Origin of the sequence: Idiomarina sp. A28L, from assembly GCF_000218785.1 — a bacterium.
Lineage (GTDB): Bacteria > Pseudomonadota > Gammaproteobacteria > Enterobacterales > Alteromonadaceae > Aliidiomarina.
This window is the reverse complement of the sequence record NZ_AFPO01000020.1, coordinates 173,014-230,133: the sequence shown is the minus strand read 5'-3', so window position 1 is coordinate 230,133 and position 57,120 is coordinate 173,014. Positions and strand designations below refer to the sequence as shown.

43 protein-coding genes (1 of these 43 only partly in view) are annotated in these 57,120 nt (G+C 46.0%); 27 read left to right on the top strand and 16 right to left on the bottom strand.

Annotated elements, in window-relative coordinates; genetic code table 11:
- The 4 genes from A28LD_RS12285 to A28LD_RS07845 form a co-directional block, all read left to right on the top strand.
- A partial coding sequence (locus A28LD_RS12285; RefSeq protein WP_007420548.1) for a hypothetical protein occupies positions 1-221 on the top strand: 221 nt, incomplete at its 5' end.
- Positions 222-549: 328 nt separating this feature from the next.
- On the top strand, positions 550-1,182 hold the full coding sequence (locus tag A28LD_RS07855) for an alternative oxidase (protein ID WP_007420547.1): 633 nt from the start codon (positions 550-552) through the stop codon (positions 1,180-1,182).
- A 10-nt stretch (positions 1,183-1,192) separates the two neighbouring features.
- Positions 1,193-1,480, top strand: a complete 288-nt coding sequence (locus tag A28LD_RS07850; RefSeq protein WP_007420546.1) for a hypothetical protein — start codon at positions 1,193-1,195, stop codon at positions 1,478-1,480.
- Positions 1,481-1,542: 62 nt separating this feature from the next.
- Positions 1,543-1,917 (top strand): hypothetical protein, encoded by a 375-nt coding sequence (locus A28LD_RS07845; RefSeq protein WP_007420545.1) that lies wholly within the window; start codon positions 1,543-1,545, stop codon positions 1,915-1,917.
- Positions 1,918-1,979: 62 nt separating this feature from the next.
- Here the strand turns inward: A28LD_RS07845 and A28LD_RS07840 are convergent, their stop codons facing one another.
- A complete protein-coding gene (locus A28LD_RS07840; RefSeq protein ID WP_007420544.1) occupies positions 1,980-10,544 on the bottom strand; it encodes a GH36-type glycosyl hydrolase domain-containing protein in 8,565 nt (2,854 codons plus the stop codon).
- A gap of 318 nt (positions 10,545-10,862) precedes the next feature.
- On the opposite strand from A28LD_RS07840, the gene A28LD_RS07835 reads away from it, so the two are divergent.
- On the top strand, positions 10,863-11,552 hold the full coding sequence (locus tag A28LD_RS07835) for a VIT1/CCC1 transporter family protein (protein WP_007420543.1): 690 nt from the start codon (positions 10,863-10,865) through the stop codon (positions 11,550-11,552).
- Positions 11,553-11,571: 19 nt separating this feature from the next.
- Here the strand turns inward: A28LD_RS07835 and pnuC are convergent, their stop codons facing one another.
- Positions 11,572-12,303: a nicotinamide riboside transporter PnuC gene (gene pnuC, locus A28LD_RS07830; protein ID WP_007420542.1), complete on the bottom strand. Its 732-nt coding sequence runs from the start codon at positions 12,301-12,303 to the stop codon at positions 11,572-11,574.
- 105 nt (positions 12,304-12,408) lie between these two features.
- On the opposite strand from pnuC, the gene A28LD_RS07825 reads away from it, so the two are divergent.
- The gene (locus A28LD_RS07825) at positions 12,409-12,849 is read left to right on the top strand and encodes an energy transducer TonB (RefSeq protein ID WP_007420541.1); all 441 of its coding nucleotides are present in this window, start codon (positions 12,409-12,411) and stop codon (positions 12,847-12,849) included.
- Between the two features lie 7 nt (positions 12,850-12,856).
- Here A28LD_RS07825 and A28LD_RS07820 read toward each other — a convergent pair whose 3' ends face one another.
- Together A28LD_RS07820 and A28LD_RS07815 are read right to left on the bottom strand one after the other, a co-directional pair.
- Positions 12,857-13,087 carry a helix-turn-helix transcriptional regulator gene (locus A28LD_RS07820; protein ID WP_007420540.1) on the bottom strand — a complete coding sequence of 77 codons (231 nt, stop codon included), beginning with the start codon at positions 13,085-13,087 and terminating at the stop codon, positions 12,857-12,859.
- Positions 13,087-13,572 carry a hypothetical protein gene (locus tag A28LD_RS07815; protein ID WP_007420539.1) on the bottom strand — a complete coding sequence of 162 codons (486 nt, stop codon included), beginning with the start codon at positions 13,570-13,572 and terminating at the stop codon, positions 13,087-13,089. The genes A28LD_RS07820 and A28LD_RS07815 overlap by 1 nt, the downstream gene beginning before the upstream one ends.
- Positions 13,573-13,884: 312 nt before the next feature.
- Between A28LD_RS07815 and A28LD_RS07810 the strand changes: the two genes are divergently transcribed.
- Positions 13,885-16,071 carry an OsmC domain/YcaO domain-containing protein gene (locus tag A28LD_RS07810; protein ID WP_007420538.1) on the top strand — a complete coding sequence of 729 codons (2,187 nt, stop codon included), beginning with the start codon at positions 13,885-13,887 and terminating at the stop codon, positions 16,069-16,071.
- A 37-nt stretch (positions 16,072-16,108) separates the two neighbouring features.
- On the top strand, positions 16,109-17,944 hold the full coding sequence (locus A28LD_RS07805; protein WP_007420537.1) for a hypothetical protein: 1,836 nt from the start codon (positions 16,109-16,111) through the stop codon (positions 17,942-17,944).
- A gap of 1 nt (position 17,945) precedes the next feature.
- On the opposite strand, the gene A28LD_RS07800 is transcribed toward A28LD_RS07805, so the two are convergent.
- Positions 17,946-18,926, bottom strand: coding sequence for a metallophosphoesterase (locus A28LD_RS07800; RefSeq protein WP_007420536.1), 981 nt, complete (start codon positions 18,924-18,926; stop codon positions 17,946-17,948).
- A 207-nt stretch (positions 18,927-19,133) separates the two neighbouring features.
- Here A28LD_RS07800 and A28LD_RS07795 point away from each other — a divergent pair, with 207 nt between their 5' ends.
- Complete coding sequence (locus A28LD_RS07795; protein WP_007420535.1) at positions 19,134-20,318, top strand: exonuclease SbcCD subunit D; 1,185 nt, start codon at positions 19,134-19,136, stop codon at positions 20,316-20,318.
- Positions 20,315-23,476, top strand: a complete 3,162-nt coding sequence (locus A28LD_RS07790; RefSeq protein WP_007420534.1) for an AAA family ATPase — start codon at positions 20,315-20,317, stop codon at positions 23,474-23,476. The genes A28LD_RS07795 and A28LD_RS07790 overlap by 4 nt, the downstream gene beginning before the upstream one ends.
- Positions 23,477-23,483: 7 nt before the next feature.
- Here A28LD_RS07790 and A28LD_RS07785 read toward each other — a convergent pair whose 3' ends face one another.
- The 7 genes from A28LD_RS07785 to A28LD_RS07755 all read right to left on the bottom strand — a co-directional run bounded on the left by A28LD_RS07785 (position 23,484) and on the right by A28LD_RS07755 (position 34,780).
- Positions 23,484-24,182 (bottom strand): hypothetical protein, encoded by a 699-nt coding sequence (locus A28LD_RS07785; RefSeq protein ID WP_139043552.1) that lies wholly within the window; start codon positions 24,180-24,182, stop codon positions 23,484-23,486.
- Between the two features lie 73 nt (positions 24,183-24,255).
- Positions 24,256-24,672, bottom strand: coding sequence for a nucleoside diphosphate kinase regulator (gene rnk, locus A28LD_RS07780; protein WP_007420532.1), 417 nt, complete (start codon positions 24,670-24,672; stop codon positions 24,256-24,258).
- Between the two features lie 269 nt (positions 24,673-24,941).
- Positions 24,942-26,210: a DEAD/DEAH box helicase gene (locus A28LD_RS07775; protein WP_007420531.1), complete on the bottom strand. Its 1,269-nt coding sequence runs from the start codon at positions 26,208-26,210 to the stop codon at positions 24,942-24,944.
- 140 nt (positions 26,211-26,350) lie between these two features.
- Positions 26,351-27,208: an EamA family transporter gene (locus A28LD_RS07770; RefSeq protein WP_007420530.1), complete on the bottom strand. Its 858-nt coding sequence runs from the start codon at positions 27,206-27,208 to the stop codon at positions 26,351-26,353.
- Between the two features lie 84 nt (positions 27,209-27,292).
- Positions 27,293-30,367, bottom strand: coding sequence for an efflux RND transporter permease subunit (locus tag A28LD_RS07765; RefSeq protein ID WP_007420529.1), 3,075 nt, complete (start codon positions 30,365-30,367; stop codon positions 27,293-27,295).
- Positions 30,360-33,671, bottom strand: coding sequence for an efflux RND transporter permease subunit (locus A28LD_RS07760; protein WP_007420528.1), 3,312 nt, complete (start codon positions 33,669-33,671; stop codon positions 30,360-30,362). The genes A28LD_RS07765 and A28LD_RS07760 overlap by 8 nt, the downstream gene beginning before the upstream one ends.
- A 41-nt stretch (positions 33,672-33,712) precedes the next feature.
- A complete protein-coding gene (locus A28LD_RS07755) occupies positions 33,713-34,780 on the bottom strand; it encodes an efflux RND transporter periplasmic adaptor subunit (protein WP_007420527.1) in 1,068 nt (355 codons plus the stop codon).
- Between the two features lie 360 nt (positions 34,781-35,140).
- On the opposite strand from A28LD_RS07755, the gene A28LD_RS07750 reads away from it, so the two are divergent.
- Positions 35,141-36,409 (top strand): O-acetylhomoserine aminocarboxypropyltransferase/cysteine synthase family protein, encoded by a 1,269-nt coding sequence (locus tag A28LD_RS07750; protein WP_007420526.1) that lies wholly within the window; start codon positions 35,141-35,143, stop codon positions 36,407-36,409.
- A gap of 121 nt (positions 36,410-36,530) precedes the next feature.
- Here the strand turns inward: A28LD_RS07750 and A28LD_RS07745 are convergent, their stop codons facing one another.
- Complete coding sequence (locus A28LD_RS07745; protein WP_007420525.1) at positions 36,531-37,394, bottom strand: homoserine O-acetyltransferase/O-succinyltransferase family protein; 864 nt, start codon at positions 37,392-37,394, stop codon at positions 36,531-36,533.
- A gap of 168 nt (positions 37,395-37,562) precedes the next feature.
- Positions 37,563-38,843: a citrate synthase gene (gene gltA / locus A28LD_RS07740; protein ID WP_007420524.1), complete on the bottom strand. Its 1,281-nt coding sequence runs from the start codon at positions 38,841-38,843 to the stop codon at positions 37,563-37,565.
- A gap of 309 nt (positions 38,844-39,152) precedes the next feature.
- On the opposite strand from gltA, the gene sdhC reads away from it, so the two are divergent.
- The 8 genes from sdhC to sucD all read left to right on the top strand — a co-directional run bounded on the left by sdhC (position 39,153) and on the right by sucD (position 49,094).
- Positions 39,153-39,527, top strand: a complete 375-nt coding sequence (gene sdhC, locus A28LD_RS07735; RefSeq protein WP_007420523.1) for a succinate dehydrogenase, cytochrome b556 subunit — start codon at positions 39,153-39,155, stop codon at positions 39,525-39,527.
- Positions 39,521-39,868: a succinate dehydrogenase, hydrophobic membrane anchor protein gene (gene sdhD / locus A28LD_RS07730; protein ID WP_007420522.1), complete on the top strand. Its 348-nt coding sequence runs from the start codon at positions 39,521-39,523 to the stop codon at positions 39,866-39,868. The genes sdhC and sdhD overlap by 7 nt, the downstream gene beginning before the upstream one ends.
- 9 nt (positions 39,869-39,877) lie before the next feature.
- On the top strand, positions 39,878-41,638 hold the full coding sequence (gene sdhA / locus A28LD_RS07725) for a succinate dehydrogenase flavoprotein subunit (RefSeq protein WP_007420521.1): 1,761 nt from the start codon (positions 39,878-39,880) through the stop codon (positions 41,636-41,638).
- Between the two features lie 12 nt (positions 41,639-41,650).
- Entirely contained in the window at positions 41,651-42,367 is a 717-nt protein-coding gene (locus A28LD_RS07720; protein ID WP_007420520.1) for a succinate dehydrogenase iron-sulfur subunit, read from the top strand.
- 146 nt (positions 42,368-42,513) lie between these two features.
- The gene (locus tag A28LD_RS07715) at positions 42,514-45,318 is read left to right on the top strand and encodes a 2-oxoglutarate dehydrogenase E1 component (protein ID WP_007420519.1); all 2,805 of its coding nucleotides are present in this window, start codon (positions 42,514-42,516) and stop codon (positions 45,316-45,318) included.
- A 16-nt stretch (positions 45,319-45,334) separates the two neighbouring features.
- On the top strand, positions 45,335-46,921 hold the full coding sequence (odhB, locus tag A28LD_RS07710) for a 2-oxoglutarate dehydrogenase complex dihydrolipoyllysine-residue succinyltransferase (RefSeq protein ID WP_007420518.1): 1,587 nt from the start codon (positions 45,335-45,337) through the stop codon (positions 46,919-46,921).
- 131 nt (positions 46,922-47,052) lie between these two features.
- The gene (gene sucC / locus A28LD_RS07705; protein ID WP_007420517.1) at positions 47,053-48,222 is read left to right on the top strand and encodes an ADP-forming succinate--CoA ligase subunit beta; all 1,170 of its coding nucleotides are present in this window, start codon (positions 47,053-47,055) and stop codon (positions 48,220-48,222) included.
- The gene (sucD, locus tag A28LD_RS07700) at positions 48,222-49,094 is read left to right on the top strand and encodes a succinate--CoA ligase subunit alpha (RefSeq protein WP_007420516.1); all 873 of its coding nucleotides are present in this window, start codon (positions 48,222-48,224) and stop codon (positions 49,092-49,094) included. The genes sucC and sucD overlap by 1 nt, the downstream gene beginning before the upstream one ends.
- Before the next feature lie 101 nt (positions 49,095-49,195).
- Here the strand turns inward: sucD and A28LD_RS07695 are convergent, their stop codons facing one another.
- The gene (locus tag A28LD_RS07695) at positions 49,196-49,495 is read right to left on the bottom strand and encodes a hypothetical protein (RefSeq protein ID WP_040487145.1); all 300 of its coding nucleotides are present in this window, start codon (positions 49,493-49,495) and stop codon (positions 49,196-49,198) included.
- An 80-nt stretch (positions 49,496-49,575) separates the two neighbouring features.
- Positions 49,576-50,496, bottom strand: a complete 921-nt coding sequence (locus A28LD_RS07690; protein WP_007420515.1) for a LysR family transcriptional regulator — start codon at positions 50,494-50,496, stop codon at positions 49,576-49,578.
- An 80-nt stretch (positions 50,497-50,576) separates the two neighbouring features.
- Between A28LD_RS07690 and A28LD_RS07685 the strand changes: the two genes are divergently transcribed.
- The 8 genes from A28LD_RS07685 to A28LD_RS07650 all read left to right on the top strand — a co-directional run.
- Positions 50,577-51,806 carry an acyl-CoA dehydrogenase family protein gene (locus tag A28LD_RS07685; protein WP_007420514.1) on the top strand — a complete coding sequence of 410 codons (1,230 nt, stop codon included), beginning with the start codon at positions 50,577-50,579 and terminating at the stop codon, positions 51,804-51,806.
- On the top strand, positions 51,803-52,876 hold the full coding sequence (locus tag A28LD_RS07680; RefSeq protein ID WP_007420513.1) for a phosphotransferase family protein: 1,074 nt from the start codon (positions 51,803-51,805) through the stop codon (positions 52,874-52,876). Before A28LD_RS07685 ends, A28LD_RS07680 begins: the two co-directional genes overlap by 4 nt.
- Position 52,877: 1 nt before the next feature.
- Positions 52,878-53,570, top strand: coding sequence for a histidine phosphatase family protein (locus A28LD_RS07675; RefSeq protein WP_007420512.1), 693 nt, complete (start codon positions 52,878-52,880; stop codon positions 53,568-53,570).
- A 44-nt stretch (positions 53,571-53,614) separates the two neighbouring features.
- Positions 53,615-54,367 (top strand): SDR family oxidoreductase, encoded by a 753-nt coding sequence (locus A28LD_RS07670; protein WP_007420511.1) that lies wholly within the window; start codon positions 53,615-53,617, stop codon positions 54,365-54,367.
- Positions 54,368-54,391: 24 nt separating this feature from the next.
- Entirely contained in the window at positions 54,392-55,192 is an 801-nt protein-coding gene (locus A28LD_RS07665) for a PhzF family phenazine biosynthesis protein (RefSeq protein ID WP_007420510.1), read from the top strand.
- A 72-nt stretch (positions 55,193-55,264) separates the two neighbouring features.
- A complete protein-coding gene (locus A28LD_RS07660; protein WP_007420509.1) occupies positions 55,265-56,203 on the top strand; it encodes an alpha/beta fold hydrolase in 939 nt (312 codons plus the stop codon).
- Positions 56,204-56,415: 212 nt separating this feature from the next.
- Positions 56,416-56,817 (top strand): hypothetical protein, encoded by a 402-nt coding sequence (locus A28LD_RS07655; RefSeq protein WP_007420508.1) that lies wholly within the window; start codon positions 56,416-56,418, stop codon positions 56,815-56,817.
- Positions 56,807-57,120, top strand: partial view of a 5-oxoprolinase subunit PxpA gene (locus A28LD_RS07650; RefSeq protein ID WP_007420507.1) — the beginning only. It continues 436 nt past the right edge of the window; the window shows 314 of its 750 coding nt (coding positions 1-314); it begins with the start codon at positions 56,807-56,809; the stop codon falls past the right edge of the window. The genes A28LD_RS07655 and A28LD_RS07650 overlap by 11 nt, the downstream gene beginning before the upstream one ends.

Genomic DNA, 57,120 nt, shown 5'->3' with positions numbered 1-57,120 from the left:
CACAAAAACCCCAAGGTTCGCAAGTGCCTAGTAAACAAGATCAGCAACAGAAAGATCATCAAAAGCAGGGACAGCAAAAGCAAGGTCAACAAGGCCAGCAGCAAAAGCAAGAACAGCAAGGACAGCAAAAGCAAGGACAGCAACAAGATCAGCAAAAACATGCTAATCCAGGTCAACAAGACCACAAGAAATCTCAGCAAGCACCAAGCAAAAAAGGCTAGTAAATTGCGTAGTTAAGAGCCCAGCATGGATTGCTGGGCTCTTTGTTTTAAGCTAACTGTAGTAACCTTCGGCACAATAAATAAGTTACATTACTTCTATTTTCTCAGCCTCAATAATGCTCGGTTTACCTCTAATTAAATGAATAGCTTCTGTGCCTGTTGTGCTGCCGATGGTAGTATTCACATTAAAGATGTAATAGTGAAACCAATGTGCAAGAAAATGAAACCACTCAATTGATAATCTAGAAGCTAATTGAGTGCGTAAATGCCAATAGGGTATCAAAAAACCGAGTGTATCGGTGGCGGGTGCTCAATAGTGGGAGTTAAGATGAGCGAAGAATATGAAGCACGGCCTAAACACCACAAGCCACAAGGTATTTCTGATCGTATCGCCTATGGAACAGTGAGGTTTTTACGTTTTTTTGCTGATTTATTTTTCTCTGGGCGTTATGGCAATCGCGCGGTAGTTTTGGAAACCGTGGCTGCTGTGCCAGGCATGGTGGGTGGCGCTATTCAACATTTACATTCACTGCGCCGCATGAAGAATGACGATGGTTGGATTCACACGTTGCTCGAAGAAGCAGAAAACGAACGCATGCACTTGCTAACCTTCATTGAAGTGGCAAAACCGAATTGGTTAGAACGTACGTTGGTGATTATTGCTCAAGGTATTTTTTACAACGCCTTTTTTGTGCTTTACCTTTTCTCAAGCAAAACGGCTCATCGCGTTGTTGGCTATTTGGAAGAAGAAGCGGTTTACAGTTATACCGAATATCTCGCAGGCGTAGATAGCGGCAAATACGAAAATGTTCCTGCACCGCAGATTGCTATTGATTATTGGCAGCTGCCTGAAGATGCCCGATTACGCGAAGTGATTATTGCGGTAAGAGCTGATGAAGCAAAGCATCGTGATGTAAACCACGGTTTCGCCGATGAGTTGAAATCAGGGGCGCGAAAGTGAGGTATTTACAATGAATGTAGATAAAGCAAAAAAGCGCATCGCAAAAAGAGTTCAGCGCGGTTTCAAAGGTTTTCCACAAATTTCGTTAGAGTACTTCGGAACCACCCCCGATCTTGCGAATAAAGTGGTGGTAACGTTTTTATCTGAAGAGAATGCAGAGCCTCAAAAACAACAATTTGTGAGTAAACATGATGTGCGAGAAGATGAAGCCATTCAATCGGTGATTTGGAAAATAATTGAACGTGCCGACGCCAATACGGTACTAGAAAACCAAGAAGTATCAACTGATAATTCATGATACAAAAGCGTCGATCCATCGATTATCTGTGTTTTAACTGACAATCTAATTTGAGAATTAATATGGCTGAGTGTGACAAAACTCCAAGCAATACCTTATATATTGAAGTAACTGGTTCCGGTTTACCTGAGGTTGATGGCCTGTATGTACCTTCAACGGCACCACCCACTAAATCTGATGCAAATGTGATGTCGAGTATCGGCTATTGGAATGGCAAAATGGCTTGGGATCGTGCTGACGGTAAAGCAGAACGAAGCCCAGCGATTTCCTATTCTATTGGTTTTACCGCGTGGCGAATTTGCCGGTTAGATGGTCATCTTGCATACACCATTGTATGTGACGATGAGTTGCCACCTTCCGATCGTGAGTGGGATGTTTATAAAATGGGAGTAGCCCCAGCGCCTAAAATTACTATACATAAGCGTGATCCTAGGTAGAAGAAATGTGATTAGCAACAACTGAAAACCTAATGCAGAAACCTGAAGGCTGTATCAATAATCTACATTCGAATCAGCAGCAGGTGTGCTTTGCCATCAAGCGGCACTTCTACACTATCATCGTTGTGTTGCAACGGCTCGCCATCGAGTTCTGCATGAGTAATGCCTTGGCTCCGTTTCTGTGGGTTTTCAACAGTAATCTGGTATTGGCCGCTATCAAGGTTTAGGGCAATTTCATATTTTGGCCAGCACCGAGCAATGCAGGGTTTGATTACAAGCTTATCGCCGCGCTTTTTCAGGCCAAGTATGCCTTCTAATCCAGCTCTATACATGCAGCCGGCAGCACCGGTGTACCATGTCCAGCCACCACGGCCGATGTGAGGTGCTACCGAATAGATATCTGCGGCAACTACGTAAGGCTCAACTTTGTATTTGGTAGCCTCTTCAGCGGTTAATGCGTGGTTAATAGGGTTCAATATATTAAATACCTTCACTGCCTGATTGCCATCGCCCAGCTCAGCGTAGGCTTCAGCTACCCACATGGCAGCGTGGCTATAATTGCCACCATTTTCGCGTAAGCCCGGCGGATAGCCTTGTATATAACCGGGGTGCTGGCCGCCATAATTGAAAGGTGGTGTAAATAGAATTACCAATTGGTTCTTCTCGGAAATGAGTTGCTTGTTGAGCGACGACATAGCGTGTGCCGCCCGCGCATTATCGGCACCGCCCGATAATACAGCCCACGATTGAGCAATAGAATCAATGCGGCATTCCTGATTCCCCCACGAGCCTAACCAACTGCCATCATCATAGGTTGCTCGGCGATACCACTCTCCATCCCAACTCACTTGTTCGATAACTTTTTGTAAGGTTTTAGCGTAATTCGCCCATACTTGTGCGCGTTCGCGGTTATGCAATTTTGCCAGCGGCGCGAACATTTTCAGTGCTTTTAAAAGTAACCAACCCAACCAAACACTTTCGCCTTTACCTCCGGGTCCTACTCGATTCATGCCATCGTTCCAATCGCCAGTGCCAATTAATGGCAACCCCAGTACGCCGCGAAGTTCAATGCTTTGCTCTAATGCACGAGCACAATGCTCAAATAGCGATTCGGTATACTTTGTGGTTTTAGCTGGAAATACACTATCGTGTTCATCATCGTTGAGCTGTGGCCCTTCGATATATGGCACTTGCTCATTAAGAATGGCTATATCACCCGAATTTTCGATGTATCGAGCGGTGGCGTAAACTAACCAAACCCTATCATCGGAAATGCGTGTTCGAACGCCATTGTTGGTAGAGGGCATCCACCAATGCTGTACATCGCCTTCAACAAACTGGTGTGCAGCAGCACGTAAAATATGTTCTCGAGTTTCATCGGGTTTGGCGAAAGTGAGGGCCATGCCATCTTGTAATTGATCGCGAAAACCGTAAGCACCGCTGGCTTGATAGAACCCTGAGCGCGCCCAAATTCGGCAAGCTAGAGTTTGGTAGGTAAGCCAACCATTGAGCATTATATCCATGGCTCTATCGGGTGTTTTTACCTGAACCACACCAAGAATGCTTTGCCAATGCTGTTTTACTTCCGCGAGCAACTCATCAATTTCACATTGCCGATAGGCTGCAAGTAACTCTTTTGCTTCGCTTGCAGATTCACCTTGGCCAAGAAGAAATACCACATCAGTTGATTCGCCCGGCTCTAACCATATGAGCTGCTGCATTGCTGCACATGGGTCAAGCGCCACACCGGTAGTTCCCGATAGTGGCCTTTTGCTAGCGAGAGCTAAAGGAGGCAGGCTACTAATGCCATTTGTACGTGCATGCGCACGGCCCAAAAATTCAGAGCGATCGGCGGTAAAGCTACTTTGTTTGCCGGCCATATCGGCAAATGCAACTCGGCTTGAGAAGTTCAGGCTCCAAGGATTGCGGGCTAAAATGGCGCCCTTGCTATCATGCTCGGTGTAAATAAAAGGCGCGCTGCCGCTGCGAGAGGCCCCGAGCACCCAGCTCACAAAAGCAGTTACGGATAATCGCCGGGTTGTTTTTGAATGATTATGCAGCCGTAAACGAGAAATTTTAATCGCGTGCTGAAGTGGCACAAATTGCAACAGATCGAGTTCGATACCGTGTGCTTGGTGCTGGAACCGGCTGTAACCAAAGCCGTGCGTGGCAATGTATGGCGCATCGGAATGACCATACTCGCTATTAGCAGGAAAGTTTTTAATATTTATGGTGGCACCGAAAACGGCCATGTTATCTTCGTCACGAACATACAGAGCTTCGCCACTAGGATCACTAACCGGATCGTTAGACCAAGGGGTTAATTGGTTATCCCGGCTATTCTTTGCCCAAGTGTAACTGCTGCCTTCGGCCGAAACCTGAAAACCAAAGTGGTGATTAGCAATAACGTTAATCCAAGGTGCAGGGGTGGCTTCACCTTCAGATAAGCTAATCACATATTCGCGGCCATTCTCGGCAAAACCACCAATGCCATTAAAAAACTCTAGCTCTGGTATTTTCAGGAGGCTAGTTGCGCTATCTATAATCTCAGCATTAGTTTCATTTTGTTTACGCTGGCGCGGTGTTATCGGTTCTTGTAGGAAAATAGCTGGAGTTTCCATAGGTGGTATGCGGTTGAGTTGATTTCTCAAACTACCCGCTGCGGCATAGAGTTTCACCCAGCAGGCAGAGGCAAGTAGGGCGCGGGCAGTGAGGCTTATTTGATCAGACCGCAAGGCATATATAGTTCCGCGGGTAGGCGCACTAATATTTGCACGTAGATAATTGGTGCGTATTGCTGCTTCAATAGCATCTTGTAATTCCTGAATATACGAAGATGGTTGTTCGTTAAAAATCACTAAATCGACACAGAGTTGTTTTAGTTGCCAGTATTCATGGGCTCTTATAAGTTGCAAAACCTGATTAATGTGTTTGATGTTATCGATGTGGATAAGAATTATCGGCAAATCGCCAGAGATTCCAGTTTCCCAAAGCGCTGATTGTGGGGCTGCGCCTTGCCGAATAAGCCTTGCTGATGAGCGAAAACGCGCATCTTGATAAAGTAAAGGTGTAGCTAAACGCTGAAAATCAACGGCTTCATAATTGCCTATGTTTAAATGGCGTAATTGTAATTGGGCTTGGGTCCAGGCTAACGTTTTTGCGCGCGCGAATGCATTTCGATCGTGATGCTTATCAAGTAACGCAATGAGCGCTTCTTTAGATTCTGCCACTAATGTCCAAAACGTTATGCGTGCTTCACTTCTAGCTTCGATTATAATGCGCCGGCGCAGCGAGAAAATTGGGTCTAGAACGGTACCAGCTGTATTTGATAGTGATGCTTCTGGCTGCATTGCTACGGCGTTTGCCAAGGTTCTACCTCTGCCCAAAAATCGAGCGCGATCTGATTCAAACTCAGGCGTAGCAGTTAGCTCAGCTTCAACCACTACTAAGTGTGCAGCCCATATGTGTTTATCTTCAGAAGATTGGGTGCGGCGAGTAGCGATTAGAGCATCGAATTTATCCAGGTATTCGGTTTCCACGAACATCTTACTGAAAGCGGGGTGTGCTTGGTCTGCCGCTAAGGTGTTCAAAACTACTTCAGCATATGAGGTGATTTCGATTTCTTTAGCTCTATTATCGAAGTTACTTAACGAAAGGCGCCGCACTTCGCCATCATCTTCCATTGAAACAACTACCTCCATGCTGCTTTTTAGTTCAGCATCGTGATGCACGAATTCGGCATGTTCTTCGTTGAATTCAACTGTGCTATCACCATTTACATCACTATCGGCGTAGTGTGGGTCACCTATCGACCAGCATTGGTTTGTTTTAATATCGCGCAGGAATATAAAGGTGCCATAACTTTCCAAGCAACCATCTGGTTGCCAGCGGGTAATAGCGATATCACGCCAACGGCTGTAACCACTTCCGGTAGCAGTGAGCATTACTGAATATTGCCCATTCCCGAGCATGTGGGTAATAAGTGGTGTTGTTCTGCTAACTTTAATTTGGCGCCGAGTTGATGAACCTGCAATGTTGTAATTAATCGGTAATTCAACGGCTGCCGCAAGTTGATGGGGTGTTGCAATGTCGCGAGGCATGCGTTCTTGGAGCAGTAGCTCACAGGCCTGAATGATCGGCTCGCGATGAAAGCGTTTGCACATAATGTTGTTCTTCAGCGCATTGCTGATGGCAGCAATAGTCATGCCTTGATGATGCGCCATGAAACTTCTGATAATGACATACTCTTTATTTTCAGGAAGCCGGCTAGGCGTAAAATCGAGTGCTTCGTAAAAGCCGAAACGGCCCAAGGCACCGAGCTTCGTAAGTGTATTGTAGTTTGCAAGGGCTCTCGTAGGTTCAATCATGGTGGCCAGCCCGGTGGCATAAGGCGCAATAACTCTATCGGAACGCAAGCCGCGCTTGAAGCCAAGTTCGGGAACACCGAAATTTGAGTATTGATAAGTAAATTCATGATCGCGCGCATTGAATGCCGATTCAGACATTCCCCAGGGAATGTTCAATGAACTTGCGTAGCTTTGTTGTAGTTTTACCGCAAACTCCATTGTGCCAGAGAGTATGCTTCCGGCTGGGGTTTGCATAACGAGTGAGGGCATTAGATATTCAAACATAGAGCCAGACCAAGAAATAAGCGCTGAACCATTCATTATTGGCGTTGCAGAGCGGCCAAGGCGGAACCAATGCTTGCTATTTACATCGCCTTTAGCGATGGCAAATAGGCTCGCTAATCGGGCTTCAGAAGCCAGTAAATCGTAGCAACTTTCATCTCGGCTATTGGTATCAAGAGAGTAGCCAATCGCCAGTAGCTGTCGTTGCGGGTCGATTAAAAAGCCGAAATCCATGTTTAAGGCAAATTCACGCGCAGTAGATGCTAGCGTTTCAAGGCGCTGGCATAAGGGTTCGCTATATTTTCTTTGCAGAGTATCTCGTTCGTATTCGTGTATATTTTTTTCAATCGCTTGCACCCAGTATCGAAGCTCAAAAACTCTAGAGTGCTCATCGCTATCATCGGGCAAGTTACTAACTAAAGATATCAACTCGTTGATCAGGGCGGTGCTTGGGATAGCTGCTGGCGGTTCGGAGGCTACTTGTTCTATTTCTTCGAGTAAAAATCTGATTTCAACGGGTGCATTCCACACGTTTTTAAAGGCTTGTTGAGCTAACTGGCAATTATCTATATGGCCGCCGAGCATGTGTGTGGGTGATGCATCAAGCGGGCAAGTTAGTTCGTTGTTGCTTATCCACTCTTCACAGGCGTTAGCTACTACCAGTAAATGGCCAGCAAGGTTGCCGCTATCTACCGAGGAAATATAATTTGGGGTAAGTGGTTTTAGCGTGTTGGTGGAATACCAATTAAAGAAATGACCACGAAAAAGCTTTAAATTCTGCATTGTTGCAAAGGTGGCTTCGAGCCGTTCAATCGTTTGCACCATTCCCGCCCAACCAAAATCACGGGCTGCAATAGCAGATAACAAATACACCCCAATATTCGTTGGCGATGTGCGATGAGCAACAACTTCGTTGGGGGTTTCTTGGAAGTTATCTGGGGGTAACATGTTATCTTCTTTACCAACGAACACTTCAAAATAGCGCCAGGTGCGCCGGGCAATAAGCCGCAGTTCAGTAGCCTGTTGTGGCGAAGCAAGTTTGTGTTCAATAGGGGCGGTACGGCTGGTTGCAAAGGCTAACCATGGTGCACTAAACCAAAGAACAGCAAAGCACAAAATTAGCGGCCAAGAATATGGGGTAATCATTATGGCAGCGGCGATAACTACCACAGAAAAGAACGTGCTAGCGGCCATTTCTCGGTAAAACTCAAAAACGGTTTGGCAGGGTTTAGCGGCTATTTGTGCTGATGTTGTCCATTCTAGTAGGTGATGGTGAGTAATAAAAATTCTAACTAGAGTTCTGCCAATGGCATCGGCCATACGCCAAGCTTGATCTGGCAAAAAGGCGATTGTTAATATAGTTTGCCCAATTGCTAATTTGGTATCTGCAAGCATTGCATTTAGGTAACTTCGTGAGCTAGTGTGCCGCCGCGGCCAAAGATTGTAAAGAATAGGCATGAATGCCGGCAATACTATGCTGATTAACACAAACCCGATGGCAATGGCATTCAACGGCCACGGAAATAGAAAACAGCAAAGAATAGCGGTGAAGGTAAAGGGTGGAATCAATGAGCGCCGCAGGTTATCAATCATTTTAAAGCGGCCGAGCAAGGGCACTGCTTGCGAGCCGGTTCGTGGGCTCGAGGAGCCTAAATTAAGAATCCAGGTAATGAGCTGCCAATCGCCGCGGGTCCACCGATGCTGGCGTTTAACGGCCACATCATAACTCTCTGGGAAATCTTCAATTACTTCAACATCTGAGGCCAGCCCGGCTCGCGCATAAATACCTTCAAACAAATCATGGCTGAGAAGCGTGTTTTCAGGAATACGGTTTTCTAGTGCAGCTTCAAAAGCATCAATATCGTAAATACCTTTGCCAGTGTAGGAACCCTCTTGAAATAAATCTTGATAGAGATCAGAGGTAGCTGCGGCATAGGGGTCGATACCACCGGGGCCGGAATAGATCATTTGAAAAATAGAACCGCGATGCTCATTTGGGAACGAGGGGGTAACTCGAGGCTGCAAAATTCCATAACCCAATGTGATGCGGCCCTTAGATTTATCTAAATAGGGCTGGTTTAGTGGGTGTGCCATTTTGCCAATTAAACTTGTTACGGTATCGCTGATAATGCGAGTATCTGAATCAAGGGTGATTACGTAGCGGAAATTATCTGGGAGTTGCGCAATGCTTGCTTGGTTTTCGATAAAGGTAGTATCGGTTGCGCCGCGCAGTAGGCGATTGAGTTCGTGCAGCTTGCCGCGCTTTCGTTCCCACCCCATCCAAACATTTTCAGATTCATTGAAAACTCTGCGGCGATGAAGAAGAAGAAATTTGTTATTGGCGTAGCGCTTATTGAGGTTTTCGATAGCGTGGGTTGCTAAATCAAGCAACTCAGTATCCCTCTCGTTCAGTTCATTATCAGAATCCACCCAATCGGTGATAAGGGCAAAATATAAATTATTTGAATTATTGCTTGCACAGGTTAGGTAATGAACCTCCAAGCGTTCGGCAAGTTTAATGATATCGTTGGAACAGCTGAGCAAGGTAGGTACGGCTATAAGCGTGCGGTAGTTATCAGGAATACCGTTTTTAAATTCCATGCTGGGTAAAATAGTTGGGTTGAAGCCCCAGATGATTACCCGGCTAATAAGCACCATGGCAATATTCGTGGCCGGCAAAAAAGCAAACAATGAAAATAACACCAAGCCTATGAATGGCATGGAACCATATTGCTGCAATAAATATAGCGCAAATATCAGCAGTGCTATGCTGATGCCAATAATAGTGCCTACAAAACCACCAATCCCGAAATCACCAATTGCGCGGCCGAGTTTAATTCGAAAAGGTATTTTGAAACCAATGGCTTTCTCAAACTGAGGGCGATATTGGCCTATTAGATAAAATCCAGGATCGGTATTGGTGGGTATAATCTCGTTCAGTTTATCTACTACCGCTAATTCACTGTAACCAGAATGGTGAGCCAGTTCTTCAATTGCGTTGCGATAAAGGTTTCGGGTAGCAAAATTCATAGTAGCGAAATTGCTGCTGGCACGTAAGCGTGCATCCACTAAGCTCACACTTTCAAATAAATCAGCCCAATCGATATCAGAAATTAGGCGCATGCTAGAAATCACGTTCCGAATCGATACATTGGCACCACTTTGGCGGCGCTCAATGTGCTCTACTATTACATCTACCGAAAGGTTTAGTTGTTGCAGTTCTTTATCTAACCAGCGTAAGGCGGGTGTAGTTACCGGATCTTGAGCTCGTAATCGCGTTACTAGCTGCGCGGCAAAAGTTTCTGATAAACGTTGATGATCATGGCCACGTAAAAAAGCTTCTAAAGCGGCATCGGCCCCATCGCTGCGTAGCAGGCAATCGGCAAGATTGTTCGCTTTATCGCGCCGAGCTTGCTCGCGTGTAATTTGTTCGCCAAGCCGGCACAGATTTTCTACTAATACGATACGCAAAGTTATCGGTACTGCCCAAAGCTCACCAATACTAAGTGGCTGCACACGTTGATAAGCGGAGATAAATAAAGCTAGAACGTCGGGATCAAGGTGGCTATCGGTGTGGGCGATAAAGGCCCAAGCTAAGCCAAATACACGAGGGTATCCGGCAAACGGGCCACTGGCGAGCTTGGGTAGTTGCTTGTAGAAACCGGCGGGTAAATCTTGACGAATTTCGCGTACTTGCGCTTCTACAAGGTGGTAATTATCCAAGAGCCATTCTGCAGCGGGCACCATTTCTTTGCCAGCTTCCATATCTTTAACGCAATCACCATAAATTGAAATCAGTGCAGAGGCATTTTGTTCTAATCGATCTCTAAGGGAGAGAACCGCTAGTGGGTTTTCGCTAACACCTTGAGCCTGAGCTAAACTTTCGGCATGGTGCTCAAGCCGTTCAATGCCAAACATTTCTTCGCGAATGGGCTCACGATTTTTCCATAACGCTTGGTTTCTATATTTAAAGGAAACGCAATATTGGCGTAAATTCATGGTAATAACCCACCTGATGGATGCTTTCGAAGCGAAGTGTGGGCTGCTAATAGCTTACTGCTAGTAAGAAGAAACCACGCCCTTAATTTTTAAGCTTAGTTGAAGATATTGAGGGTGGTTAAAAATTACACAGTTATTTTGATTGAGATCAAGATAGAAGAGAATTTACGGTTTTTAGATTTAGTAAGTGGAATTAATTTTGGAGAATAACCGGAGCTTAAACCAGTTTCATAACTTAATTAATTTTCACTTTAATAATGTGGGCAGAATAATCTGCACATAACTTAGTATTCTGTAAACCATGAGAGAGAACCCAAAATGATTCATGTTGAAAAACACAGAACACAGCGAATTGGTTGGCTTCGAGCGGCAGTTCTTGGCGCTAACGATGGCATTGTATCAACCGCTAGTTTAATACTGGGTGTGGCTGCGGCAGGGGCTGATGCCAGGGGGGTGCTAACCGCTGGAATTGCTGGGTTGGTGGCTGGCGCGATGTCGATGGCTGCAGGGGAATACGTATCGGTAAGTTCGCAGGCGGATACTGAAAACGCCGATTTGGCAAGAGAGCGTAAAGAGTTAGCTACTGCTCCTGAACATGAGCATGAAGAACTCCGTGATATTTATATTGAGCGCGGTTTAGATTCTAAACTGGCAGCTAGGGTGGCAACTCAATTGATGAACCACGATGCGCTTGGCGCCCATGCGCGTGATGAACTAGGTATTTCGGATACGCTCGCGCCGCGCCCGATTCAGGCTGCATTTGCTTCGGCAACTACCTTTTCGGTAGGCGCGCTGCTTCCGCTTCTTGTGGTTTTTCTTTCCCCTGCTTCTACTTTGCTGTGGGCTGTTTCAGGTAGTGCACTTTTATTTCTGGCCTTGCTAGGTTCATTATCGGCAATAGCAGGCGGTGCACCAGTACTTATTGCGGTTTCCCGCGTTACATTTTGGGGTGCTTTGGCAATGGCGCTAACCGCTGGCGTAGGAACACTGTTTGGTGTAGTGGCCTGAGGATTAAGGGTTTGCTGGCTTAGCGCCGAATGGAACGTCGCCAACCGTACCATCCTACAAAGGCGTTCACTTGATACACCATGGTTTGAATAGCGAATATGTAGTTGTTGTTGGCTAAATTCACGCTTAACCATACAAAGTTTACGATGATCCAAATACTCCAGCTGAATGAGTAGCGCAATATCATGGTGGTTTGCGCGGTTACACCAAGCACAAACGCCGTTACATTGATGGCATACCAGCTAATATTAACACCGAATGCGCTCATTGCTGTATCGCTACTCGATTCGATAAAGCTGTACTGTTGTAACTGTTCATTGAGCCATGGGAATACCGCAAGGCCAATGGCAATAAATACCGCCGTAATAACCCAAACACTAACAGTGGCTTGGCGCGGCAGCATATTGCCATCGCCATCTTGGTTTTTACGCCAATAAAAGAGCCCATAAACATGCGTAGCTAAATAGAAAATAGGCGCGAGCATAAGGCCGGTTGCACCGCTTCGCCCTTGCGCTAGCACTTCACCAATATTGGCGGTGATGCCTAAGCCATTGCCGGTTAAATTACGCCGAAAAGCGAGCGAAACTACACAAATAAGGCCGATCAGCGCTACAGCTAGCATGAATATCTCTAAGCCACCGCGCTCGGTTGTGAACCAAAAGCCGGCAAACAAAGCGAGCGCACCGCAAACAAACCAAACCACAGCCCATTGCCGTTGCCATTCGTTGGTGATTTTATCGAATATATTCATGAATTTCCCTAGTGTTCTTTGACATAGCTTGTAGCTGCATTTACTTTAACCACTGCATAAGTTTAGTTTTAAATAAAAATAATAATTAAACAAGGAAAGTAGAGCATGAAAAAATTAGGATTAGTTGCAATATTCGCACTCGCGTCATTTACGGCTAACGCCAATGCTTCTGGCTATGGACATGTGCATTTATCCCATTTAGATCCTGTTAAAGAAGATTCTGTATGGTTACGCGCTGTGCAAGCTGTGCCTAGGTACCCGCGGGAGTTAGCACAAGAAGGTATTGTTGGTTGTGGGGTGTTTAACGTAGTTGTGAATGAAAACGGCGAAACTGAAAGTGTTGATTTAGTGAGCTCTGTGCCGGAGCGGGGCATTGAAAGGCCAGTAGCTAATATCATTCGCAAATGGGAATGGCAGAATGTATCGGGCGAAGCCAACGTGGCGGAAGAGAAAATAATACGCCTCGATTTTTGTATGGGCGGAGGAACCCCGGAAGAAGCTGAGCAACGTTGTATCGCGCAATCGCAATATGCGTGCACCTCGTAACGTTTAACTAGCTTTGCGTAAAACCTTTAGCGGCTTCCTGTGCGAGTGAGAAAATTGATTCCACAGGAACCGCGAAATAGCCTGCTATTTTTAACGCAACCACTACCGAGGGCGTAAATCGCCTCGTTTCAATAGTGCTTATGGTTTTACGAGACACACCAATAGCATCCGCAAGCTGCTGTTGCGATAACCCTCGCAGCCTGCGTTCAATAGCAACACGGTTATAAACTTCTTCCATTATTCATCCTGCTCTTCGTCGCTTACCAAGCGCACAACGGTAATAGCCCAAATGAGCATGCCGGATAATGCAAATAACCCACTAATTTGGCTTACAGAAACACTTACCGTGCTTAAAGTACTTAGTAATAAATCGGCCAATAGAAACACAAATAACGAGAGTAATATTAAGCCCCAAGCAACTGCACGGTATGCTTGATAAATAACGTGCCGGCAAAATTCATCGGTGAACGTAGGTAAGCGATTTGGGTTTTCACTGGAAAGAATGCCGCTGCTAAAAAATATAATAGGCGCTACGGTTATTGAAACAAAAACCCCGATGAAGCTTACTAGAATGAAAACCGAGGGCAGTTCGAACCAGTTGGACACAAAGGTTATGAATACCCCAAAAGCAGCTACAAAAATACTCAAGCCTAGGCGTTTTAGGGCTTTTACTTGTAAATCGGGTGTCCATGCGTGGTAAGGGTTTTTAGCTAGTTCCTTCATAGCGGGCTCTCTTGTGCGTGGTTAAATGTGAGTAAGTTAGTTTGAACTAAGTTAATTTTAATCAAATGATGATACCTAAGGGTATCAATATATAACCCTTAGGTATCAATTTCAATAGGAAAGAAGAAGAATTTGCACGAAGATTAACCAGCAAAACAAGACAAAAGCCGGTAAAAAAGCGATAATGCACGCCTCATTTCTTGGTAGTAAGTTCCTGCTTGTGCTTTTGTTTCGGTTTAGCGTTTATAAATAGTGCTTGCGAAAAACATAGTGACAGCTCACTTCTATTATTCAACACTCGGTATCCCGCTCATGCAAATTAATGTTAACTTTCTGGATAATCTTCGATTAGAAGCGAAATTCGATGATTTTACAGTAATCGCCGATCAGCCTATTCGCTATAAAGGCGATGGTTCTGCACCCAGCCCATTCGATTACTTCTTGGCTTCCTCGGCACTGTGCGCAGCATATTTTGTGCGGGTATATTGTTTATCGCGGAATATTTCTACTGATAATATTCGCATTTCCCAGAACAATATTGTTGACCCAGAAAACCGTTATAACCAGATTTTTAAGATTCAGGTTGAGCTTCCGGAAGATATTTCAGAGAAAGATCGCGAAGGTATTTTGCGCTCTATCGATCGCTGCACAGTAAAAAAAGTAGTACAAACTGGCCCTGAGTTTCAAATTGAATCCGTTGAAAACCTTGATGAAGATGCACAAGCGCTGTTGATGGTTAAGCCTGAAGCAGAATCGGCTACCTTTATTGCCGGAAAAGATCTGCCATTAGAACAAACCATTGCCAATATGTCGGCGATTTTGGCTGATTTAGGCATGAAAATTGAAATTGCCTCGTGGCGAAACATTGTTCCCCATGTTTGGAGCCTACATGTTCGCGATGCAGCTTCACCTATGTGTTTCACCAACGGCAAAGGCGCTACCAAAGAAAGCGCGCTGTGTTCGGCGTTAGGTGAATTTATTGAGCGTTTAAGCTGTAATTTCTTTTACAACGATCAGTTTTTTGGTGAAGAAATTGCCAACAGCGAGTTTGTGCATTACCCGAACGAGAAATGGTTTCTGCCAGGCCCGAATAATGAGCTGCCAGCTGAAATTTTAGATGACCACTGTTTAGCTATTTATAATCCAGATGGTGAGCTGCAAGGGAATCACCTGATTGATACCAATTCTGGCCGCGTTGATCGCGGTGTGTGTTCATTGCCGTTTGTGCGCCAATCCGATGGTAAAGAGGTGTATTTCCCTTCTAACCTGATTGAGAACTTGTTCTTGAGCAATGGTATGAGTGCAGGTAACACACTGGTTGAAGCGCAAGTGCAGTGTTTATCCGAGATATTCGAGCGAGCGGTTAAAAAGCAGATTATTGAAGAAGAAATTACCTTACCTGATGTACCTGCTGAAGTATTAGCGAATTACCCGAATGTGCTGGAAGGTATAAAAGCTCTAGAAGAACAGGGCTTCCCGGTATTAGTAAAAGATGCTTCGTTAGGTGGCCAGTTCCCAGTGGCTTGCGTTACCTTAATGAACCCGCGCACCGGTGGTGTGTTTGCTTCTTTTGGCGCCCACCCAAGCTTTGAAATCGCGCTAGAGCGGAGCCTTACGGAATTATTGCAAGGCCGAAGCTTTGAAGGCTTGAATGATTTACCACTACCTACGTTCAACTCTATGGCGGTTTCAGAGCCGAACAACTTTGTTGAGCATTTTATTGATTCTAGCGGTGTGGTTTCTTGGCGCTTTTTTAGTGCCAGTGCAGATTACGAATTTGTGCCATGGGATTTCTCTGGAACAAATACCGAAGAAGCAAAAACCCTGTTTGCGATTTTGCATGAAATGGGGCTAGAGGCGTATATGGCGGTACATGAAGATTTAGGTGCGCCGGTATGCCGAATTTTGGTGCCGGGCTATTCAGAAGTGTATCCAGTAGAAGACCTCATTTGGGATAACACCAATGTGGCGCTGGAATACCGTGAGGATATTCTTAATCTTCATCGTTTAAGTGATGAGCAACTGGCTGATTTAGTTGCGCGATTAGAAGAAAGCCAACTCGATAACTACACTGATATCATCACCTTTATTGGTGTGGAGTTCGATGAGAATACGGTATGGGGCCAGCTTACTATTCTTGAACTTAAGTTATTGGTTTACTTAGCCTTGGGTGAGCACGAGGAAGCACTTGATTTGGTTGAGCAATTCTTGCAATACAACGATAACACGGTTGCTCGGGTGTTGTTTTATCGTGCCATGCAGGCGGTATTGGAAATAACCTTGGCGGATGATCTTGAACTTAATGACTATACACACAATCTGAGCCGTATGTATGGTGATGAAACCATGCAGGCGGTTGTAGGTTCGGTGCAGGGCAGTGTGCGTTTCCATGGCTTAACGCCAACGAATATGCAGCTTGAAGGCCTTGAGAAGCACCAACGTTTAATCGAAAGTTATAAGAAACTGCACGCAGCGCGCGCTTTGGCTTCCCAGAGCTAGTTTTAAACACGCAAACACAATCAAGAGGTTAGTGTTATTGGGCAATGAAACAAGCAACACGAGAACTCGCTTAATAAGCAATGCAATAGCAATATTGCTCGTTGTTATTGTGCTTTTCGGCGGTAAATTTTTACCGTTAGAACGTGTAAACGAGCAAGTGTTTCTTGCCTTACTGATAGCATTAAGCCTACTTGCCTATCAATATCTTGATGCGGTGCGAATGCTGCGCCGCCAAGCCTTTCTTAGCCATGTTTACAAACCCGAAGGCAGAGTGCGGCGGTTGTTTTGGGATAGCCTATGGCTGCGTATCTTATATACCGTGATTTCGGTGATTTCCGCACTCATCGCGCTGATGCTCATTGCGCAATTGCAAACGCTTGAATGGTGGGTGTTGCTCGCTGGCATTGTTAGCTTTGTGCTTATAGCCCTACTGGTATACCGCCTGCTCAGTAACGAAACCCAACCGCAGTATCATGTTGCCATTGTATTACGGGTAAGTGCTTGGATTAATTTAATCTTGCTCGCGGTGGCCCTCGCGCTAGTGCAGATATTTTGGTTAGAAGTGCCCGATACGCGCTATTTAACGGTATTTGAGGTTGCCGAGCAGAGCTGGCAAGTAGAAGCAGCTATTCCTTTTGTGGGTTGGTTACTGGGCACCGCAGCAGTGCTGCAGGATGTGAGCTGGCATTTGTTGCAGCAAGCAAGCCGAGTGGAAGCAAGCATGGGCCTGAAAGCGAGTGCTTGGTTTTTGATCTTAAGCATAAATGCGTTAAAGCTCGCTAGTTTGCAGGTGGTGCTACTCGGTATACCGAGTATTGCGCAGCAAATGCAGTTACACGGCTGGCAAACTGCGGGCAAAAAGATATTTAGAAAAAGCTATATATTTACACTGTTTGTATTGTTAATTCTCTATGTAAGTTTGAATCATGTACCTTGGCAACAGTTGCGCCAATCAGTGAGTGTGCCGCCGGAAGTGGTGATAATCGACCCATGTGCAGAAGTATTTGTGGCCCGCGAGCAACAGCAGCTTGAACAACAGGTAAAGCGGCAATTGAGCGTGCAGCAGGTGAATTCTAGCGAACGCATGCAGGCACAGGTTACTGTGGCGGTAACGGAGGCATTTAGCCACGCGGAACGGGGTGTTGATGCATTCTTAGATTGGAACTTTAGTATTCAAGGGCAGTATCAACAGCTAGGTTATCTTCTTGGCGCCACGGTGAGCTCTGCCAAATTCAATGATTACTTAAGCGATAGAATGAATGAATTTATTGGTGCTGAGCTTTCACCCGCACTGTTGCAGGCGAATACTGCATTGAATGAAACCTTTGCAGCAGAAATGCGCCGAGCTGGGGCCGCGCAGAGCGCTTTTTTAGATGAGCTATTGGCCAATAGCCAGTGCTTTGAGCAGCCAGAGCTTACGTTTAGCGTAGGTGAGTATATGGATAAATCGTTGGTGGGTTTAGGAATTGCGGGTGGCGCGGTGGCTTTGCGGTTTGCTACAGCCGCTGGCACACGAGCAGCAGGCAGAGCCGGTATACGCCGAGTCATTGCTGCGTTATTCACGCGTTCTGCTAGCCGAGCAGGAGCTGTAGGCTCGGGCAGTGCAGGAGCGCTTTGTGGGCCCGCCTTTTGGCTTTGTACTCCAGCTATAATTGCCGGCACTTGGTTCGCAGTGGATTATGGCTTAAATAAAACCGATGAAGCCATTAACCGCGAACGAATGCGCGCAGAAATGCTGCTCTCGTTGCAAAATGATCAAGCGCAAGCCATTGCCGAGCTACAGGCCTTTTATGAGCTGGCGTTAAACGATTTCTATACAGAGCTTGAAGAAGCCCAGCAACGGCAGTTTAATATTCGCCGCGATGGGCTTTAAATTAGCCCGCACCTGCCGTCACAAAGTTAGTGCTCGTTAGGGTGCTTTCGCCACTCCATCGATACGCAACTAAAGGCCCGTTGCGGCCCGCTGAGTAATCAACACAGGCAGTTTTGGGTGTTAGAATTGCTGGGGTACCTGCTAACCAATAATGGCCAAAAAATACTGGGCAATCACCTTGATAGGCTAAACGTTTCAGTAAATTATTATCAGCAGTTACCTTGCCTAGCGCATCGATAGCTGGCTGGTTTTGCCCTGGCACCGGAATATGGGCAATATCTGCAAGCGTTTCAGCTTCGCGAAGCCACCATGAGATACGCACTTCCCAGCGTTCTTTACCTTTATGATCAACGAAGCTCACGCCTTCAGGCATCGATTCCTCAACACCTTTTAATAAGTTTTCAACCGCATTAAAAGGGGCTGTTCCCTCTTCAAATATGGTTTCCCAAGCGTTGGCCCGTAACGAATTATCCGGGTTTAAATAGGGTTTGATAACAGCGAACGATGGTTCGTGCCAGCAGGCATGAATTACCCGAAAATCACCGAGATCAAGATATAAAGGTAGTGTTTTAAACCATTCCAGCCATGGTCGGCGATCTTCTAGCGTGGGTAAATCATCGAGAAAAGCTTGGTGATGTGCTTGGTTGGTAGCGGAATGTTCGCGCAAGTATTTGCCGGTAACTGAATGCATGGTGGCCCAGCCTACGGCGTTTAGCTCATGGTTGCCCATAGTAATTAGCGCATTGCCACTATCAACCATTGCTTTTACAGTTTCCAGAACCGCCAACGTTTGATGGCCATTATCAATTAAATCACCCACAAAAATGGCTTTACGGGTGGGGTGTTGGTAAACACCGCCTTGCTTTGTATACCCGAGCCCTTTTAGCAGAGCAAAAAGCTTATCGGCTTTGCCATGCACATCGCCGATGATATCGAAGCCTTCGGCCAATGCGTTTTTAGAAACATTACTTTTAGAATCCATGCCGATGATATTCTCCAATGTGCTAAAAAAACGGTATGCGTATTGGGGTGAAAACGCTATTGTTTTCATCATACGCAGAGCGAAAAAATTGTTAAACTGTTTCTGTTATTTCTAGCGGCAAAATCTGCGCGTAAATACGTTGTTCAACGAATAGGCTCATGCGAGCTAAACAAAAAAACAATCAGAAAATCAGCAAGGAGCATTAGGTTGAAGATTTTACATACCTCAGATTGGCATTTAGGGCGCTATTTTCACCAGCAATCACTGTTGGATGATCAGCGCTTTGTATTGGCGCAAATCGAGAAATATGTAGATGAGCAAAAACCTGATGCCATGATTGTTGCTGGCGATATCTACGATCGCTCTTTGCCACCTGCAGAAGCTGTAAAGCTACTTGATGATACCTTGCATAGGCTGGTGCATGAACTGAAAGTGCCGGTAATTATGATTTCGGGTAACCACGATGGGGCTGATCGCCTCGGCTTTGGCGCTCGGCAACTTCGGCAAGCGGGGTTGAGTATTATTACTTCGTTTACGGAAATGTTGAACCCGGTAATGCTCAAAGATGAGCACGGTGAAGTAGCAGTGTGGTGCATGCCCTATAATGATCCGAACCTAGTGGCCGATTATTTGCAAACCGAAGTGAAAGGTTATCAGCACGCCCATGAACTGTTGGTGGCGAAAATCGAACAGGCAAAGGAAACATTAGGCTTAACGAAAGCCCGGCATGTATTGGTGAGCCATTGCTTTTTAGATGGGGGGAGTGAATCAGATTCCGAGCGGCCACTCTCGATTGGTGGGGCTGATAAAGTTTCACCAAAAACTTTTGCTGATTTTGATTATGTGGCTCTTGGCCATTTACACCAGCCGCAGTATAAAAGTGCAGAACACATTCGCTACAGTGGTTCACTGTTGAAATATAGCTTTTCTGAACATCAGCAGAATAAAAGTGTAACGCTAGTTACACTCGATGATAGTGGTTTTGCTGGCTTTGATTTACTGCCATTAAAGGCCAAACGAAACGTGCGGCGCCTATCGGGTAAATTCGAGCAGTTATTGGCCGATGGCAAGCAAGATAAAGAGCGCGATGATTATATTGAAATAACCCTCACCGATACCGATGCAATTCTTGAACCATTGGCGCGCTTACGTGCGGTTTATCCGAACATTCTTGATTTGCAAAAAGAGCGTTTTAGCCATCGTTTAGGCGAGGGGGCTTCGCTTGCTCGTGAACATTTGAAACGCACAGAACTTGATATGTTGGCCGATTTCTATCAGCAAGTAACCGATGCACCGCTTTCTGCGGAACAGTTATCGTTGGCTAAAGATTTAATTCGTGAAAGCCTTAATGAGAGCTCGAGTAATGCTGATTCAGGGAGTGATAAAGCATGAAGCCGTTGTATTTGAAAATGCAGGCGTTTGGGCCTTTTGCCGGCACCGAAGAAGTGCAGTTTACTGATTTGGGCGAGAATCCGCTGTTTTTAATTAACGGGCCTACCGGTGCGGGTAAAACCAGCCTGCTTGATGGCATTAGTTATGCACTTTATGGCGAAACCACTGGCGATAGGAGTGGTGAGCAAATGCGCTGTGATCATGCCGATGCTGGCACGGAAACCTTACTGTGCTTTATATTTCGCTTGGCCGATAAAGTATATCGCATTGAGCGTTTGCCCACGCAAACGTTGGCAAAGTTACGGGGTGAAGGGGTAACGCAACGCAACGCCAGCGGAAGTATTTGGCTGCTGGAAGAAGAAGCGGGTGTTCCACCGCAAGAATGGCCTAAAAAGCTGCTGGTAGATAAGAAAATTCGTGAGTTCGATGAGTATGTAAACCAACTCATTGGCTTAAACGCTAAGCAGTTCCGGCAAGTTGTTGTATTGCCGCAAGGAAAGTTTCGTGAACTGCTTACGGCCAATTCAACCCAGCGCGAAGAAGTATTTGCCAGCTTATTTCAAACACAGCGGTATCAGTTGATTGAAGAAGGTTTTCGGGTAAAAGCGAAAGAACTACAAAGCCAATATAGCCGGGTGAAAGATGACATTTCGGGCATTTATGCTGAAGCTGGGATCACTGCAGATAGCACCGACGAAAACGATGAGTTTGTTAGCCGTGAACAGCAGTTAGCCGCCTTATTCGCCGCAGCAAAAGCACCAAGAGAAGCCGCTGAAAGCGAGTATAAACGTTTAAATCAGGGATATGTTGAGGCAGCGCGGAATGTTGATCGTGCAACGTTGTTAGAAAAACAGTTTATTGAACAAGAACAGCTATTGAATGAGAAAAACGTTTTAGATGAACAGAAAGTGCCAATCGCTGAGCTTGAAGAGTTACTAACCCATGCTAAGCAAGCCGCAAAAATTCAGCCGTTATGGCAACGTTTAGTAGATCAGCGTTATGCGTTAAAACGAGCTGAACTTGCAAAGCTTGAAGCTAAAGAGGCGGCAGAAAAGGCCGAGCAGCAACGTAAAAAAATGCTCGTGGCTTATGAAAATGCCCAGGAAGCTGCAAAAAAATTACCGGAACTACGTGAGCAGCTAGCGCCGTTGAAGCAAGCATTAGTGAATGCGCAAAAGTTACAACACGCCGAGAGCGAACAAGATGCCCTGAATGCTAACAAAGATAACAAGCAACAAGAGGCGGAAACGAGTGCGTTGAAACTTTCGCAAGCAACCGAAGGTTATAAGGCGCTTGAGAAAGCGATTGATGCTCAAGAAACGTTGGTAGCGGGGCATGAGAATATAGCGCTGATTTTAGCGCAATTAGAACCGAAGATTTCCCAGCACCAGGAGCTTAGCCAGCATCAAGCGCAAGAACAGCTGTTGGTAAAAAAACAAATTCAAGCAAAAACCGATGTTGAAACCGCCAATGGCAATCTTGCAGAGGCCGAGCGTACGGAGAAACAGGCGGTAAGAGGTTGGCACTTAAGCCAAGCGTTATTGCTTTCGCGAGATTTAGCCGATGGCGAACCCTGTATGGTGTGTGGCAGTGTGCAGCACCCAGCATTAGCTCATGAGCAAGGCAGTGATGTTCAGGTGGTAGAGCAAGAAGCGGTAGATGCCGCGCAAGCGGTAACGGCCCAATATCGGCAGGCTCTGAATGTAGCTGAGCAGGCCTTATTGCAAGTGAATACAGAATTAGATAATGAGAAAAAGCGCATTGAAAGCTTGCGATCAGCACTTGGCGAAGCGGCTGAACAGGATATTAGTGCGTTGCAGCAAGAACGCGATGCCCTGAAAGAGCATGCTGAGAATAATGAGCAGCAAAAGCGAGAGCTGCAACAAATGAAGCAACAGATTCGCGAGTTGGCCAACCAACTTGAAGCGTTACGTAAACAGCAACAAATGGCACAAAACGCCCTACAAACGGCAGAGCATGCGGCGCATGCGAATTTAGCCCGAGTGCAGGAGCTTACGCAGCAACTAACGCAGCAATTAGCACAGCAACTACCAGAAGATGGCCGTAATTCGCAACAAATAGAAGGTAAGATAGCGCATATCAGCGCAGTTATTGGTAAGCTTGAAAGTGAGCTAGAGCAGGCACGCCAGCAGTATGAAAAAGCAGGGCAAGCGGCGAGCCGCTCAGCTGCGGCACTGCAACATACGCAAACCCAAAGTGAAGAGTTGCAAGCGAATTTAGCTCAAGCCGATAAAGCTTGGGCCCAGGCTTTGCAAGAAAGTGAATTTGCTGATGCCGAAGCGTTTACACAGGCACAGCTAAACAGCGAGCAAGAACAGCAATACAGTGTGAAGGTTCAGCAATGGCAAGAAAGCACACAACGCAATGCCACATTGCGGGAGAAAATAGAACAAGCCACGAAGGGTAAAGAACGGCCGGAACTTGAAAAGCTCAACGAACAATTGAAAGTGCTTGAAGAAGAAGTGAATGCTGCGTTGAAAACTATGCAGCAACTGAACAGCGAATACCAGCGCCTGCAGAATATCGACCAGCGGTTAAAAGCCAAAGAAGCCAGCAGTGCCGAATTATCTGAGCGATATCAGGTATTAGGCACATTGGCTGATGCGGTTGCGGGGAATAATTCGCAGCGTTTAACCTTGCACCGGTTCGTGCTAAGTATTTTGCTTGATGATGTGTTGCATGAAGCTTCAGTGCGGTTAGATAAAATGTCCGGTGGGCGTTATTTATTGCGCCGTGATTTAGAAGTAGCGGATAAACGTTCAGCAGCAGGCCTTAATTTGGTAGTGGATGATGCCTATACCGGGCGCACACGGCCGGTAAATACCTTATCGGGCGGTGAGAGCTTTATGGCAGCGCTAGCCTTGGCGCTTGGCCTTTCTGATGTAGTGCAAAGCTACGCGGGTGGTATTCGCTTAGAAACGCTATTCATTGATGAAGGCTTCGGAAGCTTAGATGAGCAGGCTCTTGATGCGGCGATAGCGGTATTAGCCGAGCTCCGCGCCCATGGCCGAACTATTGGGATTATTTCTCATGTGCGCGAGCTGAAAGAGCGTTTGCCAGATCGCATTGATGTTTTGCGCCATCAATCAGGTAGCAGCACACAATTGGTTAATCAGGCAACGGGCATCAGGCAATAGCGCGTTGTTAGCGCATGTGAATAACTTGGTAATTGCAGTTCACAATAGCTTCCGAGTGTTCGTTTACCGGTGTGTAGATATCGCTTGGGCGCATACCTTGGTAGGTGGCTACTTCGCTACGGCGGTGCTCTAAGTGTTGTTCTGTGCCATCGGAAAATAGCAGGCTTAAAGTTGATTCATGCCAACGCCAAAGGCCATTTAAATAGTTTAGATTTTGCTCATCATCGGCGTAATACACGTATTCGAGCTGGAAGCTGCCATCGGTTTCAATTTTCAGCAAGCCATCTTGTTGTGGGCATTGGGCACTGCGTAGAAATGGATTTGCAAAACGTTGTTGCTTGGATTCAGGATTGCGAATGTAGATGCCAATGTTTTTGCCAAAATAGGCGTGATTTCCCTCACCAAAGCGCATGTTATGCACAGATACTCCGGTAGTAGCTTGCAGTAGCGCCTCTAAACGTTCTAAAAAGGGTATATCGCGAAACGCTGGGTTCACTGAAATAGTAGTATCTGGAAAGGCTTCGGGTATCTGAATGCGGGTTGTTTCAACAGTGTAATTTAACTGCTCTAGTTGCGCGCGTAATTCTGCCTGCTGCGCCTCGCTGTAACCTTCAGTAGTAAGATATAGAGTAGGGCTGCTGCAAGCACTCACGAACAATGTAGCCGCCATTAGCATGAATAACTGCAAATGAGTTTTTCTGCTCATTTTCGGCGGTGGATCAGAATAATTGTGCTTACACAGAATAAAAAGCCTCTGAAAAAGAGGCTTGAATAATAAATTAGCTGGTGAAATCACCATCACGCTCCGGCTGAAATACGATATCCATTACTTCAACGTGGCTAATACCATGTTGAGTAGGCCATTCAATAGTTTCGCCTACGCGGACACCAAGTATGGCGCTACCGATTGGCGCGAAAATTGAAATACTTTCAGCAACGTTAGCAAGATCTTTCGGGTACACCAAGGTTTTTTCAAATTCTTTGTGAGTTTCTAAAATACGAAAGCGTACTCGGGAATTCATGGTTACTACATCGGCCGGAATTTCTTGCGGCTTTACTACTTTTGCGCGGCCGAGTTCGGCTTCTAACGCGGCTACTTGTTTATTCAAGCCCGGCGTTTTTTCGATAAGCGATTCAATTCGAATAACATCGAGTTCAGATAAAATAAGAGTAGGTTTAGCATTCGGTTCTGGCATTCTAATTCTCCAAAGGCAGCACTATTGGGTGTTGCCAAATAACATTCCGTTACAGGCTATAAACTAAACAGATAATAAGCCATAGACATAATAAAAAACCGCCCGATTAAATCAGGCGGCTTGGATAAAACTCATACTCTATTTATGGCGTTTATTTTACGAAAATGCAAGCGCAAAAGTGCGAGTTACAGTAAAACGCCAGATAGTTTGCTTGTGTTGCCGTTAGTGCTGCATAAGTGTTGCCGCTCTAAAGCGTTAACAAGCCTACCTTAACTTCTGCCACCTTGGCTGCGGTTACCCGAGCGAGAACCACCAGAACCACCAGGTTTACCAGAGCCTTGTGCTCTGCCACCCCGTTGTTGGCCGCCACGTGCAGGTTTTGGTGCAGGCTTGGCTTTCGATAAATCTACTTTAGTAAAGCCTTCCATATACTGTTGCGGAATATCTTGCTTAATTAAACGTTCAACAGCTTTAAGCAGCTTCACTTCATCGCCTTCCACAAGTGATATGGCATTGCCACTTGCGCCCGCGCGGCCTGTTCGGCCAATACGGTGAACGTAATCTTCAGCTACTTGTGGTAAATCATAATTCACCACAAATGGAAGTTGATCAATATCAAGGCCACGAGCCGCGATATCGGTAGCTACTAGAATTTGTACTTTACCGGTTTTAAATTCATGCAATGCCTTGGTGCGCGCACCTTGGCTTTTATTGCCGTGAATAGCGGTAGCCAAAAAGCCGCCTTTATCGAGCTGTTTTACGAGCCGGTTAGCGCCATGTTTGGTGCGGCTAAACACTAACACTTGCGGTAAATCAAGCTGGCGCAAAAGCGCCATAAGCATATTCGGCTTATCGGCTTTGAGTACTGGGTAAATAACCTGCTCAACGCGCTCCGCCGTGGTATTGCGCGGGCTAACTGATATTTCTACCGGGTCGTTTACTAGGCCTTTGGCTAAATCGCGTATTTCATCAGAGAAGGTTGCTGAGAACAGCAAATTCTGGCGATTCGCCGGCAAGGCTTTAATGATGCGTTTTATATCGTGAATGAAGCCCATATCGAGCATGCGGTCGGCTTCATCTAATACAAGGATTTCTAGCTTTGGAAAGCGCACCGCATTTTGTTGGTAAAGATCCAGCAAGCGGCCCGGGGTAGCTACCAAAATATCCACGCCGCGGCGTAGTTTCATCATTTGCGGGTTGATTTTTACGCCACCGAACACTACTGCAGAGCTTAATTTCAAGCCTTTTGCATAGGTTTCAACGCTTTCGCCTACTTGCGCGGCAAGTTCGCGAGTAGGGGTAAGAATAAGCACCCGCGCTTCATTTGGCTTTGCGCGTTCGCCATCTTTAAGAATTTCCAACATTGGTAAGGTAAAACCAGCGGTTTTTCCTGTTCCCGTTTGTGCAGCGGCCATTACATCGCGGCGCGCGAGCACTGCGGGAATAGCTTGTTCTTGAATTGGTGTTGGAGTGGTATAGCCTTCGGCTTGCAAGGCTTCGAGAATAGTGGCGCAAAGGCCCAGAGAAGCAAAACTCATTAAATACAAAATCTCTTTGGTGAGTGCGAGCGCTGAGAACTTCTTGGCTCCGCCCGCTGCGAAAGGCTCAAATGAACCTTTCAAAACAGCCGCAAGGATACAGCAGAAGCAGGTTTAGCGCAATCAACAGCGCTGTTTGTTCAAGGTTTGCTTTGCGGTTTACGTGAGGTGAGCCATACCGCAAAAAGAATAATAGCGCCGCCAAAAATGAGCGAACCCCATTGCACGTTTTGCCCCCACAAAAGGAAGTTCACCAACAACCCTGCGGGTATGAGGGCGTTATTCATAGTAGCGAGTTGGCCGATGTTTACTTTCTTGCTGGCAATGCTCCAGGCTAAATAGCCCATACCAGAGGCGCCAAATCCCAACCATAATAGTACCGACCAATGCACCCACGTGTTGGGTAAGCGGGTGTAATCAGCAAATAACAGCATGCCAATACCCGATACTAGGGTAGCACCGAGGAAAAATAGCGCATATACGCCAATTTGTTGCTTTGATTCGCCAAGAGGTAATCGTTTGTAGGCAACTTGGCCCGTAGCAAAGCAAATATTAGCAGCCTGAATAAGAAAGAACCCGGTAATAAACTCACTGCTTAAACCTTGATAGCGAATTAATCCCGCGCCCACAACCGAAAGCGCGGCCGCCAGCCACCAGATTCTTGGCAAGGGTTTACGGTTTAGTAATAACTCATCAATTAGAGTGATGTAGAGCGGAGTGAAAATTGTGAACAGTAATACTTCTGCCACGCTAAGGTAAAGAAACGCATGATAGAGCAGTAAATACATAAGGCCAATTTGAATTCCGCCAATAATCATCAGCCGCACGCGAATAGGCCGAGATACATTTTTAAGTTTTAAGAAAGGTAATAGTAAACACAATGCGAGAATCATACGCACGAATACCGCAATATAAGCATCAACATCGCGTGATAAATATTCGCCTATCAACGAAAAGCTGAACGCCCACACGATAGTGATGAGAATTAATACTGGCATGCTTGTTCTCCAAAATAGCCATATAGCTAGCCAGAATCTGCCGGCAGCTATATGGCTTTGGTGTATTTACTTAAGTTACGTAAGTTACGTGATTTGTTTACGCTTCAGTAATGGTTTGCCTGAGCGCTCCCACACCATTCCCCAATGTGAGCGCCAGTATAACAGGCGGCTATAGGCATGGGGAACGAAGTATAAGCTGGTAAGCGTGCTAAATGCTAAACCGCTGATAATGGTAATCGCCATCGGTGTGTAGGGAGGGCCATCGCCACCGATTTGGGTATCGCCTAAGGCTAATGGCAGCATGCCGAGAATAGTGGTGGCTACTGTCATTAAAATTGGCCGCACACGCCGCGAGGCAGCTTCAACAATAGCTTCTTCCAGCGCCTGGCCTTCATCAATTAGCTGATTTACTGCATCAACTAATACAATGCCGTTGTTCACCACAATTCCCATCAGAATCAGCATACCAATTAGGGACATCATTTCTAGCGCGTTACCGGTAAGCCAAAGCCCCCAGAATACGCCGGTGATAGCCAGGATAAGTGAGCCAATAACGGCTGAAGGCAACAGCAGTGATTCAAACAGCGCAGCCATTACCACGTAAACCATGGCTACAGCTAACAGCATGTTGATTAACATTATGGAATTCTGCCGTTGCTGGGCGCGAAAACCACCATCGAGGCTCCAACGATAGCCATCGGGCAATTGCACATTACCCATTACCTGGTTGATGGCGGTGCGAGCATCGGGCATCGACATATCGCTTAAATTGGCATTAATGCGCACAGCAGTTTGTCGATCAAAGCGGCGAATATTACCCAGTTGCTCAACTTCTTCGATGGTAGCAATTTGATTCAAATGAATGAGGGTATTATCCACTCGCGCCACCACCATTTGTTGCAATTCCGGCAAAGAAAGGCTGAAATATTCTGGGAAGGTAACACGAATGCGCATATCACCTTCAGGGTTGTGCCGGAAAGAACGTAGGTTGCGGCCACGCAGAGCAACACCAATCTGTTCCGCTACTTGGCTACTATTCAAACCGAAACGTTCGGCTTGCTCACGGTCAATGCGAATACGTAGTTCGTTTTTAGCGTTGCTGGTAGCGGTTTGTACATCGGTTAAGCCTTCAATACGCGCCAACATAGGAATTAAATCGTTGGCGAGCTCTTCGAGTTCTTGCGTAGATCGGCCCTGTAACGTGATTTGCACACCACTATTATCACCACCGCGGAAGCCAAAAACCGGCTTGCTGCGGGGTAGTGGCGGCATATTTTCGCGAACTCGGCGCTGAATTTCGGCAACAGAAAGCGTGCGCTCTGGCTTTAATAGTAACGTAGACATGGCGTAGCCTGGGGTGTAGTAGCTATACACATTCTCTAGTTCGAATTCATCTTTATTAGCATATAAATAATCTTCTAACGCATTTACTTCTCGCTCTACTTCATCGAGTTTGTATTGGCCAGTAATGTGGTAGTTAATAAATAAACGATCATTATAGGCTACATCGGTTTCATCACTGCCTACATTACTAAAAGGCAGGGCGGTGCTGGCCATAATAATAAGCGTAAATAATGTTGTAAGCCTTGGGTGGCGGTGCGACCAGCGTAGGCTACGCAAATATCCACGTTTAAATAGCCCAGGTTTTGGTGGCTCAGCGGATACTTTCAACTTAATTTTACTGAGCAACATAGGGATTAACGTTTGCGCAATAAGTAATGAAGCTAGCAAAGAAATACAAATAGCAATGGCTACATGCTCAAGGAAAATGGTGATTTGATCCGTTTCACCAAATATATTAGGTAAGAACACAATTGCCGTGGTGAGGGTGCCGGCAATAATTGCCAGCGAAACTCGGCTAGCGCCAGCAATTACAGTATCTTTATCTTGAATTTTACCGGTGGCTTGTTGTTCTTGCTGGATGCTTTCGGTAACTACAACAGCATTATCAATCAGCATTCCGATCGCCAACATTAACCCCATCATAGAGAGAATGTTTAAGCTATAACCTAGCAAATACATGGCACCTAGCGTTAAGCAAATAGCGATAGGCACAGAAACTACGATGATTAGCGTGGTGCGCCAATCGCGCAAAAATAAATACAGCACAATAATGGAGAGCAGTGCGCCGAAGCCACCGGCCTTTAACAAATCACGTAATGATGTAGTAACGCTTTCGGCCGTATTATCCATCATCATCAAGTTGATGCCGGAAAACTCAGGGCTATTAGCCACATCATCAATCAACTGGCTAGCAGCGCGGGCTACATCTACTAAATTCGCATTTGATTCTTTAAATATATCGAGGCCTATGGCGAAGCTTTGATTAAAGCTGCGGCCATCGGTTGGGCGCGGCAGCTCGTAATTTACGGTGGCAATATCGCCAAGCGCTAAGTTAGTAGTGATAGGTAGCGTGCGAATATCATCAAGGTTGCGATATTCACCTGCTGGCTTTACCAGTATTCGATCATAATCAGTTTCCAAGTATCCAGCCGACATGGTGAAGTTGGCTTGATTCAGAATATCGGTAATCGCACTCACAGTAAGGCCTGTGGCGCTGAGTGATTCCGGGTTTAAGCGAATCATGATTTCGCGTTGTTGCACACCATATAAAGAAACTCTGGAAACGCCTTCCACGCGCTCTAGTGGCTGTTTTAATTGGCGATTAAGCAATTCCCAAGCCATGGATAAATCTTGTTGGCTAGAAATTCGTAGCTGCATTACCGGCATATCTTCGGTGTTAAATTGGAAGATAAATACGCGTTCTACGTCGTCCGGTAATGTATGGCGCATGCTTTCAACACGCTCTCGCGCTTCAATGCTGCGAGCGGAAATACTATCTTTCCAGGCGAAATTAAGTACCACATCTGCACCGTTTTCGCCCGAGTTTGAACGCATTTCTTCGATACCGGGCAGTGTAGCTAAAGCTTCTTCTAGTGGCCGTGTGATCAACCGCTCTACTTCAGCGGGTGTGGAGCTGCGATAAGGCACGTTAACCACGATTTGTGGAATATCGATACCGGGGAATTGTTCCAACGGTAGTAGCCGGCTCGATACTAACCCCAGAATGAGAAAACTGAGGAAAAACATACAAACCGTTACTGGCCGCTTTAATGCAAAGCTAGCTAATGGGGCACTGAGCTCGGAAATTTTACTCATGAGCGCCTCCATTTATTTCACTACCTTGCGGTGCAAAGTGTTTGCGATCAAAGAGCTGATAAACCAATGGGATAAACAGCAAGGTGAGCAGAGTAGCGAATAGCAAACCACTAATTACTGCAATAGCCATGCTGGCGCTCAGTTCAGCGCCTTCTCCAATCCCTAAGGCCAATGGTAACAAGCCAAGCACTGTGGTGAGGGTGGTCATTAAAATAGGCCGCAACCGCTGAGCCGCTGCTTGCCGAATAGCTTCAAGCTTTTGGGTACCTTCACTGCGCAGTTGATTAATGCGATCGATAAGCACTATGGCGTTATTTACAACGATACCTGCAAGCATTATCAAGCCAATGAACACCACCACACTTAATGGCGTGTTGGTTAGCCACAAGCCAACAATGGAGCCGGCGGCGGCTAATGGCACTGAGAACATAATCAGCAGCGGGTGGCCAAAGCTTTCAAACTGCGAGGCCATTACTAGGTAAACCAAGAACACGGCTAAACCCAGTGCAAGTAGCAGAGAGTTATACGATTGTTCGAGCAGTTCGCTTTGGCCACCAATATTGGCAGTAACACCGGGCGCTAAGCGTACTTCACCAATAATCTGTTCCAGCTTGGCTTGTGCGTTGCGTAAATCACCGGCAGCAGAGGCACTAATTAAAGCAACACGTTGTTGTGATAAGCGGGTTATCTCACTTGGGCCTACGGTGCTGCGAATTTCAGCCACAGCCGAAAGGGGTAGCTCAACAGGGCTACCAGGATTAATAATAAGTTGTGAAACTAAATTCGGATTTTGCCGAACGTGATCGGGCAAGCGCACACGAATATCAATTTGCCGATCTTGTAAACTATATTGAGTAGCAATTTGGCCACCAATTTGTGTGCTAATTACCCGAGCTACATCGGGCGCAGATAAGCCAACCCATGCCAAACGAGCGTGATCAAAAATAATCTCTAATTCAGGTTGGCCTCGAGTTAAGCCGTTGCGCACATCAGTAAATGCTGGATCTTCTTCTAAACGCGCAGCTACTTGCTCGGCATTGTTTAGCAGGCGATCGAGTTCATAGCCATAGAGCTCAACTACCATGGGCATATCAATACTCACCAACTCGGGGAAATCGATACGGGCTTGTACATCGGGTTGCCTATCTAAATAAGTACGTAATTCACTAATCAGTTCATCGCGCGCCTCAGAAGTAACAGAGGCTTTGGTAACTACGTGGAATCGGCCCCAGAAATCGCCACCTTGATTAGCTTGCACTTGCATCAATGAACCTGAACCAGCTACCGAATAAGTGCGTTCTACACGGTTATCGTGGCTTAAATGCGTAGCTACGCTTGCTAAGAACTCATCGGTGCGAGCAATTGGGGTGCCGCGCGGAAGTTCGATATCAACAAAGAATTCACGTTGCTCCATTTGCGGGATAAGCTCTGCACCTAAGCGCGGTACTAACGCGAAACACGCAATGGTAATCGCTGCAAACACAGAGAAAAAAGCCCATGGTTTATGCTGCATGCGAGTAAGGCTGTTGGAATGCACTTTGCTAACACCCGCTAACCCCTTATCGAACCCATAAATGATGGGGCGAGCTAACCAGCTTAAAACCTTGGCTAGCGCGCGAAATATCAACCGAAAAACACGTATTACGAATAGCGGTATCCAGTAGAACAGGGTTTTTGAAATTGTACGAAATGGCCAGCCCAGCCAAAACAACACGCCACCGCGGGTTGGGGGCGCAGTAGGTGTTGTTGGCTGAGTGGCTTCTTGCTCAAGTTGTTGCTGTTGATCTTCAATGTAGTGCTGGCGGAACTGGCGGCTCGCAAGCATGGGTATCAGTGTTAAAGCAACGAAAAGTGATGCGATTAAAGCAAAACTCACCGTTAAAGCTTGATCGGTAAATAGCTGCCCAGCCATGCCGCTCACGAACACTAAGGGCACAAATACAGCTAATGTGGTGAGGGTTGCGGCAATTACTGCGCCGGTTACCTCTTGGGTGCCGGTGATGGCTGCGGCGCGGCTATCTTCGCCGAGTTGTTTGCGGCGATCGATATTTTCTAGCACTACAATGGCGTTATCTACTAATAGGCCTACAGCTAGAGCAATACCCCCCAACGACATTAGGTTTAGGCTTAATCCGCCCATGAACATAAATAGGAAGGTGGCAACAATAGATACCGGAATCGCCAACGAAATAATGATAGTGGGGCCAATTTTTCGCAGAAATAGCAAGATAACGCCCATGGCCAGCAAACCGCCAAATAGCGCGTTCTGTTTTACCGCCGAAATAGCGTTGCGAATAAAAGTTGATTGGTCGGAAAGTAGCTCAAGGCTGTAATCAGCTGGTAATTGCCGGTTTATCTGTGGTAAACGAGCACGCACGGCATCAGCCACGGTTACCGTATTTGCATCGCCCTCACGATAGAGGTTTAACTCAATAGATTCGCGGCCGTTTACGCGGCTAATAGCGGTGCGATCTTTGTGGCCACTACGTACTTGCGCTATATCTTTAAGTTGAATGGGGGTGCCATCGCGGCTGGCAATATAGATATTTTCCATATCTTCTAGCGATTGAAATTGATTCACCGTGCGCACTAAAAACTCTTGTGTTCCGGTTTCAATGCGGCCACCTGATTGATTCATGTTTTCTGCACGTAACCTATTGATAATACTTTGCATATCAATATTCAGTTGGCTAATGCGATATTCATCCACCAGAATTTGTACTTCATCTTCATAACCACCACCGGTTCGCACGGCGGCAACACCGGGAATACTTTCAATTTGGCGTTTAAGCTCATCATCGGCGTAACGGCGCAACTCTTGGAGCTGCCAAGGGCTGCCGTTGCTAGCCTCACGATTCAGAGCAAGGCGCATGATAGGCTCAAGATTAGGGTTAAAGCGCAGTAGCGTTGGTTTCTCGATATCTAGCGGTAGCATTACCATATCGAGCTTTTCACGGATATCGATACCGGCGAAATCCATGTTGGTGCCCCAAACGAACTCCAGCACTATATCGGATTGGCCCGAGCGCGCATACGATGTAATGGTGCGTACGCCTTTCACGGTGCCGAGCGTTTCTTCAATAGGGCGATTAATAAGCTGCTCTATTTCGCTGGGGGCTGCACCTGCATAAACAGTGCGAACCGTGAGCGTTGGGTAACTTAAATCAGGTAATAGGTTAACCGGCAACCGGCCCAAGCCAACGAAACCAAACAGAACGATGGCGAGAGTAAACATAATAATGGTAACAGGGCGGCGAACGGCAAGCGCGGCAATACCTTTTTTTGAAGGGTTTGATGCGTTCATGTGGTGCTTCCTTGAATTATTGTTGTTATGTGGCGGTTGTTTTAAAGTTCAACCACTTCCAGTAACGCATCGTTGCGAAGGGTATTTTGGCCGGTAACAATCAATTGCATGCCGGTTTCGAGCCCTTCGGTTATTTCGATCCAGCCGTTTTCGCGAATTCCGGTAGTTACCGCTAAGCGTTTTGATTTATTTTCACTAGCGATAAACACATAGCTTGCCTGATCCACACTCACGAGTGCGTGGTGGGGGATGCGCACTACGTTATGTTTCTGCGCATAATGAAGGTTTACTCGGGTAAACATACCGGCGCGAAGATTTTGCTCAGCGTTTGGTATCGAGAGCACCACGCGGAAGGTTCCTGAAGTAGCATCAACTACGGTGCTTATGCGAGTTACTTTGGCAGAAATTCGGTTGTGAGTGCCGGCGCCTTGTAGCTCTAAATCCGCTTCTTGGCCGGCTTTGATGCTCGCAAGTGCGTGTTCTGGCAGATTCACGGTAGCGCGTAGGGTAGTATCGTTAACGATATGGAATAAGGCTTTTTGCTGATACGCCTGAATCATGTTGCCGGTTTTCACGAAACGCTCGGCTATATGGCCAGAAATAGGCGCACGAATAACCGCCTCGGCTAGATCGAGTTCAGCAATTTGTAACTGGGCAGAGAGCGCATCGTGGCGTGATTGCAAGCGCTCAACTTGCTCGGTACTTATCATTTGTTGGCCCGCTAGTTGGCGCATACGCGTAAGCTCTTGGCTAACACCGCGGAGTTCAGCGGCTATTTGATCACGGCTGTAGCGATAGCGCGAAGATTCAAGGCGCACCAAAGCTTGCCCTTGTTCAACGAAATCACCTTCTTCTACCAAAATATCTTCAACGATGCCGCTTACTCGGGCAATTACATCGGTTTCTTCTTCGGCTTCAAGTATGGCACTGGCTTGAATGCTGGCGCGCACGGTTCCTTGAGCCACGTTAACCACCTCTACGGGCACGCCGCGCTCAGTTTCCACGGGTGCAGATGCAACTGAGCCTGAGCTCCCTGCATTACCGCAACCAGAGAGTACAACTGGAATAAAGATTAGGATGGCAAAAACTTTAAGATTAAAAGTGTTCATTTGGTTTAGGTCCATTAAGTAAGTTAACACTACTCTCCAACATTACTTAGATAATGCGAAATTCGTGCCAATCCATGTAAACTGTTGTTTTTAATTGCTTTTGTGTTTTTACACAAAGTTTACTTTTGTTTAAGTGGCGAATTCACCACAACATTTAAAAACATTTAGTGAATTTCACTAACGTTCGCGTTGGAAAGTTGAGTTTTTACGCCGAAAAAATTTCGTGGGTGCGGAAAATAAAAATATCCATGTTTAAGTAGACATTTAGACGTCTAAACATATAGAATTCTAAAATCAATTAAAGTATAGGCTTTATGTTAATAAAAATGTGCCGTTATTAATGATTTGGAGAAACGTTTTATGCGCCTAGAAACACTCGCTTTGCATCATGGCTACACTGCTGATGAAACTATCCGTGCCGCGGCGGTGCCGATCTATCAAACAACATCGTTTACGTTTAAAGATACCCAGCATGGGGCTGATCTTTTTGATTTAAAAGTTGAGGGAAATATTTATTCTCGAATTATGAACCCCACCAATGCTGTGCTTGAACAGCGCATTGCTGAGATTGAGGGCGGAATAGGTGCTTTAGCGGTGGCTTCGGGTATGGCGGCAACGGCCTATACGATTCAAACCTTGGCCAGTGCTGGAGATAATATTGTAAGTATCAGCCAGCTATATGGTGGAACCTATAATTTCTTCGCACATTCGTTACCGCATCAAGGGATTGATGTGCGTTTTGCTGATGCCGATGATTTTACGGGTATTGCGGCCCTAATTGATGAACGAACAAAATTGTTGTTTTGTGAATCAATCGGTAACCCGGGTGGCAACATTGTTGATTTGCAAAAGCTTGCTGAGATTGCCCATGCCCACGGAATTCCGCTAGTAGTAGATAATACGGTAGCAACCCCTGTATTGTGCCGCCCGTTTGATCATGGGGCCGATATTGTTGTGCATTCACTAACCAAATATATTGGCGGCCACGGTACAACCATTGGCGGCATAATTGTTGATAGCGGAAAATTCGATTGGTCGGCGCAAGCCGAGCGTTATCCGCAGCTGAACAAGCCAGATCCTTCCTATCATGGTGTGGTATTTACAGAGGCGCTTGGCGAAGCTGCATTTATTGGTAGGGCTCGGGTAGTGCCACTGCGAAATACCGGTGCGGCGCTTTCTGCACAAAGTGCTTTCAATTTATTACAAGGGCTAGAAACCTTGGCTTTACGGGTAGAGCGCCATTGCGAGAACGCGCAAAAAGTAGCGGAATATCTTGTTCAGCACCCGCAAGTTACTTGGGTTAAATATGCTGGCCTACCTAATGATAAGTATCACCAGTTGGCGCATAAGATTAGTTCGGGCAAAGCTTCAGGAATCCTTAGTTTTGGTATTAAAGGTGGGTTGCCTGCAGCGGAAAAATTTATCGATTCACTACAGTTAATTTTACGCTTGGTAAACATCGGTGATGCTAAATCATTGGCGTGCCACCCAGCTTCTACTACCCACCGCCAGCTATCGGTCGAAGAGCTTGGTAAAGCAGGAGTGAGCGAAGATCTGATTCGGCTTTCGATTGGTATTGAGCATATCGACGATATTATTGCGGATATAGAACAAGCGCTCGCGGTTTAAATTTTTATTTTGAAAAGCATGTGGTTGTAAATAACGGCGGTTTGGTAAAGAAAACTTTACTAAATCGCCGTTTTTAATAAAAAGCTTTAATTTTTCGCCTGAAAATCGATGATTTCTTAGCCTATTTCAACCAATAATTAATCCAGTTTTGCAGTAGTTTGGTACCTTCTTCTTGCCATTGTGGCAGCGGTAACTCAAACGTTTCGCTATCAACAAAATAGTATTCAGGCGGCAGTGGCTCTAAGCCCTTTTGGAACTCCCGTTTAAATTCTTTCTGTAACGTATCGGCTTCGTATTCTGGGTGCCCAAAAATATAAGCTCTGCGGCGCGGCTCATCTACTGCATAAAAAGCGCCGGCATTAGGTGCTTGCATAATCACCCGAACTTCTGGGTGAGCGAATAGTTGGGTTTGCCTCGCTTCGGCGAAACGTGAATGCGGGAATTGAACGCCAGGTTCCATATGCTCAACGAGTGGATGGCGCCTTACAATTCGATGTTCATAGATGCCACTAATTTTTCGGCCGCGCAAGCGCCGAGGAATATTGTAGTAGTGATGCAGAGCGGCATTGGCAGCCCAGCACGAGTAGAGAGTACTGGTTGCGTAGTAAGAGCTCATATCAAATATTTCTTTTAGCTCATCCCAATACGGCACTTGCTCATATTCTTTATGGCCAAGGGGCGCTCCGGTAATCAATAAGCCATCGAAATCACTTTCCAGTGTTAATGGCTCGTAGAATTTGGCCATATGCTTTGCTTGTGCTGTTTTTGGGCGCCAAGTTGATAAACGAATAAAATGAACTTCCACGCTCTCTTTTAAATTCGCGAATAAACGCAGCCAATGACGTTCTGTTTCGGCATTATTCGGCATTAAGTTGAGGATGCCAATCGAATGCTTGCCTTTTTTATTTGGGGTATAGGCAATCGCAAGCCCTTCAGCTTGTAGCTCTTCAATTGCCGGCAGTGGCCGATGCAGAATTACTGGCATATTAGTGTATATTCCCAAATGCGTTATTCATCATAAATGTAACTGTATGATGACACTAGTGATTATTATCGGCAAGAGTGTAGTGTTTTGCAGCCATTTTTACGAATGAATTTGTAAAAAAAAAGCCGCCCAACGATTGCGTTGAGCGGCTCCTCTACAACCTTGCGGTTATTTCTTTATGGCTGAAAAATCGCGTTGAGCTTCACCGGTGTACAACTGGCGAGGACGACCGATTTTTTGGCTTTTTTCACTTAGCATTTCATGCCAATGTGAAATCCAGCCAACTGTGCGTGATAGTGCGAAAATCACGGTAAACATGTTGGTAGGAATGCCGATAGCTTTCAAAATGATACCTGAGTAGAAATCTACGTTCGGGTATAATTTCTTCTCAACGAAATATGGGTCTTCTAGCGCAATACGCTCTAATTCCATAGCAACATCGAGTAATGGATCTTTAATGTTTAAATCGCTTAATACTTCGTGGCATGTTTCACGCATTACTTTAGCGCGGGGATCGAAGTTTTTATAAACGCGATGGCCAAAGCCCATTAAGCGGAACGGATCATCTTTATCTTTTGCTTTCGCAATGAACTCAGGAATGCGATCAACAGAACCGATTTGCGCGAGCATTTTCAAACACGCTTCGTTAGCACCGCCGTGAGCAGGGCCCCATAATGATGCAACACCTGCGGCAATACATGCGTATGGGTTAGCGCCTGAAGAACCTGCTAAGCGAACCGTTGAAGTTGATGCATTTTGCTCATGGTCCGCATGTAAAGTGAAAATGCGGTCCATGGCTTTAGCAACAACAGGGTTTATTTCGTAATCTTCAGCCGGTACTGAGAACATCATGTTTAAGAAGTTTTCAGAATAGCTCAGGCTGTTTTTAGGATATACGAATGGTTGCCCAATATTGTGCTTGTAACTCATTGCTGCAATCGTTGGAATCTTAGCAATTAAGCGGTAGGCACTGCGAATACGTTGCTCGGGGTCAGCGATGTTCAAATCATCATGGTAAAAAGATGATAAAGCACCAGTTACCGCACAAAGCATAGCCATTGGGTGAGCATCACGGCGGAAGCCACCGAAAAATTCATGAATACCTTGATGCACCATAGTGTGATTGGTGATGGTTTCTTTGAATTCAGTGTACTGTTCTGTAGAAGGTGCTTCACCATGGATTAGCATATAGCAGACTTCTAAGTAATCAGCTTCAGTTGCTAATTGGTCGATTGGATAGCCACGGTGCAATAACACGCCGTTTTCGCCATCAATATAGGTGATTTTCGATTCGCAAGAGCCAGTAGCGAGAAAGCCAGGGTCGAAAGTGAAGTAACCGTGCTTGCCTAAGGTCCGTACATCAATTACATCGTGCCCAGCAGTTCCTGATAGAACCGGCAGCTCGATACTCTTGCCATCGATTTGAATAGTGGCTTTACGCTCAGCCATGGAAATCTCCTTGTATTCTGTGCGAGTGGTCTAAAACGAGTGGTCTAGAAAAGAGCGCTAGTTTTACTTGATTTAGGGGTGGTTTGTCAATTTTACGTAAGGATTAGAATAATGGATGTGTAATGTTACGAACTTACTACTTTAGTCTAGTTGAATTACTTATTGCATGATTGTAGGCCATATTTTAACAGGGTTTTAACTTTTTCGTTGAACCATATTTAAGCGCAGTGAGTAATTGTAATTGTGTGCTGTGGTAGATATACTTGGGCACACTGATTTCAACAGCGTTTTCAGATAAGGCAAACAGTTGTGAAAAAACAAAGACCTGTTAACCTGGAGCTGACCACAATCAGCTTCCCACCCGCAGCGATATCCTCCATTTTACACCGGGTTTCTGGTGTGATTATGTTGGTGTTAGTCGGCCTTTTGGTTTGGCTACTCGCAAAATCGTTAACCTCTCCTGAAGGATTCTCAGAAGCGCAGGCAATTTTTGCGCATCCGCTCGTACGTTTCCTTGTATGGGGCTTCCTAGCTGCTCTCGGCTATCATGTGCTGTCCGGTATTCGCCACATTTTCATGGACCTTGGGTTCGGTGAAGAAAAAGAATCTGGTAAAATTACAGCAGTGCTAGCAATTGCCGGTGGGGTTGTACTCGCTATCCTGGCAGGAGTTTGGTTATGGTAAAAATAGCATCTACATTCGGCCGCAGCGGCACGCACGATTTCATTTTAGTTCGTGCATCTGCAGTTATCATGCTGGCTTACACAATCTTTTTGGTTGCTTGGCTCGTATGTAATCCTGCAGTGGGTTATTCCGAGTGGGTAACGTTATACAGCCACCTTGGCATGAAAATCTTCACATTACTTACGCTTACCGGTTTGCTTATTCATGGCTGGATTGGTATTTGGCAAGTTCTCACTGATTATGTGAAGCACTCTCTCCTACGCGGCATTATTCAATTTATTTTTGTGATTGCACTGCTCGCGTACTGGTTCACCGGTTTGTTTGTATTGTGGGGTGTCTAAGTGAGCAACATGAAAGAACTTCAATTTGATGCAGTAGTTATCGGCGCTGGCGGCGCGGGTATGCGTGCTGCATTGCAAATTTCAGAAAACGGCATGAGCTGTGCGCTGATGTCGAAAGTATTTCCAACTCGTTCGCACACTGTATCAGCGCAGGGTGGTATCACCGTTGCACTAGGTAACGCGCACGAAGATGATTGGCAATGGCACATGTTCGATACTGTTAAGGGTTCTGATTATATCGGTGACCAAGACGCTATCGAATACATGTGTAAAACTGGCCCAGAAGCAATTTTAGAACTTGAGAATATGGGTTTACCTTTTTCTCGTTTTGAAGATGGCCGAGTTTATCAGCGTCCATTTGGTGGTCAATCTAAGAACTTCGGTGGTGAGCAAGCGGCGCGTACCGCAGCTGCAGCTGACCGCACAGGCCACGCTTTATTGCATTTGTTGTATCAGCAAAACGTAAAGAATAAAACTACTGTTCTTTCTGAATGGTACGCTCTCGATTTGGTAAAAAACCAAGATGGCGCGGTTACAGGTGTAACTGCCCTTGATATCGAAAGTGGCGAAGTTTTTCATATTAAAGCCAAAGCTGTAATTCTTGCTACCGGTGGTGCTGGCCGTATTTACGCCTCAACCACTAATGCGCACATTAACACCGGTGATGGTGTTGGTATGGCACTTCGTGCCGGTGTTCCAGTGCAAGATATGGAAATGTGGCAATTCCACCCAACTGGCATCGCAGGTGCTGGTTCTTTGGTAACAGAAGGTTGCCGAGGCGAGGGTGGTTACCTATTGAATAAAGATGGTGAACGTTTCATGGAGCGCTACGCGCCAAACGCGAAAGATCTTGCCGGCCGCGATGTTGTAGCCCGTGCAATGATGACAGAAATTCGCGAAGGCCGTGGTTGTGATGGCCCTTGGGGTCCACACATTAAGTTGAAACTAGATCACTTAGGGCGCGAAACCCTAGAATCACGCCTACCAGGTGTGTGTGATTTGGCAAAAACCTTTGCTCACGTAGATCCAGCTGAAGAACCAATTCCAGTAATTCCAACCTGCCATTATATGATGGGTGGTATTCCTACTGATGTGAACGGCCAATGTTTGCAAGTAGATGCAAAAGGGAATACTTCACCGATTCAGGGCTTGTTTGCCTGTGGTGAGATTGCCTGTGTATCTGTTCATGGCGCGAACCGCTTAGGTGGTAACTCACTACTTGATTTAGTAGTGTTTGGCCGTGCAACAGGCTTACATTTAGCTGATGCGTTAGCTGCGAACACTGAAGCCCGTGATGCTTCTGCCTCTGATGTAGATGCTGCAATGGCCCGTGTAAACCGCTGGAACAATACGCAGAAAGGCGAAGACCCGTTCAAAATTCGCAAAGATTTGCAGAATTGTATGCAAATGAACTTCTCGGTATTCCGTGAAGGCGATGCAATGAAAGAAGGCTTGCAAGAGCTTCGCGAAATTCGTGAGCGTTTAGACCATGCTCGTTTAGACGACACCAGTATGGACTTCAACACCACGCGTATTGAATGTTTAGAACTCGATAACTTAATGGAAACTGCTTACTCAACGGCTGTTTCTGCAAGTTATCGTGAAGAGAGCCGTGGAGCTCACAGCCGTGCCGATTTCCCAGAGCGTGATGATGAGAAATGGTTGGTACACACAGTGTATCGTCCTGAATCACAAACTATGGTAAATCGTGATGTGAATATGGCGCCTAAGCTGCGCGAGGCGTTCCCGCCGAAAGCGCGCACTTACTAAAAGGTTCAAACGATGAAAAAAATTACATTTTCGATCTATCGTTACAACCCTGAAGTGGATGAGAAGCCACACATGAAGGATTACACGTTAGAGCTTAAGGACGACCAAGATTTGATGGTGCTTGAAGCACTCATTAAAATTAAGGAAGAAATCGACCCAAGCCTTTCGTTCCGTCGTTCATGCCGTGAAGGTGTTTGCGGTTCTGATGGTTTCAATATTAATGGTAGAAATGGCTTAGCCTGTATTACTAGTTTATCGTCGTTAAAATCAAACAAGGTTGTGGTTCGCCCGTTACCTGGGTTACCAGTAATCCGTGATTTGATTGTGGATATGACACAGTTCTACAAGCAATATGAGAAAGTTAAGCCTTATCTGATCAATGATGATAAAACGCCACCTGCACGCGAACGCTTGCAGAGCCCTGAAGAGCGTGAAAAGTTAGATGGCCTGTACGAGTGTATTCTTTGTGCATGTTGTTCAACCTCATGCCCATCGTTCTGGTGGAATCCTGATAAGTTCGTAGGACCAGCAGGCTTACTGCATGCCTATCGATTCTTAGCGGATAGCCGTGATACGGCAACCGAAGAGCGTTTAGACGACCTTGACGATGCATTTAGTGTATTCCGATGCCATGGCATTATGAATTGCGTAAATGTTTGTCCGAAGGGGTTAAACCCAACCAAGGCTATTGGACACATCAAATCAATGCTACTGAGCCGCGCGGTTTAGCGAAACCGCAGGTTTTCTGATATAGTAGTGGTGAGTTGTAAAGATAGCCATCCCGCTACGGATGGCTATTTTTTTAAAAAAGAAACCTTTTTTATCAACGCGTATCTGCTGTTTTTTCGCAGTTCAAACCAGTGAAAGGAAAAGCAATGCAAGAAGGCGCAATGCAAGCCTGGATTGAGTCCTCGCAGTTTTCTGGAGGAAACGCAGCTTACATAGAAGAACTATTTGAGCTGTATTTAGACGACGCCGAAGCAGTACCTTCGGAATGGCGAGAGCTATTTGATAGCCTACCTAGCGATGGCTCAGCTATCGACGTTAAACATAGTGAAGTACGTGATCAATTCCGTGAAGCTGCGAAACAGAAGTTGAAACAGGCGGGGTCAGGCTCGCTTAATTCGGATATCGCAGAAAAACAGGTTCGCGTATTACAGCTAATTAATGCTTATCGCTTTCGGGGCCACCAACACGCCCAGCTCGATCCTCTCGGGTTATGGAAGCAAGAAACCGTGCAAGATCTTGATGCCCAGTTTCATGGCCTCACCAAAGACGACATGGACACCGAGTTCAATGTAGGCTCTTTAGTGATCGGCAAAGATACCGCCAAATTAAAAGATATTCAGCAAGCTTTAGAGGCCATTTATTGTGGTTCTATTGGTGCTGAATATATGCACATCGTTGATACAGGAGAAAAACGTTGGATTCAACAGCGCTTGGAATCACAACTCGGCAAACCAAAGTTTTCCGAAGAAGAGCGCAAGAAGACACTAAAAGATTTGATAGCCGCTGATGGCCTCGAAAAATATTTGGGTTCAAAGTTTCCGGGCGCTAAGCGTTTTTCATTAGAAGGTGGTGATGCACTTGTTCCATTAATGAAATCTTTAATTCGCCGAGCGGGTGCTAATGGCGCGAAAGAAGTTGTGATTGGTATGGCGCACCGTGGCCGTTTAAATTTATTGATCAACGTGATGGGCAAACACCCAAATGAGTTGTTTGATGAATTTGCCGGTAAGAACACCACAGATAAAGCCGGTGATGTAAAATATCACATGGGCTTTTCTTCTGATTTTGAAACTGAAGGTGGCAATGTTCACTTGGCACTGGCTTTCAACCCTTCGCACTTAGAAATCGTTAACCCAGTAGTTATTGGTTCAGTTCGCGCTCGTATGGATCGCCGTGGCTGTAAAGATGGTAGCCAAGCGCTGCCAATTACTATTCATGGCGATGCGGCTATTGCGGGCCAAGGTGTTGTGCAAGAAACCTTCAACCTTTCGAAAACGCGTGCTTATCAAGTAGGTGGTAGCATTCGCATCGTAGTGAACAACCAAGTTGGCTTTACTACTTCGAAACGCGAAGATGCTCGCTCTACACAATATTGTACTGATATCGCTAAAATGGTTCAGGCTCCGATATTTCATGTGAATGCGGATGACCCAGAAGCGGTTCTATTTGTATCTCAGCTAGCTATCGATTATCGCAACACGTTCAAACGTGATGTGGTGATTGATTTAGTATGTTATCGCCGCCATGGCCATAACGAGGCTGATGAGCCCAATGCAACGCAACCGCTGATGTATCAGAAAATTAAAAAGCATCCAGTTCCGCGGGAAATTTACGCGAAGCGTTTACTTGATGAAAAAGTGGTTGATGAAGATCATATTAAAAAGTTGGTTGCTGATTACCGTGATGCCCTTGATAAAGGTGATTGCGTAGTAGATGAGTGGCGGCCAATGAAAGCGCATTCAGTTGATTGGACTCCTTTCGTAGGGAATGAATGGGATGTTGATTACGATTCCAGCATTTCCAAAGACGAACTGCATGCGCTTGGAGAAAAAGTAAGCCATGTGCCGAAAGAGTTTAAATTGAACTCTCGCGTTGGAAAGGTTTACGAAGAACGCGCAAAAATGGCGAAAGGCGAGCGCAAGCTTGATTGGGGTATGGCAGAAACGTTGGCGTATGCTTCACTTGTGAAGCAAGGGCATCGTATTCGCATGACCGGACAAGATTGTGGCCGAGGTACATTCTTCCATAGGCACTCGGTGTTACATAACCAGAAAGATGCAGGCACATTTTTACCGCTAACTGCGATCGATAAAGATCAAGCGCCGATCGAAATCTATGATTCGGTGCTTTCGGAAGAAGCAGTAATGGCGTTTGAATACGGCTATGCAACCGCTGAACCAAATACAATGGTTATTTGGGAAGCGCAGTTTGGTGATTTCGCCAATGGAGCGCAGGTTGTTATCGATCAGTTTCTAAGCTCGGGTGAGCAAAAGTGGGGCCGCTTGTGTGGGTTAACACTATTGCTACCACACGGTTATGAAGGCCAAGGCCCTGAACATAGTTCAGCGCGGTTAGAGCGGTTCTTGCAGCTGTCAGCTGATCACAACTGGTCGGTTTGTGTACCTACAACTCCAGCTCAGGTATTTAATATGTTGCGCCGTCAACAGCTTCGCCCTGTGCGTCGCCCGTTGATTGTAATGACACCAAAATCGCTATTGCGCCATCCTGATGCAGTATCGAGCTTGGATGAATTAGCAATTGGTAAGTACCAAAATGTTATCGGTGAAATCGATGACCTTGATTCGAAAAAAGTAAAACGCGTCGTGTTCTGTAGTGGTAAAGTTTACTACGATCTGTTGTCTGCTCGCCGTGAGAATGAGCAAACTGATGTGGCTATTATTCGGGTAGAACAGCTTTACCCGTTCCCGCATGAAGAGATGGCAGAGGTTTTGAAAGATTACCAACATGTGAAAGAGTTTGTTTGGTGTCAGGAAGAACCACAGAACCAAGGCGCCTGGTATTGTAGCCAGCATCATTTCCGGGAAGCGATTCCTGATGGTGGTAAGTTACAGTATGCCGGACGGGCTGCTTCTGCTTCACCAGCGGTAGGATACGCATCGGTGCATAAAGAACAGCAAGAAAAACTCGTTAACGAAGCGTTAAGTATTTAACAGGTGAGATGAAATCATGGCGATTGAAATCAAAGTACCAGAATTACCGGAATCCGTAGCGGATGGCACTATCGCAACTTGGCACGTTAAGGAAGGCGATAAAGTAAGCCGTGACCAAAACCTGGTAGATATCGAAACCGATAAAGTTGTACTCGAAGTAGTTGCAGAGGCCGACGGCGTGATCGGTAAGATTTCTGCAGAAGAGGGTGCTACGGTGAAATCTAAAGAAGTTATCGGCAGTATTGAAGAAGGTGATGCTTCCGAAAGCTCTGATTCTGATGATAAAGAAGAATCAAAGAAAGAAGCAGCCGCTGATAAAGAAGATACTTCTTCAGAAGAAAAAAGCTCAGACGAAGAGAGCTCTGATGAAGAAAACTCTGATGAAGATGCTTCTGGCGAAGAAATTGAGGTTAAAGTTCCTGAGTTGCCAGAATCAGTATCAGAAGCAACGATTGCAGCTTGGCATGTAAAAGCCGGTGATAAAGTAAGCCGTGATCAAAACTTAGTTGATATCGAAACCGATAAAGTTGTTTTGGAAGTTGTAGCTGAAGCTGATGGTGTGCTTAGTGAAATTATTCACGATGAAGGCGCTAACGTTGGTGCCAAAGATGTGATTGGTAAAATCATCAAAGGTGGCGAGGCTAAATCTGAAGGCAAATCTGCGAGCACTAAAGAGAGCTCGAACGATAGCGGTTCAGATAAAGATTCCGATGCAGTAAGCCCTTCAGTGCGCCGTTTGCTTGCTGAGAAAGATTTAAGCGCAAGCGATGTTAAAGGTACTGGTAAAGATGGCCGTATTACTAAAGAAGACGTTGAAAAACACGTGAAATCAGCCGGTGATAAAAAATCTGAGAGTAAATCTGAAGCTAAATCAGAAAGCAAGCCAGCTGCAGTAAGCGGTGATCGCACACAGAAACGTGTAGCCATGACCCGTTTGCGCAAAACCATTGCTAAGCGTTTGCTTGAAGCGAAAAATTCAACAGCAATGTTAACGACGTTCAACGAAGTGAACATGAAACCAATCATGGACCTTCGCAAAACGTATCAAAAAGAATTTGAAGAGCGCCATGGCATTCGCCTAGGCTTCATGTCTTTTTACGTGAAAGCAGTTGTTGAAGCATTAAAACGCTTCCCTGAAGTAAATGCATCGATCGATGGTGATGAAATTGTTTATCACAACTACTTCGATGTCAGCATTGCGGTTTCAACGCCTCGTGGTTTGGTAACACCTGTGTTACGCGATTGCGATAAGTTGAGCTTGGCTGAAATTGAAGCAGGCATCAAAGAGTTAGCGATTAAAGGCCGCGATGGCAAGCTAACTATGGATGAAATGCAAGGCGGTAACTTTACAATCACTAACGGTGGTGTGTTTGGTTCATTGCTTTCAACGCCTATCTTAAACCCACCACAAAGCGCAATTTTGGGTATGCACAAAATCCAAGATCGGCCAATGGCGGTTGATGGCAAAGTTGAAATTCTGCCAATGATGTATCTGGCGATGTCTTATGATCACAGAATCGTTGACGGTAAAGAATCGGTAGGCTTCCTAGTTACCGTTAAGAACCTGCTAGAAGATCCTCAGCGTTTATTGCTGGATATCTAAAGGCACTTCGGCGGTAGCCATTTAGGGCTACCGCTGTCATTTTGAGCGGGAAAAATGTATACTCTCGCGCGAAAATTCGGGTAAGCAGCCTCGGCTGCTTTCGTTTTGAATGAACAAACGGAATAAGCATAATGAATTTGCATGAGTATCAAGCAAAACAGCTTTTCAGAGAGTTTGGATTACCAGTATCTGAAGGATACGCGGTAGACACTGCTGATGAAGCCGTAGAAGCAGCCAAGAAAATTGGCGGCGATAAATGGGTAGTTAAATGTCAGGTTCACGCAGGTGGACGTGGTAAAGCTGGTGGTGTAAAGCTAGTTTCTTCCCTAGATGAAGTACGCGCATTCGCAGACAACTGGGTTGGCAAAAACCTAGTAACTTATCAAACAGACGCCAAAGGCCAACCGGTTGCAAAAATCTTGGTTGAAAGCCTTACCGATATTGATAAAGAACTTTATCTTGGTGCTGTGGTTGACCGTGCAACTCGTAAAATTGTTTTCATGGCCTCTACTGAAGGCGGCGTGGAAATTGAAACGGTTGCAGAAGAAACTCCAGAGAAAATTCTAAAAGCAATTATCGACCCGACTGTTGGCCCACAGCCTTTCCAAGGCCGGGATTTAGCATTCCAACTAGGCCTGAACCCAGAGCAAGTGAAGCAGTTCACTAAGATCTTCATGGGCCTAGCGAAAATGTTCGAACAGTACGATTTTGCACTGTTAGAAATTAACCCGTTGGTAATCACCGAAGAAGGCAATTTGCACTGTTTAGATGGCAAAATTAACATCGATAGCAACGCGATTTACCGTCAGCCAAAAATTAAAGAAATGCACGATCCTTCGCAAGAAGATTCGCGCGAAGCACACGCAGCTAAATTCGAGCTTAACTATGTAGCACTTGATGGCAACATCGGTTGTATGGTTAATGGTGCTGGTCTAGCAATGGGCACCATGGATATCGTGAAATTGAGCGGTGGCGAGCCAGCTAACTTCTTAGATGTTGGTGGCGGGGCTACTAAAGAACGTGTTTCTGAAGCGTTCAAAATCATCTTATCTGATGAAAATGTAAAAGCCGTATTCGTGAACATCTTCGGTGGTATCGTTCGTTGCGATATGATCGCAGAAGGTATCATTGGTGCTGTTGAAGAAGTTGGCGTGAAAGTACCAGTTGTTGTTCGCCTAGAAGGTAACAATGCAGAGCTAGGTACACAGAAGCTAGCGGAAAGCGGTTTGAACATTGAAGCTGCTACCAGCTTATCTGACGCAGCTCAGAAAGTTGTAGCTGCAGCAGCTGGAGGTCAATAATGAGCATCCTGATTAATAAAGACACCAAAGTAATCTGTCAGGGTTTCACTGGCGGCCAAGGCACGTTCCACTCTGAGCAAGCAATTGCGTATGGAACAAAAATGGTTGGCGGTGTAACTCCGGGTAAAGGCGGTCAAACGCATTTAGGTTTACCTGTATTTAACACGGTAAAAGAAGCGGTAGCTGAAACGGGTGCAACTGCATCAGTTATCTATGTACCAGCTCCTTTCTGTAAAGATTCAATCATCGAAGCTGCTGATGCAGGTATCGAACTGATTGTATGTATTACTGAAGGTATCCCAACAATTGATATGCTTTACGTGAAAGAATACCTTACGCACAAGGGCGTTCGTATGATCGGCCCTAACTGCCCAGGTGTTATCACGCCAGGCGAATGTAAAATCGGTATCATGCCGGGCCACATTCACAAGCCAGGTAAAGTAGGTATTGTTTCACGTTCTGGTACCCTTACTTACGAAGCAGTTAAGCAAACTACAGATGAAGGTTTTGGCCAATCAAGCTGTGTTGGTATTGGTGGCGATCCAATTCCAGGCTCTAACTTTATCGATATCCTTGAGATGTTCGAAAAAGATCCAGCAACTGAAGCAATCGTGATGATTGGTGAAATTGGTGGTACTGCTGAAGAAGAAGCTGCTGAGTACATTAAAAACAATGTAACTAAGCCAGTTGTTTCTTACATTGCAGGCGTAACTGCTCCTCCAGGCAAGCGCATGGGCCACGCCGGTGCTATTATCTCTGGCGGTAAAGGTACGGCTGATGAGAAATTTGCTGCGCTTGAAGCTGCAGGTGTGAAAACTGTTCGTAGCCTTGCTGATATCGGCAAAGCATTACGCGAGAAAACAGGTTGGTAATTAGCATTTATTGCTAAGCCAATGCCTTTTAAAAAAGGTGCACCAAATAAAAACGCTTCCCCCGGGAAGCGTTTTTTTATGCTGGTTGAACTAGCATTTAATTAATTGCCTGGTTCTGAAAGCATATCTACCAAACTTGAATGCCGCGAATCTGGCCGCACGCTTACACAACCTGTTTCAAAGCCACAGACTTGGGTTCTGATACGCGACAAACCACCACGGTTGAATGTGCGGTCCATTTCAAAGGTAACCGCAGAAATTGCCGAGTGCGTTTTGCCAAAAGAAAGAGGCGTAACCTCAATTCGCTCCATGTTGGCAGATGTGTGTAATCTATCAGCGATGGCTGTGGTATCACTATCGAGCTCTTCACTTGCGCGTGCGCTTCGATCGATCTCAGCCACTAACTGCCGCGATAAGGCTCTGGCGTCTTCGTGGCCCTCACGATGCCATTTTGAAAGCGAAAAATGTAACCAAATGTGTTTTAGCTGATTTGTTTGTGGAAGCCGAGTTCTAGATTCGCCAACAACCAGCTCAGTGCCGGATCGTTCTGATAGGCTGAATGCCAGTAGAGTTGCAAGCGAGTTGCTGGTACATCGATCGGCATGGGCCAACAACGCAAGGAATACTGAGTTACCATGCGCTTGGCTATGCGTTCGGGTAGGGTAAGTAATGCACCGGTTTGGCTCACCAGTTGTGCTGCAGTTTGATAACTTTGCACTCGCGCTTGTATATCGCGTTCTATACCTAGTTCCTTTAATAGGAGATCTTCGAGAACAGAGCCTCGAGAGCGGGTAGACACGGCAATGTGCTTGCTCGTTAGGTAACGCTCTTGTGTGAGTTGGTGCTTATCATGCTCTCGAGTTAGCACTGCAAACGGTTCTTTTAACAGCGGTTTTTGCATCACAGGCGCACGCGCAGTAATTGCCACATCAATTACCACATCGGCTTGCCGATTTAACAAATAATCGCCCACCTGTGAATGTGGCACTGCTAGGCTCTCAAATTTCGCATTGGGTGCGAAATTTTGTAAGTGTTGGAATAAACGAGGATAAAGCTCCGCTTCAATAGCTTCTGGAATGCCGATGCGGAATATACGTTGAGTAGTGGCTGGGCTGAAGTTTACGCCTCGGCTGATAAGCCCCTGCATGCGCGCCAACACTTCATTTAGCTCTGGTGCTAGCTTCTCGCACAAGGCTGTAGGTTGCAAGTAACGGCCTCGGCGAACAAATAATTCATCATCAAAGATATCGCGCAATCGCCTCAGCGCATGGCTAATAGCTGAAGGCGTTAATGAGAGCTCTGTTGCTGCGCGCGCGAGTTGGCGTTCACGATGAATGGCCACCAAAACGCGCAATAGGTTTAAATCTATCTTGCTGAGTAAATTAGAGTGAATTTGATTCATGTTAGGCCTTTAATAACTTTCACTTCATTCATGTTAAGAAAATTCGTAGGATGTAGCCACTTATTTTTAGGAGAATTGCCATGTTTGGATTATCAGAACGCTCGCAGCAATATCTGAGCCGCTTAAAAGCTTTTATGAAAGCGCATGTGTATCCGGTTGAAGCCGAAATTTTAGCCGAGTTAACTCGCAAGCATGGGCACCCGAATTGGCGTGAGTGGCAGGTTCCCTCGAAAATTGAAGCTTTGCAAGAGAAGGCAAAAGCGGAAGGTTTATGGAATTTATTTTTGCCCGATGCAGATTTGGCCGCGGGGCTCTCTACCAGCGAATATGCGCCGCTAGCGGAAGAAATGGGGCGAAGCATTATTGCGCCTGAGATATTTAATTGTAATGCGCCGGATACCGGAAACATGGAAGTGCTTTACCATTTCGGTACGGAAGCACAGAAAGAAACTTGGCTTGCGCCTTTATTGCGCGGAGAAATTCGTTCGGTGTTTGCTATGACAGAGCCACAAGTAGCCTCTTCAGACGCCACTAATATGGAAACTAGAATTGTTGCTGATGGCGATGAAGTGGTGATTACCGGGCGTAAATGGTGGACAACTGGCCTTGGCCATCCGAAAGCGAAGGTAGCGATCGTAATGGGGTTAACTGATCCTGATGGAGATCGCCACCAACGCCATAGTATGGTGTTAGTTCCTTTGGATGCTAAGGGTGTGAACATTGAGCGTATGCTGAGTGTTTTTGGTGATTACGATGCACCCTATGGCCATGGCGAAGTAACCTTCAATAATGTGCGGGTGCCGAAAAGTAATGTAATAGGTAAGTTAGGTGCTGGGTTTGCGATTGCGCAAGGGCGGTTAGGCCCCGGGCGCATACACCATTGCATGCGGGCTTTAGGTGCGGCTGAACGCTCGCTCGAGCTCATGATTACCCGTGGCATGAGCCGGGTTGCCTTTGGCCAGCCGCTGCTGAAGCTCGGTGATAATGGCACACGCGTGGCGAAACACAGAATGGCAATCGACCAAGCGCGGCTTTATACCATGTATACTGCGGGAGTAATTGATTCGGCAGGCGTGCGCGCAGCAGCGAGTGAGATAGCCGGTATTAAAGCAGTGGTGCCAACGGTATTACAAAATGTGGTTGATGATGCAATTCAAATACACGGTGGCGGCGGCTTGAGCCATGATTACATGCTCACCGCTTTTTACGCGGTAGCGCGCGCTTTGCGTTTAGCCGATGGGCCAGATGAGGTGCATCAGGCGATGGTGTTGCGTGAAGAACTTAAGAAATATCGACAGGATAAATCATGAGTAAGAGTTCAGTAATCGATACCGGCGTTGCAGTAAGAGAGCAGGAAGCTTTTGATGTTGTTGCGGTAGATGCTTGGATTAAAGCTAAACGCCCAGATATAAAGGGCGAGCCAGAACTTACCCAGTTTCCGGGTGGGGCTTCAAACTGGACGTATCGGTTGGCGTACAGCAACGCTGATTTAATTCTCCGCCGCCCACCAGCAGGTACGAAAGCGAAATCAGCGCATAACATGCAAAGAGAGCACGATATTCAGCTCATGCTTAAGAAGCATTATGCGGTGGTGCCAAACATGGTTGGTTATTGTGAAGATAGCAACTTAATCGGCACTGATTTTTACGTGATGGAGCGGGTAGAGGGCATTATTCCGCGTAAAAATATGCCGAGGGAGTTAGAGCTGAGCGAGGCGCAGGTGCGCAAGCTCTGCACGAATATGCTCGACCAACTCATTGCGTTACACAAAGTAAACTACATTGAGGCCGGGCTCGATTCTATTGGTAAAGGCGAAGGTTATATTGACCGCCAAGTATCGGGCTGGAACCAACGCTATAGTAAAGCAAAAACGTGGAACGTGCCTTCAGGTAAAAAAATTATGCGCTGGCTAGAAGCGAATAAGCCGAAGCAAGAAGTGTTATGCGTTACTCATAATGATTTTCGTTTTGATAATTTAGTGTTGAACCCAGAAAACCCAACCGAGATTTTAGCGGTGCTGGATTGGGAGCTAGCTACTATTGGTGATCCATTAGTAGAAATTGGCAACTTACTAGCTTATTGGGTGCAAGCCGATGATGATCGCGTGGCGAAAGCTACACGCAGGCAACCCTCGCATTTAAAAGGTATGCTAACCCGTGATGAAGTAATTGATTATTACTGCGAGGAAATGGGGCTGGGTAAGGTTGATATGACGTTCTACCAAGTATTTGGTTTGTTTCGTTTATCGGTTATTGCTCAGCAAATTTATTATCGTTATTACCATAAACAAACTCGCAACCCGGCATTTAAAAACTTTTGGTTCGTAGTGCATTATTTGCACCGTCGCTGCCGCAAATTAATGCGGGCGCAGCGAGGTTAATATGGCGTTAGTTACCTTAATTCGCCATGGCCAAGCTTCATTTGGAGCAGCTGATTACGATCAGCTTTCACCATTGGGCTTTGAGCAGCTTACTCATTTAGGTTCGATGCTGCATGACCAAGAAGAAAGCTTCGATATATTGGTGCGTGGGGGCCTAAAGCGCCATAAGCAAAGTGCTGAGGCATTTTTACAAGGTTACACGAAACCTTTAGAAGTGGTGGAGCAGGCGCAATGGAACGAGTTTGATCACCGCGCGGTAATGCGAGCGCTAGCACACGATGCGCCAGAATTACGGGCGTTATTTGCCAGCGATGGCAAGCCGAATATCAGTGAAACAGAGGTTTTAGCGCTGTTTATGAAAGCAGTATCACGCTGGCAATCGGGTGCCTACGATGGGGATTATCAAGAGCCTTGGCAGCATTTCGTAGCGCGTGTAGAGCTAGCATGGCAAAGTTTAGCTGAATTAGCCGAACACAAACGCATAGCGGTTATTACCTCAGGTGGCCCCATCGCCCTGACTACTATGGGGAGTTTGGGAATGCCATCGGCGCAAATGATGGAAATTAATGCACGGTTGGTAAATTCGGGCGTGAGCCGATTTCTTTATAAACCGGAACAAGCACCGCGTTTATTGAGTTTAAACGAGCATCACCATGTTACAGGTCGCTATAAACACTTATTAAGTTATCGCTAACGCTACTTTGAGCGGAGCGATAAAACCATTAGGAAAAGAAGAATATGCGTAAACGTATTTTAATTACTGGCGCTAGCTCTGGGCTAGGCGAAGAAATGGCGCGGCAATTTGCTGCTAAAGGCCATGATTTAGCGCTCTGTGCGCGCCGAGTAGAGCGTTTGGAAGCGCTAAAAACTGAAATCGCAGAAAAATACCCAAAGGTAAAAGTAAGTTTAAAAGCCCTCGATGTGAATGATCACGATGCAGTTTTTCGGGTGTTTAATGAGTTTAAAGATGAGTTCGGTGGCCTCGATCGCGTGATTGTAAATGCGGGTATGGGCAAGGGTGGTTCCCTAGGCACCGGTTTATTCAAATATAATAAGCTAACTGCAGAAACCAACTTTATTGCCGCATTGGCGCAGTGTGAAGCTGCTTTAGAAATTTTCCGCGCGCAAAACAATGGCCATTTAGTAACCATCTCCTCGGTAAGTGCACTACGAGGAATGCCGCGAGCGCTTGGTGCTTATGCAGCAAGTAAAGCCGCGTTAGTAAACTTAACCGAAGGTATTCGCGCTGATATGTTACGCAGCGGCACACCCATTGCAGTAAGCTGCATTATGCCCGGCTTTATTCGCTCGGAAATAAATGAGAAAGTAAAAAATACGCCATTTATGTGCGATACTGTGCCCGGTGTTAAATCTATGGTTCAAGCAATTGAAAAAGAAAAGAAAACGGCTTACTGCCCGGGCTGGCCATGGAATGTGTTAGCATTTTTAATTAAACGTTTACCCTTAAGAATCGTGATGAAAATGGGGTAGTAGGTTGATTTTTGCGAGGATATTATGGAAGTAAAACTATACCAAGTGGATGCGTTTACCGACCACGTATTTGGTGGAAATCCTGCCGCGGTTTGTCCGCTTGGTGGTTGGCCGGAAGATTCCTTGCTACAGAAAATAGCCGAAGAAAATAACCTTTCAGAAACAGCGTTCTTCATAGCTGAAGGCGCTGCTTTTCATTTGCGCTGGTTCACACCTGAAGCAGAAGTGGATTTGTGTGGCCACGCTACCTTAGCTACCGCACATGTATTGTTTAAACACTTGAATTACAACAAGCCTGAATTAGTATTCCGCACCCGTAGCGGCGAATTGCGTGTGCAACAAAGCGAATATGGTTTGAGTATGAACTTTCCTGCTTCAATGCCTGAGCCTGTAAGCAGTATTCCAGAGGCTTTACTTAGTGGGTTGGGCCTAGAGAGTGCAAAAGTGTTCGCAGCTTATGATTACGTTGTAGAGCTTGATTCTGAAGCAGAAGTAGCGGCCCTAAAGCCTGATTTCACGCTTTTAGCGCAGCTCGACGGCCGCGGTGTATTAGTAACTGCGCCGGGTGATACTCACGATTTTGTGAGCCGTTGCTTTTTTCCAAAGCTTCGAGTGAACGAAGATCCGGTAACTGGTTCCGCGCATTGTGAGCTCGCTCCATTTTGGGCGCAAAAGTTGGGTAAAGAGAAACTCGTTGCGGCACAACTATCAACGCGAGGCGGCATTGTTCGTTGTGAGGTTATTGCCAATGCAGAGGGTAGTGGCCGCGTTGTGCTAACAGGCCAAGCTGCTGATTATATGCAAGGTATGATTACTATCAGTTAGTTTCTAGTATTGAAATGGATTGCCAAGTATTCGCGTTTAGGCCACTAGAGCCTTACATTAAAGGAATGAATAATGAGAGTTTTGAAGTGGTTCGGTATTGCATTGGTAGTGCTGTTACTGGCGATATTAGGCTATGTATTTATTTCCCATCAGCAGAATTTTGTAGAATCAAAACGCTTAAACCCAGAAACTCGTGCAGAGGCACCAGGGCAATTTGTAGAGCTGAGCTCAGGTTTTACTCACTATGAATTAAGTGGCCCTGCAGATGGGCCAGTGGTTGTATTGGTTCATGGTTTTAGTATCCCTATGGAAGTTTGGGGCGGTACATATCGCGCGTTGCGCGATGCCGGCTACCGCGTATTGCGTTACGACCTTCTTGGCCGCGGATACTCTGATAGGCCTCGTGTGCAATACAACGGCCAAGTGTTTGAAGCGCAGCTGGTTGAGCTCTTAGATGCTTTAGATATTCAGCAGCCGGTGGTGTTAGCTGGGCTTTCCATGGGCGGGGCGATAGTGATGCGTACTGCAGCAAACCACCCGGAACGAGTAGCGGCAAACATTTTGATTGCACCGCTGCATCAGCCGTTACAGCCGCCGCCGATGCCTGAACGAATTGGCTATTACATGCTTTCTGGGTTTTATGTGCCTACTATTCAACAAAGCTTCGAAGCGCCATACCTGCTTGCACAAGATTCCGAAGCGATGAAAAAGGCTTACAGTGCGCAGCTTACGTTTCGAGGATTCACGCAAGCGTTAACTTCCTCGTTTTATGCGTTTACTACCGAAAACCACCCGCAATATTATCGGCAAACCCGGGAAAATAACCAACCAATCCAATTAATTTGGGGAACACAAGATGCGGTTGTGCCTTACAGTTACTCGGAAGGTGTGTTGGCTGATGCTAACGTGGTTGATTTCTTAACCGTTGAAGGTGCAGGGCATACGCCGCATTTAGAACGGGCTGAATTGGTGAATCAGCGTATTTTCGAGTTTCTTCGAAGCGTACAATGAATGTTCATTAGCACAAAGAAAACCGCAAAATAAAAAGTGCCAACATATGAACGATGTTGGCGCTTTTCAGTTTAGGGCTGATGTTAACGCGAAAATTCCCGCTTTGGGTGCCGAATTCGCAGATCAATCAGCCTCCCCCTACCATGGTCTGGTTTGTTTCTAATTGCGTATCTGGCATTATCAATGCTTAGGTTTAACAGTATGGATTAAAAATGAACATACAACGTATTATTGCTTTGGTTACCGCCCCGATTGGATTGATTTTATTATTATCAGACCCACAAGATTTATTGGGCTTGATTGCTAACACTGGCCTCAATTGGTACCAAGCGTTTAACCCAATTGCTTGGGGAATTATTTTGGGCACTATTGCCGGTTTAATGCGCCTAGATACAGTGCAAAAAGGCGCCGTATATGGAACTTATGCAGCTACAGCACTTACCACTTTCGGTTTAGTAGGCACGATAGCGATTTTCTTTGAGCATCGGCTTTGGTATCTGGGGTGGCCCACCATGTGGATAGCTGCCTTAGGTATTGGTATTTATACTTTCTTCTTGATGCAAGTGCGCTTTTCTGAGAAATATCAAAAAGGCAATAAGAGCGATGGCAAGTAAACGAATACTCCTCAATTGTGATCTTGGCGAGGGCCTTGGGCCTTGGCGCATGGGTAATGATGCCGAAATAATGCCGTTCATTGATTGCGCAAATATAGCCTGTGGGTTTCACGCTGGCGATCCGCTTATTATGCAGAAAACGGTAGCTATGGCTGCAAAACACAAGGTGAGAGTAGGAGCCCACCCGGCATATCCTGATTTGCTTGGGTTTGGCCGCCGTTCAATGGCGTTGAGCCCTGCGGAAGTAGAAGCTACGGTGCTTTATCAAATAGCCGCTCTTGATGGTTTTTGCCGAGCGGAAAA

What these genes read in the sequence shown, in the direction of transcription:
- A28LD_RS07855 (WP_007420547.1), top strand. Translation starts at nt 550, where the DNA reads ATGAGCGAAGAATATGAAGCACGGCCTAAACACCACAAGCCACAAGGT.
- A28LD_RS07850 (WP_007420546.1), top strand. Translation starts at nt 1,193, where the DNA reads ATGAATGTAGATAAAGCAAAAAAGCGCATCGCAAAAAGAGTTCAGCGC.
- A28LD_RS07845 (WP_007420545.1), top strand. Translation starts at nt 1,543, where the DNA reads ATGGCTGAGTGTGACAAAACTCCAAGCAATACCTTATATATTGAAGTA.
- A28LD_RS07840 (WP_007420544.1), bottom strand. Translation starts at nt 10,544, where the DNA reads ATGAATTTACGCCAATATTGCGTTTCCTTTAAATATAGAAACCAAGCG.
- A28LD_RS07835 (WP_007420543.1), top strand. Translation starts at nt 10,863, where the DNA reads ATGATTCATGTTGAAAAACACAGAACACAGCGAATTGGTTGGCTTCGA.
- pnuC (WP_007420542.1), bottom strand. Translation starts at nt 12,303, where the DNA reads ATGAATATATTCGATAAAATCACCAACGAATGGCAACGGCAATGGGCT.
- A28LD_RS07825 (WP_007420541.1), top strand. Translation starts at nt 12,409, where the DNA reads ATGAAAAAATTAGGATTAGTTGCAATATTCGCACTCGCGTCATTTACG.
- A28LD_RS07820 (WP_007420540.1), bottom strand. Translation starts at nt 13,087, where the DNA reads ATGGAAGAAGTTTATAACCGTGTTGCTATTGAACGCAGGCTGCGAGGG.
- A28LD_RS07815 (WP_007420539.1), bottom strand. Translation starts at nt 13,572, where the DNA reads ATGAAGGAACTAGCTAAAAACCCTTACCACGCATGGACACCCGATTTA.
- A28LD_RS07810 (WP_007420538.1), top strand. Translation starts at nt 13,885, where the DNA reads ATGCAAATTAATGTTAACTTTCTGGATAATCTTCGATTAGAAGCGAAA.
- A28LD_RS07800 (WP_007420536.1), bottom strand. Translation starts at nt 18,926, where the DNA reads ATGGATTCTAAAAGTAATGTTTCTAAAAACGCATTGGCCGAAGGCTTC.
- A28LD_RS07790 (WP_007420534.1), top strand. Translation starts at nt 20,315, where the DNA reads ATGAAGCCGTTGTATTTGAAAATGCAGGCGTTTGGGCCTTTTGCCGGC.
- A28LD_RS07785 (WP_139043552.1), bottom strand. Translation starts at nt 24,182, where the DNA reads ATGAGCAGAAAAACTCATTTGCAGTTATTCATGCTAATGGCGGCTACA.
- rnk (WP_007420532.1), bottom strand. Translation starts at nt 24,672, where the DNA reads ATGCCAGAACCGAATGCTAAACCTACTCTTATTTTATCTGAACTCGAT.
- A28LD_RS07775 (WP_007420531.1), bottom strand. Translation starts at nt 26,210, where the DNA reads ATGAGTTTTGCTTCTCTGGGCCTTTGCGCCACTATTCTCGAAGCCTTG.
- A28LD_RS07770 (WP_007420530.1), bottom strand. Translation starts at nt 27,208, where the DNA reads ATGCCAGTATTAATTCTCATCACTATCGTGTGGGCGTTCAGCTTTTCG.
- A28LD_RS07765 (WP_007420529.1), bottom strand. Translation starts at nt 30,367, where the DNA reads ATGAGTAAAATTTCCGAGCTCAGTGCCCCATTAGCTAGCTTTGCATTA.
- A28LD_RS07760 (WP_007420528.1), bottom strand. Translation starts at nt 33,671, where the DNA reads ATGAACGCATCAAACCCTTCAAAAAAAGGTATTGCCGCGCTTGCCGTT.
- A28LD_RS07755 (WP_007420527.1), bottom strand. Translation starts at nt 34,780, where the DNA reads ATGAACACTTTTAATCTTAAAGTTTTTGCCATCCTAATCTTTATTCCA.
- A28LD_RS07750 (WP_007420526.1), top strand. Translation starts at nt 35,141, where the DNA reads ATGCGCCTAGAAACACTCGCTTTGCATCATGGCTACACTGCTGATGAA.
- A28LD_RS07745 (WP_007420525.1), bottom strand. Translation starts at nt 37,394, where the DNA reads ATGCCAGTAATTCTGCATCGGCCACTGCCGGCAATTGAAGAGCTACAA.
- gltA (WP_007420524.1), bottom strand. Translation starts at nt 38,843, where the DNA reads ATGGCTGAGCGTAAAGCCACTATTCAAATCGATGGCAAGAGTATCGAG.
- sdhD (WP_007420522.1), top strand. Translation starts at nt 39,521, where the DNA reads ATGGTAAAAATAGCATCTACATTCGGCCGCAGCGGCACGCACGATTTC.
- sdhA (WP_007420521.1), top strand. Translation starts at nt 39,878, where the DNA reads ATGAAAGAACTTCAATTTGATGCAGTAGTTATCGGCGCTGGCGGCGCG.
- A28LD_RS07720 (WP_007420520.1), top strand. Translation starts at nt 41,651, where the DNA reads ATGAAAAAAATTACATTTTCGATCTATCGTTACAACCCTGAAGTGGAT.
- A28LD_RS07715 (WP_007420519.1), top strand. Translation starts at nt 42,514, where the DNA reads ATGCAAGAAGGCGCAATGCAAGCCTGGATTGAGTCCTCGCAGTTTTCT.
- odhB (WP_007420518.1), top strand. Translation starts at nt 45,335, where the DNA reads ATGGCGATTGAAATCAAAGTACCAGAATTACCGGAATCCGTAGCGGAT.
- sucC (WP_007420517.1), top strand. Translation starts at nt 47,053, where the DNA reads ATGAATTTGCATGAGTATCAAGCAAAACAGCTTTTCAGAGAGTTTGGA.
- sucD (WP_007420516.1), top strand. Translation starts at nt 48,222, where the DNA reads ATGAGCATCCTGATTAATAAAGACACCAAAGTAATCTGTCAGGGTTTC.
- A28LD_RS07690 (WP_007420515.1), bottom strand. Translation starts at nt 50,496, where the DNA reads ATGAATCAAATTCACTCTAATTTACTCAGCAAGATAGATTTAAACCTA.
- A28LD_RS07685 (WP_007420514.1), top strand. Translation starts at nt 50,577, where the DNA reads ATGTTTGGATTATCAGAACGCTCGCAGCAATATCTGAGCCGCTTAAAA.
- A28LD_RS07680 (WP_007420513.1), top strand. Translation starts at nt 51,803, where the DNA reads ATGAGTAAGAGTTCAGTAATCGATACCGGCGTTGCAGTAAGAGAGCAG.
- A28LD_RS07675 (WP_007420512.1), top strand. Translation starts at nt 52,878, where the DNA reads ATGGCGTTAGTTACCTTAATTCGCCATGGCCAAGCTTCATTTGGAGCA.
- A28LD_RS07670 (WP_007420511.1), top strand. Translation starts at nt 53,615, where the DNA reads ATGCGTAAACGTATTTTAATTACTGGCGCTAGCTCTGGGCTAGGCGAA.
- A28LD_RS07665 (WP_007420510.1), top strand. Translation starts at nt 54,392, where the DNA reads ATGGAAGTAAAACTATACCAAGTGGATGCGTTTACCGACCACGTATTT.
- A28LD_RS07660 (WP_007420509.1), top strand. Translation starts at nt 55,265, where the DNA reads ATGAGAGTTTTGAAGTGGTTCGGTATTGCATTGGTAGTGCTGTTACTG.
- A28LD_RS07655 (WP_007420508.1), top strand. Translation starts at nt 56,416, where the DNA reads ATGAACATACAACGTATTATTGCTTTGGTTACCGCCCCGATTGGATTG.